Annotated in this window: 43 protein-coding genes, 3 tRNA genes and 1 rRNA gene (1 of these 47 running past the window's edge); 10 read left to right on the forward strand and 37 right to left on the reverse strand. The window is 66.2% G+C overall.

The genetic code is table 11. The features are described 5' to 3' along the window. From rpsN to ACXJKM_RS17015, 20 genes are all read right to left on the reverse strand, one after another. Positions 1-220, reverse strand: the 5' portion of a protein-coding gene (gene rpsN, locus ACXJKM_RS16920; RefSeq protein ID WP_056194224.1) for a 30S ribosomal protein S14. Its footprint begins 86 nt before the window's first position; the window shows 220 of its 306 coding nt (coding positions 1-220); its start codon is at positions 218-220; the stop codon falls past the left edge of the window. 8 nt (positions 221-228) lie between these two features. After that, positions 229-768, reverse strand: coding sequence for a 50S ribosomal protein L5 (gene rplE, locus ACXJKM_RS16925; RefSeq protein ID WP_056194227.1), 540 nt, complete (start codon positions 766-768; stop codon positions 229-231). A gap of 10 nt (positions 769-778) precedes the next feature. Then, positions 779-1093: a 50S ribosomal protein L24 gene (gene rplX, locus ACXJKM_RS16930; protein ID WP_056194230.1), complete on the reverse strand. Its 315-nt coding sequence runs from the start codon at positions 1091-1093 to the stop codon at positions 779-781. Positions 1094-1116: 23 nt separating this feature from the next. Continuing rightward, positions 1117-1485 (reverse strand): 50S ribosomal protein L14, encoded by a 369-nt coding sequence (gene rplN / locus ACXJKM_RS16935; protein WP_457353836.1) that lies wholly within the window; start codon positions 1483-1485, stop codon positions 1117-1119. 263 nt (positions 1486-1748) lie between these two features. Next, positions 1749-2258, reverse strand: a complete 510-nt coding sequence (locus tag ACXJKM_RS16940; RefSeq protein ID WP_056194236.1) for a peroxiredoxin — start codon at positions 2256-2258, stop codon at positions 1749-1751. A 93-nt stretch (positions 2259-2351) separates the two neighbouring features. Beyond that, positions 2352-2627 (reverse strand): 30S ribosomal protein S17, encoded by a 276-nt coding sequence (gene rpsQ / locus ACXJKM_RS16945; RefSeq protein ID WP_056194239.1) that lies wholly within the window; start codon positions 2625-2627, stop codon positions 2352-2354. Next, positions 2624-2824 carry a 50S ribosomal protein L29 gene (rpmC, locus tag ACXJKM_RS16950; RefSeq protein WP_056194241.1) on the reverse strand — a complete coding sequence of 67 codons (201 nt, stop codon included), beginning with the start codon at positions 2822-2824 and terminating at the stop codon, positions 2624-2626. The genes rpsQ and rpmC overlap by 4 nt, the downstream gene beginning before the upstream one ends. Before the next feature lie 10 nt (positions 2825-2834). Then, complete coding sequence (rplP, locus tag ACXJKM_RS16955) at positions 2835-3251, reverse strand: 50S ribosomal protein L16 (RefSeq protein ID WP_056194244.1); 417 nt, start codon at positions 3249-3251, stop codon at positions 2835-2837. Positions 3252-3253: 2 nt separating this feature from the next. Then, complete coding sequence (gene rpsC, locus ACXJKM_RS16960; protein WP_056194248.1) at positions 3254-4117, reverse strand: 30S ribosomal protein S3; 864 nt, start codon at positions 4115-4117, stop codon at positions 3254-3256. 14 nt (positions 4118-4131) lie between these two features. Next, positions 4132-4461: a 50S ribosomal protein L22 gene (gene rplV / locus ACXJKM_RS16965; RefSeq protein ID WP_056194291.1), complete on the reverse strand. Its 330-nt coding sequence runs from the start codon at positions 4459-4461 to the stop codon at positions 4132-4134. A gap of 11 nt (positions 4462-4472) precedes the next feature. Next, the gene (rpsS, locus tag ACXJKM_RS16970) at positions 4473-4751 is read right to left on the reverse strand and encodes a 30S ribosomal protein S19 (protein WP_056194250.1); all 279 of its coding nucleotides are present in this window, start codon (positions 4749-4751) and stop codon (positions 4473-4475) included. A gap of 10 nt (positions 4752-4761) precedes the next feature. Beyond that, entirely contained in the window at positions 4762-5586 is an 825-nt protein-coding gene (gene rplB, locus ACXJKM_RS16975; protein WP_056194253.1) for a 50S ribosomal protein L2, read from the reverse strand. Continuing rightward, positions 5587-5901 (reverse strand): 50S ribosomal protein L23, encoded by a 315-nt coding sequence (gene rplW, locus ACXJKM_RS16980; protein ID WP_056194256.1) that lies wholly within the window; start codon positions 5899-5901, stop codon positions 5587-5589. Beyond that, on the reverse strand, positions 5898-6518 hold the full coding sequence (rplD, locus tag ACXJKM_RS16985; protein ID WP_056194259.1) for a 50S ribosomal protein L4: 621 nt from the start codon (positions 6516-6518) through the stop codon (positions 5898-5900). The genes rplW and rplD overlap by 4 nt, the downstream gene beginning before the upstream one ends. Further along, positions 6518-7189, reverse strand: a complete 672-nt coding sequence (rplC, locus tag ACXJKM_RS16990) for a 50S ribosomal protein L3 (RefSeq protein WP_056194263.1) — start codon at positions 7187-7189, stop codon at positions 6518-6520. Before rplC ends, rplD begins: the two co-directional genes overlap by 1 nt. A gap of 263 nt (positions 7190-7452) precedes the next feature. Then, positions 7453-7764, reverse strand: a complete 312-nt coding sequence (gene rpsJ, locus ACXJKM_RS16995; protein ID WP_457353839.1) for a 30S ribosomal protein S10 — start codon at positions 7762-7764, stop codon at positions 7453-7455. A 66-nt stretch (positions 7765-7830) separates the two neighbouring features. Beyond that, positions 7831-9021 carry an elongation factor Tu gene (tuf, locus tag ACXJKM_RS17000; RefSeq protein ID WP_457353841.1) on the reverse strand — a complete coding sequence of 397 codons (1191 nt, stop codon included), beginning with the start codon at positions 9019-9021 and terminating at the stop codon, positions 7831-7833. Between the two features lie 52 nt (positions 9022-9073). After that, positions 9074-9148, reverse strand: a tRNA-Thr gene (locus tag ACXJKM_RS17005). Positions 9149-9222: 74 nt separating this feature from the next. Next, positions 9223-9296: transfer RNA gene (locus ACXJKM_RS17010), tRNA-Gly, on the reverse strand. 38 nt (positions 9297-9334) lie between these two features. Beyond that, positions 9335-9419, reverse strand: a tRNA-Tyr gene (locus ACXJKM_RS17015). A gap of 565 nt (positions 9420-9984) precedes the next feature. Between ACXJKM_RS17015 and ACXJKM_RS17020 the strand changes: the two genes are divergently transcribed. Both ACXJKM_RS17020 and ACXJKM_RS17025 read left to right on the forward strand, forming a co-directional pair. Next, entirely contained in the window at positions 9985-12780 is a 2796-nt protein-coding gene (locus tag ACXJKM_RS17020; protein WP_457353843.1) for a TonB-dependent receptor, read from the forward strand. A gap of 106 nt (positions 12781-12886) precedes the next feature. Continuing rightward, positions 12887-14497, forward strand: a complete 1611-nt coding sequence (locus ACXJKM_RS17025; RefSeq protein ID WP_457353845.1) for a tryptophan halogenase family protein — start codon at positions 12887-12889, stop codon at positions 14495-14497. A 148-nt stretch (positions 14498-14645) separates the two neighbouring features. On the opposite strand, the gene ACXJKM_RS17030 is transcribed toward ACXJKM_RS17025, so the two are convergent. After that, positions 14646-15662 (reverse strand): cupin-like domain-containing protein, encoded by a 1017-nt coding sequence (locus ACXJKM_RS17030; RefSeq protein WP_457353847.1) that lies wholly within the window; start codon positions 15660-15662, stop codon positions 14646-14648. A 20-nt stretch (positions 15663-15682) separates the two neighbouring features. Beyond that, entirely contained in the window at positions 15683-16633 is a 951-nt protein-coding gene (locus tag ACXJKM_RS17035) for a cupin-like domain-containing protein (protein WP_457353849.1), read from the reverse strand. A gap of 434 nt (positions 16634-17067) precedes the next feature. On the opposite strand from ACXJKM_RS17035, the gene ACXJKM_RS17040 reads away from it, so the two are divergent. Next, positions 17068-19716: a TonB-dependent receptor gene (locus ACXJKM_RS17040; protein WP_457353850.1), complete on the forward strand. Its 2649-nt coding sequence runs from the start codon at positions 17068-17070 to the stop codon at positions 19714-19716. Positions 19717-19788: 72 nt separating this feature from the next. Here ACXJKM_RS17040 and ACXJKM_RS17045 read toward each other — a convergent pair whose 3' ends face one another. Genes ACXJKM_RS17045 through ACXJKM_RS17090 form a run of 10 tightly spaced genes read right to left on the reverse strand, consistent with a single transcriptional unit; the run spans position 19789 to position 30068 of the window. Continuing rightward, a complete protein-coding gene (locus tag ACXJKM_RS17045; protein ID WP_457353852.1) occupies positions 19789-20496 on the reverse strand; it encodes a DUF6445 family protein in 708 nt (235 codons plus the stop codon). Positions 20497-20513: 17 nt separating this feature from the next. Further along, positions 20514-21581 carry an acyltransferase family protein gene (locus tag ACXJKM_RS17050; RefSeq protein ID WP_457353854.1) on the reverse strand — a complete coding sequence of 356 codons (1068 nt, stop codon included), beginning with the start codon at positions 21579-21581 and terminating at the stop codon, positions 20514-20516. A 5-nt stretch (positions 21582-21586) separates the two neighbouring features. Next, positions 21587-22708 carry a glycoside hydrolase family 18 protein gene (locus ACXJKM_RS17055; protein ID WP_457353855.1) on the reverse strand — a complete coding sequence of 374 codons (1122 nt, stop codon included), beginning with the start codon at positions 22706-22708 and terminating at the stop codon, positions 21587-21589. Then, the gene (locus ACXJKM_RS17060) at positions 22705-23595 is read right to left on the reverse strand and encodes a glycoside hydrolase family 16 protein (RefSeq protein ID WP_457353857.1); all 891 of its coding nucleotides are present in this window, start codon (positions 23593-23595) and stop codon (positions 22705-22707) included. The genes ACXJKM_RS17055 and ACXJKM_RS17060 overlap by 4 nt, the downstream gene beginning before the upstream one ends. Next, entirely contained in the window at positions 23544-24800 is a 1257-nt protein-coding gene (locus ACXJKM_RS17065; protein ID WP_457353859.1) for an MFS transporter, read from the reverse strand. Before ACXJKM_RS17065 ends, ACXJKM_RS17060 begins: the two co-directional genes overlap by 52 nt. Positions 24801-24820: 20 nt before the next feature. Beyond that, positions 24821-26293: a beta-N-acetylhexosaminidase gene (nagZ, locus tag ACXJKM_RS17070; protein WP_457353861.1), complete on the reverse strand. Its 1473-nt coding sequence runs from the start codon at positions 26291-26293 to the stop codon at positions 24821-24823. An 8-nt stretch (positions 26294-26301) separates the two neighbouring features. Then, positions 26302-27324 (reverse strand): SIS domain-containing protein, encoded by a 1023-nt coding sequence (locus ACXJKM_RS17075; protein WP_457353862.1) that lies wholly within the window; start codon positions 27322-27324, stop codon positions 26302-26304. Beyond that, positions 27305-28435 carry an N-acetylglucosamine-6-phosphate deacetylase gene (gene nagA, locus ACXJKM_RS17080; RefSeq protein ID WP_457353864.1) on the reverse strand — a complete coding sequence of 377 codons (1131 nt, stop codon included), beginning with the start codon at positions 28433-28435 and terminating at the stop codon, positions 27305-27307. Before nagA ends, ACXJKM_RS17075 begins: the two co-directional genes overlap by 20 nt. Continuing rightward, positions 28435-29163 carry a GntR family transcriptional regulator gene (locus tag ACXJKM_RS17085; RefSeq protein ID WP_056194626.1) on the reverse strand — a complete coding sequence of 243 codons (729 nt, stop codon included), beginning with the start codon at positions 29161-29163 and terminating at the stop codon, positions 28435-28437. Before ACXJKM_RS17085 ends, nagA begins: the two co-directional genes overlap by 1 nt. Beyond that, positions 29160-30068 (reverse strand): BadF/BadG/BcrA/BcrD ATPase family protein, encoded by a 909-nt coding sequence (locus ACXJKM_RS17090; protein WP_457353866.1) that lies wholly within the window; start codon positions 30066-30068, stop codon positions 29160-29162. The genes ACXJKM_RS17085 and ACXJKM_RS17090 overlap by 4 nt, the downstream gene beginning before the upstream one ends. A gap of 180 nt (positions 30069-30248) precedes the next feature. Here ACXJKM_RS17090 and ACXJKM_RS17095 point away from each other — a divergent pair, with 180 nt between their 5' ends. Further along, on the forward strand, positions 30249-31727 hold the full coding sequence (locus tag ACXJKM_RS17095; RefSeq protein WP_457353868.1) for a GAF domain-containing protein: 1479 nt from the start codon (positions 30249-30251) through the stop codon (positions 31725-31727). A gap of 106 nt (positions 31728-31833) precedes the next feature. After that, the gene (gene lplT / locus ACXJKM_RS17100; protein WP_457353870.1) at positions 31834-33105 is read left to right on the forward strand and encodes a lysophospholipid transporter LplT; all 1272 of its coding nucleotides are present in this window, start codon (positions 31834-31836) and stop codon (positions 33103-33105) included. 12 nt (positions 33106-33117) lie between these two features. Here lplT and ACXJKM_RS17105 read toward each other — a convergent pair whose 3' ends face one another. Then, entirely contained in the window at positions 33118-34359 is a 1242-nt protein-coding gene (locus ACXJKM_RS17105; protein ID WP_457353872.1) for a glycosyltransferase family 4 protein, read from the reverse strand. Between the two features lie 113 nt (positions 34360-34472). On the opposite strand from ACXJKM_RS17105, the gene ACXJKM_RS17110 reads away from it, so the two are divergent. Genes ACXJKM_RS17110 through asd form a run of 3 tightly spaced genes read left to right on the forward strand, consistent with a single transcriptional unit; the run spans position 34473 to position 37655 of the window. Next, the gene (locus ACXJKM_RS17110; RefSeq protein ID WP_457353874.1) at positions 34473-35087 is read left to right on the forward strand and encodes an Mpo1-like protein; all 615 of its coding nucleotides are present in this window, start codon (positions 34473-34475) and stop codon (positions 35085-35087) included. Between the two features lie 4 nt (positions 35088-35091). After that, the gene (locus ACXJKM_RS17115; RefSeq protein ID WP_457353876.1) at positions 35092-36738 is read left to right on the forward strand and encodes an aminotransferase class III-fold pyridoxal phosphate-dependent enzyme; all 1647 of its coding nucleotides are present in this window, start codon (positions 35092-35094) and stop codon (positions 36736-36738) included. Further along, positions 36738-37655: an archaetidylserine decarboxylase gene (gene asd, locus ACXJKM_RS17120; RefSeq protein WP_457353878.1), complete on the forward strand. Its 918-nt coding sequence runs from the start codon at positions 36738-36740 to the stop codon at positions 37653-37655. Before ACXJKM_RS17115 ends, asd begins: the two co-directional genes overlap by 1 nt. Here asd and ACXJKM_RS17125 read toward each other — a convergent pair. The 3 genes from ACXJKM_RS17125 to ACXJKM_RS17135 are packed head-to-tail and all read right to left on the reverse strand — an operon-like array spanning position 37642 to position 40283. After that, complete coding sequence (locus ACXJKM_RS17125) at positions 37642-38526, reverse strand: UDP-2,3-diacylglucosamine diphosphatase (protein WP_056194611.1); 885 nt, start codon at positions 38524-38526, stop codon at positions 37642-37644. The two genes, asd and ACXJKM_RS17125, sit on opposite strands and share 14 nt — an antisense overlap. A 35-nt stretch (positions 38527-38561) precedes the next feature. Next, positions 38562-39215, reverse strand: a complete 654-nt coding sequence (locus ACXJKM_RS17130; protein ID WP_457353880.1) for a DsbA family protein — start codon at positions 39213-39215, stop codon at positions 38562-38564. Between the two features lie 42 nt (positions 39216-39257). Beyond that, positions 39258-40283, reverse strand: a complete 1026-nt coding sequence (locus ACXJKM_RS17135) for an alpha/beta hydrolase family protein (RefSeq protein ID WP_457353882.1) — start codon at positions 40281-40283, stop codon at positions 39258-39260. Positions 40284-40383: 100 nt separating this feature from the next. Here ACXJKM_RS17135 and ACXJKM_RS17140 point away from each other — a divergent pair, with 100 nt between their 5' ends. Together ACXJKM_RS17140 and ACXJKM_RS17145 are read left to right on the forward strand one after the other, a co-directional pair. After that, entirely contained in the window at positions 40384-41391 is a 1008-nt protein-coding gene (locus tag ACXJKM_RS17140; RefSeq protein WP_457353884.1) for a LysR family transcriptional regulator, read from the forward strand. A 65-nt stretch (positions 41392-41456) separates the two neighbouring features. Continuing rightward, the gene (locus tag ACXJKM_RS17145; protein ID WP_457353886.1) at positions 41457-42014 is read left to right on the forward strand and encodes a 2'-5' RNA ligase family protein; all 558 of its coding nucleotides are present in this window, start codon (positions 41457-41459) and stop codon (positions 42012-42014) included. A gap of 199 nt (positions 42015-42213) precedes the next feature. On the opposite strand, the gene rrf is transcribed toward ACXJKM_RS17145, so the two are convergent. Further along, a 5S ribosomal RNA gene (gene rrf / locus ACXJKM_RS17150) occupies positions 42214-42326 on the reverse strand. Positions 42327-42421: the final 95 nt, after the last annotated feature.

A 42421-nucleotide genomic window follows, 5' to 3' on the forward strand; every position in this document is an offset into this window, starting at 1 on the left:
AGGTGCCACGCGGACGACCGGTCAGCTCGCAGCGGTTGCGCAGGCGAGTCGGGTAGGCGTTACGGGGCAGCTTCTGCAGCTCGAGGCGAGCGGCGTAGCGCTCTTCATCCGACTTCTTGCTGTCGTCGATGATGGCCTTCAGTTCTGCGTACTTCTTCGCGAACTTGGCGACGAGTGCTTCGCGCTTCAGTTCACGTTGCTTGATGGAAGTTTTAGCCACAGATCACCTCAGTTCTTGAACGGGAACTTGAACGCAGCCAGGAGAGCCTTGGCTTCGTCGTCCGTCTTGGCAGTCGTCGTGATGCTGATGTTCAGACCACGCAGAGCATCCACCTTGTCGTATTCGATTTCGGGGAAGATGATCTGTTCTTTGACGCCGATGTTGTAGTTGCCACGGCCATCGAACGAACGACCGGAGATACCCCGGAAGTCGCGAACGCGCGGCAGGGCGATCGTCACGAAGCGGTCCAGGAATTCATACATCTGGACGCCGCGCAGGGTGACCATTGCGCCGATGGGCACCGCGTCACGGATCTTGAAGCCGGCGATTGCCTTCTTCGACTTCGTGACGACGGGCTTCTGGCCGGCGATCTTGGTCAGGTCGCCCACGGCGTGGTCCATGACCTTCTTGTCGGCGACAGCCTCGCTCACGCCCATGTTGAGCGTGATCTTGGTGATGCGAGGCACCTCCATGACCGACTTGTAGCCGAACTTCTCGACCAGGCCGGGCACGATTTTTTCGCGGTAATGCGTTTGAAGACGAGCCATGAGGGACCTCTTAAGCCTTGATCTCTTCGCCGGTCGACTTGAACACGCGCACCCGCTTGCCGTCGACGAGCTTGACGCCCACCCGATCGGCCTTGCCGGAAGCGGCGTTGAAGATCGCCACGTTGGATTGATGGATAGGCATGGTCTTGTCGACGACGCCACCGGTGGTGCCCTTCATGGGGTTGGGCTTGACGTGCTTCTTGACGACATTGATGCCGTCAACGACCACATGGGCGTCGTCAGTGCGGGCGGACACAGTGCCGCGCTTACCCTTGTCGCGGCCGGTCAGCACAATGACCTGGTCGCCGGTACGAATCTTGTTCATGGCTTACCTCAGACAGTGGGGGCTCAAAGCACCTCGGGCGCCAGCGACACGATCTTCATGAAGCGCTCGGTACGCAGTTCACGCGTCACCGGGCCGAAGATGCGGGTGCCGATCGGCTCCAGCTTGGCATTGAGCAGCACGGCGGCATTGCCGTCGAACTTGACGAGCGAGCCGTCCTGGCGGCGCACGCCCTTGGCAGTACGAACCACCACGGCGCTGTAGACCTCGCCCTTCTTCACGCGACCACGCGGAGCAGCTTCTTTGATGCTGACCTTGATGAYGTCGCCAATSKGCGCATARCGGCGCTTSGAGCCGCCCAGCACCTTGATGCACTGAACGGACTTCGCACCAGTGTTGTCCGCGACATCAAGCCGCGATTGCATTTGGATCATGTCTGTCCCCAACTTGCCCCGAGTTGCAGCAGAGCTGCGCGTCGGTCAGTCTTGGGCCCGTAAGTCAGTCAGCTTGTAGCGTTGCGCCACTTGCTGCCCAACGGTTGAGGGCGGATCCGAAACCAGCATGGGCAGCTGCGTAGCAGGTGCACTGGTGTTCGGCGAAGCTGCGCATTATGCAGTGAGAACCCTTGGGGCGTCAATGCCTGTCGCAGAAGTTTTTGCAGGACCGGCTGCTGCCGGCCCGCGGAATGACCAATTGCTTAGGCGGCCTTGGCTTGCGCCAGCATCGTGCTGGCGTCGCTGACCTCGAACTTGCCGGGGCCTTCGACGTTCAGCGTCTTGACGACGCCATCCTTGACCAGCATCGAGTAGCGCTGCGAGCGCACGCCCATGCCCTTGGCGGTGAGGTCCAGCGTCAGGCCGGTGGCCTGGGCGAACTGGGCGCTACCGTCGGCCATCATGCGGACCTTGCCGGCGGTCTTCTGGTCACGACCCCACGCGCCCATGACAAAGGCGTCGTTGACGGACACGCACCAGATCTCGTCAACACCGGCAGCTTTCAACGCCTCGGTCGACTCGACGTAGCCCGGCACATGCTTGGCCGAGCAGGTCGGCGTGTAGGCGCCCGGCAGGGCAAAGATGGCGATGGTCTTGCCGGCCGTGGCCTTCTCGATATCGAAGCTGTTGGGGCCGAGCGAGCAGCCCTCGCCTTCCACTTCGATGAATTCCTGCAGGCTGCCTGCGGGCAGCTTGTCGCCAACCTTGATCATGGTGTCGCTCCTGAGAGAGTGTTCCGGAAATGAAAAACCGGCGCGCCAGTTGCCCAGCGTGCCGGTTGTGCAGCGGTCATGCGACCGGTGTCTTTAGACGATCTCGGCCTTCTCGACCAGGCGGGTCACGACCCAGCTCTTGGTCTTGGAGATCGGACGGCCTTCGCTGATCTCGACGACGTCACCCATCTTGTACTCGCCCTTTTCGTCATGGGCGTGGTACTTGCGGGAACGGGCCACGATCTTGCCGTAGAGCTCGTGCTTGGCGCGACGCTCGACCAGGACGGTGACCGTCTTGGCACGCTTGTCGCTGACCACGCGGCCGACCAGGGTGCGCGTGTTCTTGGCTTGGACTTGGGCCTCAGTCATTTCGTGGCCTCCTTCTTCTTTTGTGCCAGGACGGTCTTGGCACGCGCGATGTCGCGGCGGGTCTTGCCCAGTTGGCTGTGGTTGGTCAGCTGCTGGGTGGCCTTTTGCATGCGCAGGCCGAAGTGGGCCTTCAGCAAGTCGGTCACTTCCTTTTCGAGGGCAGCGACATCCTTGGTGCGGAGTTCAGTTGCTTTCATGGTGTCTTCCTCAGGTGCCGACCTGGCGGGCCACGAAGGTGCAACGCAGCGGCAGCTTGGCAGCAGCCAGCGTGAACGCCTCGCGAGCGAGTTGCTCGGGAACGCCGTTAACCTCGTAGATCACCTTGCCGGGCTGGATTTCAGCGACGTAGTACTCGGGGTTGCCCTTGCCGTTACCCATCCGAACTTCGGCAGGCTTTTGCGAGATGGGCTTGTCCGGGAACACGCGGATGAAGATTCGACCACCGCGCTTGATGTGGCGCGAGATCGCGCGGCGAGCCGCTTCGATCTGGCGGGCCGTCAGACGGCCGCGCTCGGTGGCCTTGAGGCCGAAATCACCGAAAGACACCGCAGCACCTCGGGTCGCAACACCCGTGTTGCGGCCCTTCTGCTCCTTGCGGTATTTACGACGAGCGGGTTGCAGCATGCTTATTCTCCTTTGGCCTCACCACCGGCTGCGGGGACCTTGCGGACCACGCGCTTGGCGGCGGGCTTGGCTGCGTCACCCGTGGGGGCGGCGGCAGCGGGCTGATCTGCTCCGTCACGCGGGCCACGGTCGCCACCCGGACGGCCACGGCCACCAGGAGCGCCCGGACGGGCGTTACGGCGCGGGCGACGATCGTCTTCGGCGCCTGCGGGGGTGTTGATGACTGGAGCCTCGCCATTGGCAAGACGGTCACCGCGGTAGACCCAGACCTTGACGCCGATGACGCCGTAGGTGGTCTTGGCTTCGGAGAAGCCGTAGTCGATGTCGGCCTTCAGGGTGTGCAGGGGCACACGACCTTCGCGATACCACTCGGTACGAGCGATTTCGATGCCGTTCAGACGACCAGCGCTCATGATCTTGATGCCCTGGGCACCCAGACGCATCGCGTTCTGCATCGCGCGCTTCATGGCGCGGCGGAACATGATGCGCTTCTCGAGCTGCTGGGTGATCGAGTCGGCGATCAGCTGAGCATCGACTTCGGGCTTGCGCACTTCTTCGATGTTGACGGCGACGGGCACGCCCAGACGCTTGGTCAGTTCAGCCTTCAGCGCTTCGATGTCCTCGCCCTTCTTGCCGATCACGACGCCCGGGCGAGCCGAGTAGATCGTGATGCGTGCGTTCTTGGCGGGGCGCTCGATCAGGATGCGCGAAACGGCAGCATTCTTGAGCTTGGCCTTCAGGTACTCGCGAACACGCAGATCTTCGGCCAGCATCGTGGCGAAGTTCTGATTGTTCGCATACCAGCGCGAAGCCCAGTTACGGGTGACAGGAAGGCGAAAGCCAACCGGATGGATTTTCTGTCCCATAGTCTTCTTGCGCCTTAGTTGCCGACAGCCACAAAGATGTGGCAGGTGGGCTTGCTGATGCGGTTGCCGCGACCCTTGGCGCGAGCCGAGAAGCGCTTCAGCGTGGCACCCTGCTCGACGTAGATCGAGGTGACCTTGAGTTCATCAATGTCAGCGCCGTCGTTGTGCTCGGCGTTGGCGATGGCGCTTTCCAGCGCCTTCTTGATGATGACGGCCGCCTTCTTCTGGGTGAATTCCAGGATGTTGAGGGCGTGGTCCACCTTCTTGCCGCGGATCAGGTCAGCCACGAGGCGACCCTTGTCACACGAGAGGCGAACGCCGCGAACGATTGCTTTGGTTTCCATCGTCGGCATCCTTACTTCTTCCCGGCCTTCTTGTCGGCCGGATGGCCTTTGAAGGTGCGGGTCAGTGCGAATTCACCCAGCTTGTGGCCGACCATCTGGTCAGACACATAAACCGGCACGTGCTGCTTGCCGTTGTGCACGGCGATCGTCAGACCGATGAACTCGGGCAGGATCGTCGAGCGGCGCGACCAAGTCTTGATGGGCTTCTTGTCTTTAATGGCAACAGCCTTGTCGACCTTGGCCATCAGATGGTGGTCAACGAAGGGGCCCTTCTTCAGCGAACGGGTCATGGCCTAGCCCTTACTTCTTGCGACGCGAGACGATGAACGTCTGCGTGCGCTTGTTGTTGCGAGTGCGGTAGCCCTTCGTCAGGGTGTTCCACGGCGACACAGGGACCTGGCCCTCGCCGGTGCGGCCTTCGCCACCACCGTGCGGGTGATCCACCGGGTTCATCGCCACACCGCGAACGGTCGGACGGATACCCTTCCAGCGGATCGCGCCGGCCTTGCCGTACTGGCGCAGGCTGTGCTCTTCGTTGCTCACTTCACCGATGGTGGCGCGGCAGTCGACGTGCACGCGGCGGACTTCGCCGGAGCGCAGACGGATCTGGGCGTAAACGCCTTCGCGAGCCATCAGGACCGCAGACGTGCCGGCCGAACGGATCATCTGGGCACCCTTGCCAGGCTGCAGCTCGATGCAGTGAATCGTCGAGCCCACCGGGATGTTGCGGATCGGCAGCGTGTTGCCAGCCTTGATCGGGGCTTCCGCGCCGCTCAGGATGGTCGAACCCACTTCCAGACCGCGCGGAGCGATCACGTAGCGGCGTTCGCCGTCGGCGTACACCACCAGCGCAATGTGGGCGGTGCGGTTCGGGTCGTACTCGATGGTCTCGACCTTGGCCGGAATGCCGTCCTTGTTGCGCTTGAAGTCGACCACGCGGTAGTGGTGCTTGTGACCACCGCCCTTGTGGCGAATCGTGATGTGACCGTTGTTGTTGCGGCCCGAATTCTGGATTTGCGGCTCAAGCAAAGCTGCATGGGGCGCGCCCTTGTGCAGGTGCTTGTGCACCACCTTGACGACGCCACGGCGACCGGGCGAGGTAGGTTTGACTTTGACGATGGCCATTTACGCGGCCTCCCCGGAGAAATTGAGCTCTTGACCGGCCTTGAGGGCCACATAGGCCTTCTTGACGTGGTCACGGCGGCCGGCACGGCCACCAAAGCGCTTCGTCTTGCCCTTGACCTGGACGACGTTGACCGACTCGACCTCGACCTTGAACATCAGTTCAACAGCGGCCTTGATTTCGGGCTTGGTGGCGTCGCGCAGGACCTTGAACAGGACCTGGTTGTGCTTCTCGGCAACTTGCGTGGCCTTTTCGGACACGATGGGCGCGAGCAGCACGGAGGCCAGACGGCCTTCGGAATACTTGGGGGCGCTCATGCCAGCATCTCCTTGAGTTGCTCGACCGCAGCCTTGGTCACCAGCACCTTCTTGTAGAAGACCAGCGACAGGGGGTCGGCGTAGCGCGGCTCGACGACCAGCACATTGGCCAGGTTGCGCGAAGCCAGCAGCAGGTTGTCATCCACGACATCGGAGATGACCAGCACCGAGTCCAGGCCCATGGCCTTGAACTTGGCGGCCAGCAGCTTGGTCTTGGGGGCTTCGATCGAGATCGAATCCACCACGGCCAGGCGGCCTTCGCGGGCCAGCTGCGACAGGATCGCAGCCATGCCGGCGCGGTACATCTTCTTGTTCAGCTTGTGCGAGAAGTTCTCGTCAGGCATGTTCGGGAAGATGCGACCGCCCCCGCGCCACAGCGGCGACGAGGTCATACCGGCGCGAGCGCGGCCGGTGCCCTTCTGGCGGAAAGGCTTCTTGGTCGAGTGATGAACCTGTTCACGGTCCTTCTGGGCACGAGTGCCTTGGCGGGCGTTGGCCTGGAAGGCCACGACCACCTGGTGCACCAGGGCTTCGTTGTAGTCGCGAGCGAAGATGGTGTCAGGCGCTTCCACCTTGGCGGTGGCCTGACCCTGCTCGTTCAGGAGCTCGAGCTGCATCAGTTGGCTCCCTTCTTGACTTTGACCTTGACGGCCGGGCGAACGACGATGTGGCCGTTCTTGGAACCCGGGACCGCGCCGCGGACCAGCAGCAGTTGACGGGCTTCGTCAACGCGCACGATGTCCAGGTTCTGCGTGGTGCAGGTTTCGTCGCCCATGTGGCCGGTCATCTTCTTGCCCGGGAACACACGGCCCGGGTCTTGCGCCATCGAGATCGAGCCCGGCACGTTGTGCGAACGGCTGTTACCGTGCGACGCGCGCTGCGAGCTGAAGTTGTGGCGCTTGATGGTGCCCGCAAAGCCCTTGCCGATGGACGTGCCCTGCACGTCGACCAGCTGGCCGGCGGCGAACAACGTCACCGGAACGGTCGCGCCAGCTTGGTACTGGGCTGCGACGTCGGCTTCGACGCGGAATTCCTTGAGGATTTCACCGGCTTCGACACCTGCCTTGGCAAGGTGGCCGGCTTCAGGCTTGGTGACGCGCGAAGCTTTGCGCGTACCGAACGCCACTTGAATGGCGCTGTAGCCGTCGGTCTCTTGGGTCTTGACCTGGGTCACGCGGTTGTTGGACACGTCCAGCACCGTCACAGGGATGGCATCGCCATCGTCCGTGAAGATGCGCATCATGCCCACCTTGCGGCCCAGCAAACCGAGACGGTTGCTCAGACTCATGTTTTTCTCCAGCCCCGTCGGCTCACGCCTCGGAAGCTATTGCGAACACCCGACATCGATTGGCCGGGCTGACTTGTGCAGGATCTCTTGCGAAACACCGCGCGAATATCCGAGCAGGCATAGGCCAACCCGGAAAAGCTGGTGAGTATAGCCTGCGGGGTTGCCCCGATGCAAGCGTTAGGCCCCGCCCAGCACAAAAGACAAGACCCCGGCCTGCCGAGGCAGGACCGGGGTCTTGGATTACCAAGCCCAAAGGCTCGGAATTACTGCAGCTTGATTTCGACGTCGACGCCGGCSGGCAGGTCGAGCTTCATCAGGGCTTCAACSGTCTTGTCGGTMGGGTCSACGATGTCCATCAGACGCTGGTGSGTGCGGATYTCSARCTGGTCGCGACTCGTCTTGTTGACGTGGGGCGAACGCAGGATGTCRAAACGYTYCATGCGCGTCGGCAGGGGCACGGGGCCCTTGACGATGGCGCCGGTGCGCTTGGCGGTCTCGACGATCTCGAGGGCCGACTGGTCGATCAGCTTGTAATCAAACGCCTTGAGGCGGATGCGGATCTTTTGCTTTTGCATGACGGTTCCTTAAAGAGCAGGTGGTGAGCACCGAGCGGATGCCGCCCGGCGCACGTCACGCATGAATTACGCGAGGATCGTGGCGACGACGCCSGMGCCGACGGTGCGRCCACCYTCACGGATGGCGAAGCGCAGGCCKGYTTCCATCGCGATCGGSGCGATCAGCTTSACGGTGATGCYGACGTTGTCGCCGGGCATGACCATTTCCTTGTCCTTGGGCAGCTCCACCGCACCGGTCACGTCCGTGGTACGGAAGTAGAACTGGGGACGGTAGTTGTTGAAGAACGGCGTGTGGCGGCCGCCCTCTTCCTTGGACAAGACGTAGATCTCGGCCGTGAAGTGGGTGTGCGGCTTGATCGAGCCGGGCTTGGCCAGCACTTGGCCGCGCTCGACGTCTTCACGCTTGGTGCCGCGCAGCAGGATGCCGACGTTGTCGCCTGCTTGACCTTGGTCCAGCAGCTTGCGGAACATTTCGACGCCGGTGACGGTGGTCTTCTGCACGTCGCGGATGCCGACGATTTCGATTTCTTCGCCGACCTTGATGATGCCGCGCTCGACGCGRCCGGTCACGACGGTGCCGCGGCCGGAGATCGAGAAGACGTCTTCAACCGGCAGCAGGAAGGCGCCGTCGATGGCACGGTCCGGCTGGGGGATGTAGTTGTCCAGGGCGTCGGCCAGACGCATGATGGCTTGCTCGCCCAGGTCGCCCGTGTCGCCTTCCAGCGCCAGCTTGGCCGAACCCTTGATGATGGGGGTGTCGTCGCCGGGGAAGTCGTACTTGGACAGGAGCTCGCGCACTTCCATTTCGACCAGCTCGAGCAGCTCGGCGTCGTCGACCATGTCGCACTTGTTCAGGAAGACGATGATGAACTTCACGCCGACCTGRCGAGCCAGCAGGATGTGCTCGCGGGTCTGGGGCATCGGGCCGTCAGCGGCCGAGCACACCAGGATGGCGCCGTCCATCTGGGCGGCACCGGTGATCATGTTCTTGACGTAGTCGGCGTGGCCGGGGCAGTCAACGTGCGCGTAGTGGCGGTTGGCCGTCTCGTACTCGACGTGGGCGGTGTTGATCGTGATGCCGCGGGCCTTTTCTTCAGGCGCTGCGTCGATCTGGTCGTAGGCCTTGGCCTCGCCGCCGAACTTCTTGGACAGCACGGTCGCGATTGCCGCGGTCAGCGTGGTCTTGCCGTGGTCAACGTGACCAATCGTGCCCACGTTCACGTGCGGCTTGGTCCGTTCAAACTTGCCTTTTGCCATCTTGCGCTCCTGAGGCGAACCCGTTGAAACGAGTAGAAAAAGAGAAAATCTGTGGTGCCCTTGACGCGGATCGAACGCGTGACCTCTCCCTTACCAAGGGAGTGCTCTACCACTGAGCCACAAGGGCATCGGCACGGGTTTGACGCCAGATGAACTGGCCGGCAAACCGGTGTCGACGCTGACCAACCAAACCGCCCGGATTGGAGCGGGAAACGGGAATCGAACCCGTGTCATTAGCTTGGAAGGCTAAGGTTCTACCATTGAACTACTCCCGCTCTGGGAGCCCTGCCGCAACCGCCAGCAACGGCAGTTTTGGTGGAGGRGGCTGGATTCGAACCAGCGTACKCWATGMGGGCAGATTTACAGTCTGCTGCCWTTAACCACTCGGCCACCCCTCCTGAGGCAAGCCCGCAACTATAGCACAGGGCAAATGGGGCGCAACAGCCGCCTCACGAAGAAGCCAGAGACAAAGAGCGCGAAAACGTGGCCCGGGACGATTCCCCTGGCGCCCCGCTCATCTCGCCTTCCCTGGCGACGCCCAGCCTCGCCACGGCACCCAGGCGTCGCCTCGCCTCGGACCAATACAAAACCAGATCAAGGCCACCCAGCTACCAGCTGGCGAGCACTGCCGGGCGCCTTCTTACGACTTGCACAAGGGTCGCGTCGCCCAAGCGCAACAGTTTTATACGCGCAAAGATACCAATTAAGCACCAATTTGATCCGCTAGATTGGTCGCCCCAGAGAGGGCGCCACCCAATGAGCAGACACTTTGCCGCCACCACTCGGGAAACCCCCCAGTAAAAATTGGTAGCAAAGTGGCGTTATCAATCGTTACAGTGGCATGGCACTGGTTGGATGCGCTTTTGAGGGCAAACAAGGCATCAACCGGACCGAAGGTGGTATGCAACGCACCCGAAGCAGTCACCGCCGCCCCAATTCATTGGCCACAACGAGGAACAGCATATGAAGGTCAAGCAGACTCCCATCTCGCAGGCGGTACTCATCGCTTTGCTTGGCGCCAGCGGCGCCGCCATGGCGCAGCAAGCCCCGGCTCCCCAGCAACTGGACACGGTCACCATCACCGGTATCCGTGCGTCGCAGGAAAAGTCGCTGAGCGTCAAACGCAATGCCGACGCCCACATCGACGTCATCTCGGCCGAAGACATCGGCAAGATGCCGGACAAGAACGTTGCCGACTCGCTGGCCCGCGTGCCTGGGGTCACCATCCTGAACAGCCCGGCCGGCGGCTCCGGCGGCTTCGACGAACGTGACCGCGTCGGCCTGCGCGGCACCAACCCCAGCCTGACGCAGACCCTGCTGGACGGCCACGGCATCGCCAACGGTGACTGGTTCGTGCTGGACCAGACCGGCGCCGGCGTCGGCCGCAGCGTGAGCTACTCGCTGCTGCCTTCCGAACTCGTGAGCCGTGTCGAAGTGCGCAAGAGCGCCGAAGCCTCGCTGGTGGAAGGCGGCACGGCCGGTTCGGTGAACATCATCACCCGCAAGCCGTTGGAGTTCTCCAAAGCGCTGACCTTTGAAGCGGGCCTGGGTGCGGTTTACGCCAGCCTGCCCAAGAAGACGGACCCGCAGCTCAGCGTGCTGGCCAACTTCAAGAACGAGTCCAAGACCTTCGGCGTCCTGGTGCAAGCCTTCTCGGAAAAGCGCAGCCTGCGTCGCGATGGCGTGGAGACGCTGGGCTTCATCAACAAGCTGGACAGCACCAATGCGCCCGCCCTCGTCGCCGCGCACCCTGAGCTGAACGGCGTCTACACCCCCGACCTGATCGGCGCCGCCTACTTCACGCAGGAGCGCGAGCGCAAGGGCGGCCTGATCCGCGCCGAATTCAAGCCCACGCAGGACGTGGACCTGACGCTGACGGGCTTCTCGTCCAAGATGGACGCGGACAACTACAACCGCAATTACCTGATCGCGCCGCGCGCCGGCCTGATCAACAGCGCCACGATCTCGAACTACAAGATCGCGACCGACAGCAAGGGCGTGAAGACGCTGACGCAGGCCACCTTCGACTGGGCCAGTTCGTCGACCGCCGGCTACTACGACATGATCTCGCGCAAGGCTTCTGCCGAGAGCAACTTCCTGAGCCTGGATGGCAGCTTCAAAGTCAACAGCGCACTGACGCTGACCGCCAATGCCGGCACGTCCAAGGGCAAGGGCCAGACCGTCAGCCAAGATGTGGTCGAGCCGCACATCGCCGCCACGCGGGCCAGCTATGCCTTGCAAGGCAACGACACCGCGCCCGCCTTCAGCTTCACCAACCCCACGGTGGGCTTTGACTGGATCTTCGGCGCCGAACACGTCATCGTTCACGACAAGGAAAGCTGGGCCCAGGTCGACGGCGAGTACTCGCTCGACTCCGGCGTGCTGAAGAGCCTGAAGTTCGGCGTGCGCAGTGCCCAGCACAAGCGCCACACCGATGCGACGCTGAACCAGGGCCCGGGCTGTGCTACCGGCACGCCGTACCGCGTCGGCCCTTGGGACTGGAGCAAGCCCAGCGCCTGCGCCGATGCAAGCGGCAACGATGCGCCCCAGCTCTCGCCCTACACCCTGCCGGCCTTCAGCCAGTCCTTCCCGGGCAACTACGGCAGCGGCTTGGGCAGCGGCTTCCCGACCAACCTGACCTATATCTCGGCCGCGGCCCTGGCTGAGTACAACAGCCGCGTCACCAACCGCGATCCCATCGCGCGCCGCTCGCCCATGGACGGCGGCGAATACAGCGTGAAGGAAACCACCACCGCCGCCTACCTGCAGGGCAACCTGGAAGGCGACGGCTGGAGCGGCAACGTCGGTCTGCGCGCCGTTCGTACCAAGCAGTCCTCGGGTTCGTTCCGCCCCAGCTTCCCGGGCGAGAAGGCTGATGTGTCGTCGGCATTCGGTGACTTCACGGCCACCTCCGCAGACCGCAGCTACACCGACCTGCTGCCCAGCGCCAGCGTGCGTGTGGACATCCGCCGCGACGTCGTAGGCCGCCTGGCCGTGAGCCGCACGGTGACCCGCGCCGACTACACGGCGTTGTCCGCCTTCACGTCGCTGAGCACGACGGGCATGTTCCTGGACAACAACGCCATCGGTGGCGGCACGGCCGGCAACCCCGACCTGAAGCCGATCCGCTCCACCAACTTCGATGCCAACATCGAGTGGTACTTCGCGCCGCGCGCCTTCGTGTCGATGGGTGCCTTCCACATGCAGATGGGCAGCTACATCACGAACGGCACGTTCACCAGCACCTACCCGGTGCTGCTGGGCAACACCAACCAGCAGGGTGGCGTGCAGCAACTGGTGAACCGTCAGTTCGTCATCACCGGCCTGACCAACAAGAAGGCTTCCGTCACCGGTCTGGAGTTCGCGTTCGAGACGCCCATCGCCAACAACTTCGGCGTGACGGCGAACTACACCTTCGCGGACGGTCACGACCAGGACGGCCATGTGCTGCGCGGCGATGTGAAGAACTCGTTCACCCTGGGCGGCTTCTTCGAGAACGACCACTTCTCGGCTCGCGTGAACTACAGCTACACCGATGACATCTTCATCGGCACCGACCGTGGCACGGACTACTTCCAGAAGGGCAACGGCGTGCTGTCGGCGTCTCTGGGCTACAAGATCAACGACAACTTCGCCGTCAGCCTGGATGCGCAGAACCTGAACGACCCGAAGCTGAAGTACTACGCCTCGGAAGTGCAGCCGCGCGCCATCTACAAGAACGGCCGCCAGTTCTACTTGACCGCCCGAATCAAGTTCTGATGTCGAACGGCACTGCTGGAACCCTCGGGGTCCGGCAGGCGCCGCAGGTGAACACAATCAAAGGGGAGCGTGCCACACACGCTCCCCTTTTTCGATGCGAACTCCCATGAGTGACACCGCCACCCTCATCGACCAGTACATCGCCGCCCGCCCGCTGGGCGGCAGCACCGATGCGCCGCCGCCGGTCAAGCACATCTGCATCGTCGGCGGCGGCTCGGCGGGCTGGATGACGGCGCTGATGCTGGCCACCACGGCCTATGGCCCGCGGCTGAAGATCACCGTGCTGGAGAGCCCCCAGGTCGGCATCATCGGCGTGGGCGAGGGCTCGACGCCCTGGCTGCGCCGGTTCTTCGAGATCCTGGGCATCGAGGAGTCGGAGTGGATGCCGGCCTGCAACGCCACCTACAAGAGCGGCATCACCTTCGATGGCTGGTCGACCAAGCCCGGCTTCGAGCGCTACTTCCATCCCTTCGTGTCGATGCTGGACAACATGACCATGCATCCCTTCGTCGACAACGTGCACGCGCGGCTCGATGGCGCTGATGTGTACGCCCACCCGGACCGCTTCTTCGCGTCCGCGGCGCTGGCGCGCCAGGCCCGCGGCCCGCGCGCGCTGCCCAATTTCCCCTTCGACGTCTGGTACGGCTATCACTTCGACGCCACGCTGCTCGGTCAATTCCTCGGCCTCAAGGCGGCGGAGCGCGGTGTGACGCACCTACGGCGCCACGTCACTCAGGTGCTGCTCAACGAGCGCGGTGACATCGACCGGCTGCAGCTCGATGACGGCGAGACGCTGGCCGCCGACTTCTTCGTGGACTGCAGCGGCTTTGCATCGCTGATGATTGGCAAGGCCCTGCAGACACCCTTCATCGGCTTCGGGGAGAACCTCTTCAACGACGCGGCCGTGGCGATGCCGACGCCGCTTGAAGGCCCCATCGAGTCGCAGACCGTATCCACGGCGCTGCGCCACGGCTGGGCGTGGAAGATCCCGCTCACTCAGCGCCAGGGCAATGGCTATGTCTACAGCAGCGCCCACTGCTCGGCAGACGAAGCCGAGACCGAGCTGCGCCAGCACCTGGGCCTGTTGGATGCCGACATCCCCGCCCGCCACCTCAAGATGCGCGTGGGCCGCATGTCCAAGGTCTGGAATCGCAACTGCGTGGCCATCGGCCTGTCGCAGGGCTTCATCGAGCCGCTGGAAGCCACGGCCCTGCTGTTCGTGCAGGTCACGGCGTCCATGCTGGTGGAAGTGCTGGAGAAGGGCGACCTCGGCGCCGCCTCGCAGGACGCGTTCAACGCCGCCATGCACAAGCGCTTCGAGAACACGCGCGACTACATCGTCGCGCACTACAAGACCAACTCGCGCACCGACACCGACTACTGGCGCGAGAACGCCGAGAACATGCACCTGTCGGACTCGCTGCAAGGCGTGCTGATGACGTGGATGTCGCGCAAGCCCCTGGTCGCCGCCCTCAAGACGGGCCGCTTCGGCGGCGGCTACCCGGCCGTGTCCTGGTACGCGCTGCTGGCCGGCATGGGCATCTTTCCGGATGTGCAGGACCTGCAGCCGCCGACAGAGCACCAGGCGCGCCACCGGCTGGAGGCGGTGGACGACTTCATCCAGCGCAGCGCGACGAACTTTCCTGACCACCGCGAGCTGCTGGCCAACATCCCGCCGGGTGTCGGCGACAAGGCCCTGCAGATCTACACCTGGTAGCAAGGGAGGCGCTGAACAGCCCCTCGCGCACGGCGCATCCCTGCTTTGGGCGGCCTGCGGCGTTGCAAATGCTCGCCATAGTCAAGCTATGGCTGCGCTTTGCGCCTTGCAGCCCATCCCAAACCAGGGCGCGCCGCATCGCGGAGGCCTATTCAGCGCCTCCCCGCAACCGGTCGAGGATGTCCTTGCGCACGACGGCATCGGCCGCCGCGTCGATGTCGCCGAACAGATGGCGCTGGCCTGCGGGGATATGCGCCAGCCCCTCGCCCCGCGCGCCGAACACATAGTGCGCGAACAAGGCGCGCCAGCCTTCACGTTCACCGTCGGGCAGATGCCGCAGCGCCAGCATGGCCAGCCGCATAGCCGCCAGGTGCAGGTCATCCGGGCGCTGCGGCGCGGCCAGCGGCCGCCACCAATAGTTCATCAGGATGTTCAGGTGCGGCGCCAGCGACTCGACCTGATGGAACCACAGCGGCGGCATATAGATCGCGTCACCTGGCTCCAACTCGGCCACCACGGCGCTCTCCAGCGCCTCGGCCAGCAGAGGGAACTGCGTCGGATCGGCGCGGTGCAGATCAGGCACGACTGACATCGGCGCCGGCGTGGGCGCGTAGTCCGGCGGGCCCAGGTAGAGCAGCGGTGCGCATTGCGGCGGCAGCAGCGTGAAACGGCGGCGGCCGGCAGCCACGCAGGCAATGTTGTGGGAATCGTCAAAGTGGGCCGGCACCGTCGCACGGTTGCCGATCCAGATGCGCGGTGGCACGGCGGCGTCCAGCAGCGGCAAAACATTGGCCAACTCCAGGCCCGGCAAGGCCTCCGACACCAATGCGCTTTGCGCCGCCAGGCTCGGCGGGTCGGGGAAGTGGCTGTAGCGCCAGAGCTGCTCGAACAAGGCGGCATAGGGCCGCTTGTCGCGCATGAAGTTGAAGCCGTCCAGGTCGGGCTTGTAGCTGAAGGCCCGCGTGGGTTCGGGCTTGGCCAGCACGGCGTCCACGGGCTTGCCGCCGTCGAAGCTCATCAGGTATTGCAGGCAGGGCTCCAGGCCTGCACGCCCTTGCGCCACCAACGGCCAGTGCCGCACCGCGCCGCGCATCACCACCGGCTCGTAGGCGGGCAGCACGTCGCGCTCGAAGCGCTCCCGCGTGATGTCGTCAACTTCCTTCATGGGCCGCATGGAATCCGTCCTCAGCGTCGCCGCGCCAGCACGCCATGCCAGGCCTCGGGGATGTGTCCCGCCGGCTCCTGCTCGCGCTGCACTACATAGTGCTCGAACATGGCCGCCCAGGCGTCGCGCTGCGTTGCGGGCAGCGCGTTCAGCACCTGGATGGCCTGCAGCAGCGCGTGCGCTGGCGCAGGCAAGTCCTTGGCACCGGCCACGGGCCACCAGTAGTTGATCAACAGGTTGACCTTCTCCAACGCCTCGACCTGGTGATACCAGAGCGGCGGGATGTAGAGCGCATCGCCCGGCTCCAGCTCGGCAACCTGTGCAGACGCCAGCGCCTTGCGATAGCGCGGGTAGCGCTCGAAATCCGGCGACTTTGGATGCACGACCGAGATGGGCGCCCCCGACGGCGTGTGCTCGAGCGGCCCGATATAGAGATTGCCCACCTGCTGCGGCGCGAACAGCGTGAAGCGCCGGCGCCCGGCCACCACGCAGGCGAGGTTGTAGGGGTGGTCGTGATGCACCGGCACCGTCAGCGCATTGCCCAGCCAGAAGTTGGGGATCACGCCGGGCAAGGCGCGCAGCAGGTTCTCATCCAGGAAGCCCGGGATGACGTCGCTGACCTTGGCGCACTGCGCGGCAATGGACGGCGCGCCGTCTACGGCCAAGTAGGCCTGCAGGGCCGCCATGAACTCGGGCAGCGTCATGCGCGCCTTGACGAAGGCGAAGTCGGTCAGGCCGTCGTTGTAGCCCATGACGCCACGCGCCGCGGCGCGCGTCTTGGTGGCCATGACCTCGACGCCCCGGTCAAAGCGGCGCAGGTAGTCGCAGATGCTCAAAGCCGTCTCGCGCCCGGCCTGCACGGCGGGCCAGCCTGCCAGCAGGCCCTTCAGCAGCACGGGTTCAGCCCGCTGCTCCAGGCGCTCCTTGAGCTGCGGCTCGTCGGCCGCCGACCAACTTTCAACCGGGTTCATGTCTGCCACATCGGGTCTTGGAGCAACAGCTCCTGGGCCGCCATTGTCCCGGCTTGCCGCACGCGGGGCGCCTCCGGCAAACCCTGTACCAGATCAAGGCCACTTGCCATGAAACCGCCTAGCTGCCAGCGCGTCGTCGCCACCGCACAACAGGATCCTCGGCCGAGTTCCGGCACCAGTCAGATACCAATTGACCATGCGAGGTGAGCCTCCTACAGGGCAATCTGCCCCTGCTTCATAGGCACGACCAAGCCATCCGGGAAACTACCCAGACTCGATTGGTAGCAAAGTGGCGTTATCAAAATCTATAGTGGCATTGCACTGGTTGTACGCAAATCAGAACCAGACAAGGGCGGCAACCGGACTCAAGGTGGTACGCATAGGCCAACGGCGGCCACCCCACCCGAATCATTGGCCACAACAAGGATTAGTTCATGAAGGTCAAACCGACCCCCATCGCGGCCGCTGCGGCCTTGACATTGCTGAGCATGGCTGCCCAGGCACAAGAGGCGGTGGCGCCCGCACCGGCGAACACGCCGGCCCAGCTCGAGCAGGTGGTCGTTACAGGCATCCGGGCCTCGCTGCAATCCGCCGCCACGATCAAGAAGAACGCCAGCGCCGTCGTCGATGCCGTCTCCGCCGAGGACGTGGGCAAGCTGCCCGACTCCGACGTCGGCCAGGCCCTGGGCCGCATCCCCGGCGTGTCCGTGGGCCGTGCCTTCGGCCAGGGTGCCACGGTGTCCATCCGCGGCTCCGACCCGCAGATGACCTACACGACGCTGAACGGCCAGACCGTCGCGTCCACGGGCTGGTATGACCAGCTCGACATCGACCGCTCCTTCAACTACTCCCTGCTGCCCTCTGAATTGATCGGCGGCATGGAGGTCTACAAGTCCTCGCAGGCCGACCTGACCGAAGGCGGCATCGGCGGCACGGTCATCGTCAAGACCCGCAAGCCGCTGGACATGGCCGCCAACAGCGGCTTCGTCAGCGTCAAGTACGGCAAGGGCACCATCAGCGACGCCGAGAAGGAAGTCTCGGGCCTATACAGCTGGAAGAACGAGGCCAAGACCTTTGGCGTGCTGGCAGCCGCGGCCCATGCCGACGGCTCCTATATCCGCCGTGGCGTGGAGGCCGACAACCGCTGGTCGGGCGACGTGGCGCCCACCGCCTTCATCCAGGACCGCAAGCGCGACGCCATCAACCTGACGCTGCAAGCCCGCCCAGCGCAAGGCCTGGACCTCGGCTTGAACCTGCTCAAGCTCAAGCTCGTGGGCGACAGCTCCAACAGCAGCGACTACATCTTCCAGGACCCGAACTGCGACAAGCGCAACACGGACGTGAAGTCGGCCTGGAACCCCACCGGCATGTGCGTGCATAGCACGACCACCGCCGCCAAACCGCTGCCCGACCAGTTCTTCCAGGTCTGGGCGCGCGCCGCCCAGATGACGTCCGACAGCATCACCTTCGACGGCCACTACAAGCTCGACGGCGCCAAGTTCGACCTCGTCGCCGGCACGACCAAGGCCAAGGGCGGCACGTCGCTGACGGCCAACTTCCAGGCCGGCAACTGGGATGCGGGCTTCGCGCGCCCGAACTGGCAAGGCACCATCGACGCGACCGGCCACCAGATCGTCATCAGCCCGACGTCCAGCCAGTCCTTCACCGCGGCTCAGCTGCCCTCGCAGCTGGGCCCGCAGACCTGGGCCACGTCGCAGGGACCGAACAAGGACCAGGAGAAGTACGCCCAGTTCGACGCCACCTTCGACCTGAACTGGGGCGCCATCAACACCCTCAAGACCGGCGTGCGCTTTGCTGACCACACCTTCGAGAAGCGCGCCTACCGCCCGGTCTGGGCCGCCACCATCGCCACCAGCCCCACGGCGAGCCTGTTCGACGGCACGGTCGACGTGGCCAGCTGGAGCATCCCGCGCCCCAACATCGGCGCCATGGTGGCCGGCACGTTGAAGAACATCAACGGCTGGAACGAAGACCGCTCCGCCTACAGCGAGCTCAACGAGAAGAACCAGGCCCTGTACGGCATGTTCGACTTCGAGGCCGGCAACCTGCGCGGCAACTTCGGCCTGCGCTACATCTCGACCGACGTGAAGAGCACGGGCTACAAGTTCGACGGCACGCCGCTGGCCGCGGGCGACTACGAGGGCAACGAGAACTGGGGCCGCGGCTTCGACGTCAAGAAGTCCAAGTACAACGACGTGCTGCCCAGCGTCAACCTCGCCTTTGACCTGCGCAAGGACCTGGTACTGCGCGCCGCAGCGTCGCAGGCCATCACGCGGCCGAACTTCGCCAACATGTTCGGCATCCAGGTGTCCGGCTACAACGACGACCGCGTCGGCAACGAGACTTGGACGGTCGGCAGCGTCGAGCTCAAGCCCATGAAGTCCAGCCAGATCGACCTGAGCCTGGAGTACTACTACGGCACGGGCAATGTGCTGTCGGCGACCTTCTTCAACAAGGACATCTCGAACTTCATCACGGCCAATGTGCTGCTGAACCAGAAGATCGGCTTGGTCGACCCGTTCAGCAAGGTCGACAACTGGACGGTGCAGAACTTCGTCAACGCCGGCGGCGGCCGCCTGCGCGGCATCGAGCTGCAGGTCAACCATGCCTTCGAGAACGGCTTCGGCATCGTGTCGAACTACACCTTCACCGAAGGCACGGCGCCCAAGGAGAGCTTCGCCGACCAGCTCGGCCTGTTCACCCAGTCGTCCAAGCACAACGTGAACCTGGTGGGCTACTACGAGACGCCCGACTACTTCGGCCGCCTGGCCTACAACTGGCGCTCCAAGTACATCATTCGCGAGAACGCCTACTGGTACGGCAACCGCATGCACGCCAACTTCGGCACGCTGGATGCGAGCTTCGGCTGGAACATCAACAAGTGGCTGAAGCTGAGCTTCGACGCGGTGAACCTGACCAAGCAGGACGACGTCCAGTACGGCGCCATGTCCACCAGCCTGCCGGCCGACGGCCTGCACAAGGACCCGCTGAAGGCCGGCTACCCAGCCTGGTCCTTCAAGGGCGAGACGACCTACAAGATCGGCCTGACGGCGAAGTTCTGATCGACGCCCCCGGCCATGCAAAAGCCCGGCGAATGCCGGGCTTTCCTTGTTGCGTGAAGCGCAGACCGCAGCCTAGAAGTCGTAGAAGGAATTCGCCGTCAGCCGCCCCGTGCGCGGATCGCTGCTCAGGCTGAGCTGCGGGTTCACGACGGCCGAGTGAAGCAGGCTGCCGCGGTAGATGACGAGGCGGTTGAAGCGGGCAGGCATCATGCCCAGGAACTCGAAGTGCTCGTCGGAGTCGTCGAAGTAGCGGCGCGCGGGCGGGCGGGCGTTGAGCTCGGCGTAGTAGGTGTCGAGGAAGGCCTCGCAGTTGTCCGCCGTGACCTGCTGCAGGCCGGTGGCCTTGTGGCAGTAGAAGGCGGTGCCGCCGTGCGCGCCGTCGCAGAGGTAGAGCAGCACGGCCATATGGTGGGGCGTGCTGGCGTCGAAGTGGGGTGTGCGCTGCAGCGGGCCGAGTTCGTCGGGCCGCATCGTCGTCAGCGAGAAGGCGCATTCGCTCTTGCGCAGCTCAAGCGCCTCGGGCACGCCAAAGTTGAGGCGGATCAGCGGCTCCATCAGCACGGTCAGGTGGGCCGAATAGTCGGCTGGCACCGGTGCGCGAATGCCCGGGTAGCCCTTGCGATCGGTCACGTCCGGGTATGGCGCGAAGTTGGCCTGGCTGGCCGCCTCGACCATCGCCAGTGGGTTCTCAAGGAAGTTGTCGATGAAGACGACTTGATGCTCGCCGAGCTGCGCGGACTGGATGTCCGGCGGCATGCGGATGGCGAAGGCGTCGCTCATGCTCGCATGTCCGGTTCTCAAACCTTCCAGTACCAGCCGCGCTTGTCCAGGGCCCACACGATCACGGCCCAAACCGCGACGAAGGCGAGCGCAAACGACAGCGACTGGCCATAAGGCCCGATCAGCGGATTCAACGGCCCGAACACGGTGCGGTACAGCGGCTCCATCCAGCCGGTGGCCGCCAACAACACGGTGCACATCCAGGCTCCGGCATAGGCGCCGATAGCGTTCAGCCCAAAGGCGCGACCCAAGGGGCGATGGCCGAGACGATCGATCCACTGATGCGCCGCGGCCAGCGCCACAGCCGCCAGGCCGCCAGTCCACAGCACGAAGGACGGCGTCCACAGCTGCTTGTTCCAGGGCAGCCAGCCCGACCACCACCAACCCACGAGCGCCGCCGCAACACCCGTCAACAGCAGGCCTCGTGTCTGATCGCGGCGCAGCAGGCCGCCGCAAAGCAGGCCGAAGATCGTCGTCGCCAGCGCGCCCAGCGTGGACAGCAAGCCCTCGGGGTCGAAGGCGATGCCGGTTGCCGCATCCCACTCGTAAGCCCACCGGCCCAGCACCAAGGTGTCGATCCGCTGGTTCAGGCTGCCGAGCTTGTCCAGCGTCGGGCTGCCGAACAGCAGCAGCGCGCCGTAGCCGATCAGCAAGGCCAGCAGCAAGCTCCACTGCCCGCGTGCACGCAGGTGGAGGGCCGCCACGCCCGCGAATGCAAAGCAAAGGCCTATCCGCTGCAGCACACCCAGCACACGGAACTCGGGCTTGTGCATCAACCACCAGGCCAGCAGATGCAACACCAGGCCCAGGCCGACGATGCGCAGGCCGCGCTGGATGACGGCGGCTCGCAGTGGCCCCGGCGCGGCGCCGGCATCCACGCGCGGCCCGAGAGCAAGCGCGGCGGACACGCCGACGATGAAGAGGAAGAACGGGAAGATCAGATCGGTGGGCGTGCAGCCATGCCAGGCCGCATGCTCCAGCGGCCAGTAGACCGCGCCCCAGTCGCCCGGGTTGTTGACCAGCAGCATGGCCGCCACGGCCAGGCCGCGCAGCGCGTCCACCGACGCGATGCGTCGTGAGGACATCGCACTCACGGCTGCATGGCGCTCAGGATTTCGCCGTTGTCCTGGCTCAGTTCCCAGGCGAACACGCCAGCCAGGCCCTGCTTCTTCGCGAACGCGACCTTGGCGCGCACGGCGCGCGGGTCGTCATAACCCACGAAGCGACCACCGCCGACCATGGCCCAGGACTGGGTGCGCTTGTCGAAGTGGGCCTTCATGCCCGTCAACGAATCGATGTCCTTGAAAGGCACCGAGCCGTCCTCGTTGGGCCAGGGCTTGGCATAGCGGCCGTCGGCCTTCACGCCGTCGAAGCCGCGGCCATACATGGCGACGCCGGCGACGAGCTTGGCAGCCGGCACGCCCTCGCGCTTCAGGTTGGCGACCGACGCCTCCAGGCTGGTGTCGTCGCTGGGCTTGGCGCTGCGCAGCGCGGTGTGGTTGACGGCCTTCTTGGTCCAGGGACCGGCGAAGTCGTAGGTCATCATGAAGACCAGGTCCAACGACAGCGCCGCGCGGCCCATGGCCATGCGAGCCAACTGCTCCTTGGTCGTGGCAATCGCGGTGGTCAGCGCGTAGCGCTTGCCGACATCGCGACCCAGGGCATCCAGCCCCACGCGCAAATCCTGCATCAGCAGCACGTAGTTCTCGGCATCGGCCGGGCTGCCCAGTGGCACGCCGTTGACCGAGCCGTTGGAACCGGGATGCTCCCAGTCGATGTCCAGGCCGTCGAAGCCCGGGTGGGCACGCAGCCAGTCCACCGAGGACTTGACGAAAGCCGCGCGGCCCTGGGCTGTCGCGGCCAGGTGGAAGAAGGGATCGGAGCCGCCCCAGCCTCCCACCGATGCCAGCACCTGCACCTTGGGGTCGCGGACCTTCAGGCGCTGGAAGGCGGCGGAGAAGATGTCCTGGTCGGCATGCGGTGCGATGCTGAAGTTGGGCTTGCCGGCACAGGCTGTGGCCTCCTTGGCGCGCTCGCCTTCACCGCAGATCAGTAAAAAGGCATAGAGCAGGTGTGTGACACGGCCGGGCTGCAGTTGCTCGACGACGTCGACGCCGCGTTCGGCCAGGATGTAGGTGCCGACGACGGGCTTCGTTTGCGCCTGCGCAAGGGAGGCAGCCAGCGCCAGGGCGGCGATCAGGGTCTTCTTCATAGATTGCATTCGCTCGTCAGGCCGGCATCCGGCACGGTATCGCGGCGGGTCACGCCCTCTTTGCGCAATTGCGCGGCACGGGCCTGCATCGCGGTGGAGCTCAGCGTCTTGCCGGCCTCGTGCAGCACCCAGTCGACCTCAAATTCGTAGTCGCGCGGCGCACCCGCCGTCGCACCGTCGGAAATCCAATGGTTGAAGCTGATCGCCATCGGCTTGCTCGGCACATTGCGGCCGGTGTGCTCGCCCATCAGCTTGCCGTTGACGTAATGGCGGGTGCGCGTGGCTTCGACCTGCACGGTCAGCAGCTGCCAGCCGTCGAAGGAGCCTTGCACGATGGAGGCCTGGTTGAAGGACTCCCAGGGGTCGATGCGCACCGTGTGCCAGCTGACGCCGTAGAGCCGCGTCTCCGGCTCGCCCCAGCCGCCATGCGGCAGGTATTCGAAGTCGACCTCGCTGAAGTCGGGGTCGTAGTCGTGCTTGAGCGGCCCGGCCAGGAAGAAGCTCTGGACGATGGGGTCGCGTGAGCCCGCCGTGTCGCGAAAGCGCACACGCGCCGTCGTCGTGCCAACCAGGAACTTGCGAGCCGCGCAGAGCTGGGCCAGCGAGGTGTTGGCCGGCGTGCCGTCCGTTGACATCTTCAGCTTGAGCAGTCCGCCGTCCAGCGAGAGCTGGGTGGTGGCGAAGCGTGCACCCGGCAGGCCCGGGTGGCCGGTGCCCTCGCGCAGCACCCAGCCGCTCTGGCGGAGCGCGTCCAGGCTGGTCTGCGAGAAGTCGTCGAAGAACTCGCCAGCGGCGAATGCAGGAGCCGCGGCAACCAGCAACAGCGCCGCGGCCTTCATGCCGGCACGGCCTCGGCCGGCGCGGCCTTGCGCGGCATCGGCACCCACAGCAGCAGCAGCAATGCCGGCAGGCCACAGCCAATCGTCCAGGCGAAGAACTGCTGGTAGCCCATCGCGATCTGGATGTCGCCGCTGATGGACTTGGCGAAGATGAAGCCCAGCTGCATGACGCCCGAACCGAGCGCATAGTGGGCCGTCTGGAAGCGGCCCGGGGCCACGGCCTGCATGATGTACAGGATCATGCCGACGAAGCCGAAGCCATAGCCGAACATCTCCACGCCCACGGCGGCGGCGATGTGCGGCATATCGGCCGGCAGCTGGCTGGCGAGGTAATAGAAGGTGATGTTGGGCACACTCATGGCCACCAGCAGCAGCGGCATCGCGCGCTGCAGGCTGAGCTTGCTGGTGACCCAGCCACCCAGCACGGACCCGACGAGGAACGCACCCGTGCCCACCCAGCCGTAGACGTCGGCCACCTGGCCGGTCGTCAGGCCGAGTCCCCCCTTGTCGCGCGCTTCCAGCAGGAAGAGCGGGCCAATGGTCTGCACCTGGCCTTCGGCGAAGCGGAACATGACGATGAAGAGCACGGCGCGCCAGATGCCCGGCTTCTGGAAGAAGTCGACGACAACCTCCTTCAGCATGGCGGCGACGCCCGAGGCCGTCAGCTCGCTGTGCTCTGTGGAGAGCGTGCCGGGCAGGAAGCGGGCGTTGTAGGTGGCCAGCACGGCCACCAGGCCGGCGAGCGCCAGGAAGACGGTGGACCAGGCGTTGACCGCGCCCATCGTGCCTTCCAGGTGGCCTGCCAGCTTCAGGATGACGCCGGTGATGAAGAAGCGCGCGCCGTTGAAGAAGGCGCCCTGCCAGCCGGCATAGGCGGCCTGGCGCTTCTCGTCGAGCGAGGCCATGTAGAGGCCGTCGCATGCGATGTCATGCGTGGCCGACGCATAGGCGATCAGGAAAAGCACGACGATGGCCGCGCCGAACCAGTGCGGCAGGTGCAGCGCCAGCGCCATCAGCCCCAGGCCGACAGCACCCACATACTGCGCCACGACGACGATCAGCTTCTTGCTGCGCGCGAGTTCAAGGAAGGGGCTCCACAGCGGCTTGATGGCCCACGCCAGGCCGAGCACGGCCGTCCAGCGGGCGATCTGGTCGTTCTCGACACCCAGGTTCTTGAACATCAGGCCCGCGATGAGCATGACGACGAAGAACTGCATGCCCTGCACGAAGTACAGGGTGGGCACCCACCTCATTGGAGTCCGAGCCTGTTCCATCACTGCAGTCCCTGCGGCGCGCGGCCGGTGGCTTGGGCTCGGCCTTCCAGCCAGGCCTTGAGGCCGGCCAGCGCACCGGGCGCAAAGCCCCAGCTCAGCACGGTCGGGCCGGCGACGTCCAGGCTCTGGTAGGGGTTCCACAGCGACAGGTGCAGGTCCGGCCGCCACTCGCTCGCGGCCAAGCCGTAGCGGGCGCGGCGCGTAGAGACCAGCACATTGACACGCCCGTCCTTGGGCACGGTGCGCCAGTCGAGCTGGGCGATGTCGTCGACCATCTGGACCTGGGCGTCGCTGAAGGACTCGAACAGGGCCACGGCTTGTCGGCCAGTGGGGCCGGCCTCGGAGACCATGTCGGTCGGCACATCGCCCTGCACGATGACGCGGATGGGTGCATCCAAAGCCGGCGGCCTGGCACCGCGCAGTGCGGTCAGGCCCGCGGCCCAGGCTTCGGCCATCAACGCATGGTCGGCCGCCCGGGCAGCGCTGTCGTCCACGGCGCGGGCCGGGTAGGCGGCGGCGAGGCGGTCCAGGCGGCGATTGGCCGTCTCGCCCTGCTCGGGCGTCAATCGGCCGCTGTTGAAGGCATCGCGTAGCGCGTGGATCGCCACGAGCTGCTCGGCCGGCGAGCCCTGGGCCAGCACCATGTCGGCGCCGGCCTCGATGGCCATGACGGCGGACCTGGCGTAGCCGAAGCGCTCGGCCACGGCCTTCATCATCAGCGCATCGGTGATGACGACGCCGTCATAGCCCCAGTCCTGGCGCAGGATGCCGCCGATCAGTTGCGGCGACAGCGTGGCCGGGCGGTCAGGGTCGATCTGCGGGTAGACGATGTGGGCCGTCATCATGGCCGGCGCCTGCGAGGCCAGTGCCTTGAAGGGCGCCAGCTCCAGTGCGTTCAGCTCGGCACGCGTCTTGTCGACGGTGGGCAGGGCGTGGTGCGAGTCCACATGCGTGTCGCCATGGCCGGGGAAGTGCTTCACGCAGCAGGCCACGCCTTCGCGCAGCGAGCCACGCATCCACGCAGCCGCGAGACGGCTGACCTCGACCGGGTCGTTGGAAAAGCTGCGCTCGCCGATGACCGGGTTGGCCGGGTTGTTGTTGACGTCGAGCACCGGCGCGAAATTCCAGTTGATGCCCAGCGACTTCAGCCCGCGCGCCACCGCGGCGCCCACGGCCTCGGCACGGTCGGCGTCGCCACTCGCGCCCAAGGCCATCGCCGACGGCGGCTGCGGCAGGAAGGTCACGCGAACCACGGCGCCGCCCTCCTGGTCGATGCCGATCAGCGCCTCAGGGCCGAGCACTTCGATGAGGTCGCTCATCAGCGCGCGCACCTCGCTCTCGCTGCCGATGTTCTTGCGGAACAGGCAGACCGAGCGGATCTTCTGCTGGCGCAGAAAGGCCGCAGTCTCAGCGTCAAGAGACTGGCCGGGGATATCGACCATCACGAGACGGCCGGGGTCGAAGGTGCTCATGGCTGTTCTCAGTGGGTCTTGGTGACCTTGGCCAGGTTGGGCGGCACATCGGGGTTGAAGCCCCGTGCGCGCGCCAGCGCCTCGACCATGGGATAGAAGCTCTGCACGAGGGCGATGGGATCGAGGTCCTCGTTGCCCGTCGTGACCAGCGGCAGCTCGGCGCCGGGCGTACCGATGGGGGCGGCCAGCAGCACGCGGCCACCACGGCTGCGCATTTCCTCGGCGATGGCCAGCAGGCCGGCCTGGGCCGGGCCGCGCGGCGCGAAGATCAGCAGTGGATAGCCGTCGCGCACCAGGGCCATGGGGCCGTGCTTGACCTCGGCGCCCGAGAAAGCCTCGGCCTGGATACCGCAGGTTTCCTTGAGCTTGAGCGCCGCTTCCATCGCGACGGCCAGGCCCGTGCCACGGCCGAGCACAAAGAGGCGGTCCTCGTTCTGCAGCACCGGCAGCGCGGCGCTCCAATCCAGCTTGGCGGCCTGCTCCAACGCGATGGGCAGCACGTTCAGCGCGGCGCGCAGGGCGTCGTCCTGCTGCCAGGCAGCGACGACGCGGGCGCCGGCCACCAGCTGGGCGATATAGCTCTTCGTAGCGGCCACGCTCTTCTCAGGGCCGGCGTGCAGCTCGAACACGTGTTCCGCCGCGGCCGCGAGCGGCGAGCCGCTGGCGTTGACGAAGGCCACCGTGCGCGCACCGCCTTCGCGGAAGAACTTCGTCGGCGCGATCAGGTCGGGGCTCTGGCCGGACTGCGAGAAGGCCATCGACAGCAGGCCCTGGCAGTGGATGCGGCTCTGGTAGAGCGTGATCAGCGACATCGGCAGCGAGGTGACCAGCCGGCCCAGGCGCGCCATGACGAGGTAGGCCAGGTAGTGAGCCGCATGGTCGGAGCTGCCGCGCGCAATCGTCAGCACGCTGCTGGGCGGCTGCTCCTGCAGCGCCTGGCCCAGGCGGGTATAGCTCAGCGGGTCCGCTGCCAGTTGGCGGGCCACCACGTCCGGCGCGCTCAGCGCCTCTTCAAGCATCAACGACGACATCGATCTCTTCACCTTCTACAAACACGCGCCGCAGATTCAGTGCGGCATCCATCACGACCACATCGGCCCAGGCGCCAGCCTCAAGGCGCCCGCGGTCTGTCAGGCCCAGGTATTCGGCGGCCGCGGTCGACACACGCCGCGACGCTTCGGGCAAGGTCAGGCCCACGGTCTGCACGAGGTTGCGCAGCGCCTGGTCCATCGTCAGGGCGCTGCCGGCCAGCGTGCCGTCGGCCAGGCGCACACCGCCCAGGCATTTCTGCACCGTGTATTCGCCGAGGCGGTATTCGCCGTCGGGCATGCCGGCTGCGGCGGTCGAGTCGGTCACGCAGAACAGGCCGGGGATGCAGCGCAGCGCGACGCGGATGGCGCCGGGGTGCACATGCATGAGGTCGGGGATGAGCTCGGCGTGTTCGCCGTGGGCGAGCGCCGCGCCGACCATGCCGGGCTCGCGGTGGTGCAGGCCGGTCATCGCGTTGAAGAGGTGGGTGAAGCCCGCGGCGCCGGCCTGGAGGGCCGCCACGCCGTCGTCATAGTCGCCATTGCTGTGGCCGATCTGCACACGGATGCCGGCGTCGCGCAGCGGGCCGATCAGCGCGAGGTGGCCGACCATCTCGGGCGCGATGGTCAGCACCTTGATGGGCGCGAATTCGTTGAGCCGCTGCACCTCTTCCAGCGTCGCGGGGATGGCATGCGCAGGCTGGGCACCGAGTCGATCAGGGCTGATGTACGGGCCTTCGAGATGCACGCCGAGCACGCGGGCCGACTGGCGGCCGCGCTGGCGGCAGACCGGGCCCAGCGCCTTCAGCGCGGCCTCGATCTCGCCGACCGGCGCCGTCATCGTCGTGGCCAGCAGCGCCGTCGTGCCGTGGCGGGCGTGGCGGCGCGCAATCGTCGCGATGGCGTCGCCGCCCTCCATCGTGTCGCGGCCACCGCCGCCATGCACATGGGTGTCGATGAAGCCGGGCAACAGGATGGACCGGCCGCCCTCGCCGGCGCGCAAGACATCGATGGGCGTGCCGCTGACGGCCGCGATGCGGCCGTGGGCGATGTCCAGGTGGCCGGTGATCACGCCCTGGGGCGTGACGATGTCGCCTTCGAGTCGAAGTTTCATCAGTCCCTGCGCATCTCGGCCACGAAGTCGTAGTAGTCGCTTCGGCAATAGGAATGCGTCAGCTCGACGGCCTGGCCCGAGGACAGATAGCCGACCCGCGTGATGAAGAGGACGGCCGCACCTAACGGCACCTCCAGCAGACCGGCGAGCTTGGCGTCGGCATTCAGCGCGCGGATGTGCTGCAGCGCGCGCACCGGCGCGCGGTCGCCAAGATGGGTGTAGAGCGACGCCTCGACCTTCTGCGGGTCGGGCAGCACGGTCTGCGGCAGCACCGAGACTTCGTAGGCCATGACGACCGAGTCGGCCAGGCGCAAGCGCTCCAGGCGGGCGACGCGCTCACCGCTCTTCAGCTCCAGCGACAGCTGCTCGTCGGGTGCCGCCGGCGTGAAGCCGCGCAGCAGCCAGCGCGAGCTGGGCACGAAGCCTCGCTGGTGCAGTTCTTCCGAGAAGCTGGTCAGGCGCGTCAGCGGCTGCTCCAGCTTGGGCGCGATGTAGTTGCCCGAGCCGCGCTTGCGGATGATCAGCCCCTGCTCGACGAGACGGTCGATGGCCTTGCGCGCGGTGACACGCGACAGCTCGAGCTGCTCGGCCAGCACGCGCTCGCTGGGCAGGGCCTCGTCGGCGTGGAAGACCCCCTCGCGGATGGCCGTCGCCAGGCTCTGCGCGAGCTGCATGTAGAGCGGCGACGCCGCATTGGGATCAGGCTTGAAATTGAAGACGGCGCTCATGCGTGGTTCATTTCTTGTTGTTGAATCAACCAGAGCGCGCCGATGACCGGCTCGCCCTGAGGTTCGACACGGCGAGACTGCAAGGCCGGGCTGAGGCGCGCGCCCAAGCGCAGCGCGATGCTGCCGGCCAGGGCCAGCGGCAGGGTGGGATGGAGGGCGGCAGCGAGGGCGTCGAGCGCACCCGCCGCCTGCGCCAGCAGCACGCTGGCGGCAGGGTCGTTTTCTTCGTGCTCGAAGACCAGGGGCGCCAAGCTGGCATAGCCCCTCTGCCCGGCTTGGGCACAGAAGCCCAGCATTTCTTCGCGCGTCGCGCCGGTCTGGCGCCAGACGGCCTGCACCAGCGGACCGGCCGGGACGCGGCTGTCGTAGGCGGCTTGAGCAAGCTTCATGGCCTGTTGGCCGAGCCACGCGCCACTGCCCTCATCGCCGATTTGCCAGCCCCAGCCGCCCACCATGCGGCGGCTGCCGTCGGGCAGCAGGGCCTCGGCAACCGAGCCAGTGCCTGAAATCAACAGTGCACCGGGCTGGCCATCATGGGCGCCCAGCAGGGCGACGAGGCCGTCGGTGACCAAACTGAAGCGAGCCACGCCGGGGTCGGCCGCGACAAAGGCGCGCAATTGCGCCGGCACGCCGGTGCCCGACAGGCCCAGGCCGATAGCGCAATCCCGCAGCGTCAAACCAGGCACGCCGGCGTGGTCGATGGCCTCGGCGATATGCCGCCAGGCCTGCTCGGCGCCCTGGCCGAGGGCCGAAGCGCCTGCCTCACCGCGGCCGAGAATGTGCCCATGCGCATCGGCCACGACGGCCCGCGTGCTGGTGCCGCCCCCGTCGATGCCGACCCACCAGCGCGCAGGCCGGCCGGAGTCGTGGGAAGTCAGCAGGGAGGGATCGAGAACAGGCGGCATGGTCGACGGGATTCTGTCGATACCACTCTAATACCAACGACCATGCACGTCAATTGGTTTTAAACTGGTCTACGGCCACTCGATTGGGCTAAGGATCAGCCCGAGTCGGAGTGCGGCTTGCTCTCGGAATCGACAAGAATACCAGTGAGAAACCAACCCGATCCATCCGGATCCGCCGCCGTGTTCACCCTCCACCCTGCCGCCAGCGAAGCCCTGGCCGACCTGCTGGGCCGTATCGCCCGCGTCGCCCATCGCCACCCTGCCGCGGCCGACCGGCTGCTGGATGCGCTCAGCGTAAACGCTTTCACGGCGGGCGACACCGCTGTCGGTGTCGACGCCCTGTATGCGCGCTTTGGCCTGCTGGAGCCACGCGGTCGCGCGCTCGAACTGTTGCCGGCGCTTGAGCAGGCCGGCGCCCTGGCCGCAGCCGGTCATTTCCCGGTGCAGGCCGCGCGAGTCTGCGAGGCTCTGGGCCGCATCGCCTATCAGCAAGGCGAGTACCAGCTCGCCAGCGAGCAGTGGTCGCGCGCATTGGACCTGTCGGAAGTCAGCGGCCACCTGCAGACCGGCGTGGCTGCGCGCATCGGCCTGGGCCAGATCCACTACGCCCAAAGCGGCTGGGCCCGCGGCTTGCGCCAGATGCGTGATGCCGGCGAGCAGATGGCGTTGCTGAGCAAAGGCGGCGACGACAGCTACCTGGCCGCCAAGCTGGCGCTGAACATCGGCGTCGGCAGTTTTGAGACTGGCGACCTGCCCGCCGCCGAGCGCCATTTCAGCCATGGCCTGGCCGCGGCGCGGCGCGGCGGCCACCGCGTCTTCGAGGCCGAGGCGCATTGGCATCTTGCCCGCGCAGCGCTGGCCCGTCAGCGCATGGACTGGGCCGTGGCCGACTGCCGTCTGGCGCTCGACATTGCTGCTCGCCACGGCTACCCCTGGCTGGAGGCGGCCGCCAGCCGCACCTGGACCGAGATCGCCCTGGCCCGCGGCGACAACGCCGCCGCCGTGCGCTCGACCCGCCACGGCCTGGCCCTGGCCCAGCGCATCCAGGCTCGTGCGCAGGCACGCCAGGCCCACCTGCAACTGGCCGAGCTGCTGCAGGCGGAGGGCGATGCCCCCGGCGCACTGGACCACCTCTGGCAACACCTGGCCCTGCAGTCCGAGATCGAGCGCCTCAGCCTGCCCGCTCGCACGACGTTGGCCGCGCCGCCGGCCGAGGAGGCCGGCACGCCGGTCACGCCGGAGGAATTGCTGCTGCATCTGTGCGGCCAGCGCCAGCGCCTGTCCACGGCAACGCCGCCCGAGGCATTGGCTGAGCTGAAGGCGGCGAGCATCCGCATCCTCGGGCTGGCCAGCGTGATCCGTTGGCCGCTCGGCCAAGGCGGACTGAGCAACGCTGAGCAGCCGCGCTACGTCGACCTGCTGACCCGCCATGGCGCGCCGCTCGCGCTGCCGGATGCGGCCCTGCATCCCTGCCATGCCGAGCTGTCCGGCCTGCAAGGCGCCGCCGAGGCGCGTATCGAGGTGCCCCTGTATGACGGTGCGCAGCTGGCCGGCGCCCTGTGGCTGGTCGATGCCCGCACGACGCGGGCCTGGACGCGCCAGGAGCTGCTGATCGCCAGCCAACTGGCACTGCTGTTCGAGGTGGTGATCAGAGGCTGAGGCGCGTGGGGCGAGCGCGGCTGTTGAAGAGCAGCCCCACCTTTCGCTGCCCGGAATCCGGCCGCGTCATCGCCTTTTCACGCCGCACTGTCACAGTGCGGCACTCGTGCACGCCACCTCCTCCGACACCCACTCACTCTGCGCCGCACGCCCCGCCCTGCCGCGCGGCTTCGGCCTCGTCATCGGCGCGCAGTTCGCCTCGGCGCTGGCCGACAACGCCCTGCTCATCGTCGCCATCGCGCTGCTCGCGCAGCAGGGCTTCCCGCTGTGGTGGGCGCCACTGCTGAAGGTGGGCTTCATGGCCGCCTATGTGCTGCTCGCGCCCTGGGTCGGGCCACTGGCCGACGCCTTCGCCAAGGGCCGCGTGATGGCGGCGATGAATGTCGTCAAGATGGTGGGCCTCGCGCTGCTGGCCTTCGGCCTGCACCCGGTCGCCGCGCTGGCGGTCGTCGGCCTCGGCGCCGCGGCCTATGCGCCGGCCAAGTACGGCCTCATCACCGAGATGGCGGCGCCCGAGGCGCTCGTGAAGGCCAATGGCTGGATCGAGATCAGCGTCGTCTCCGCGGCACTGCTGGGCGCGGTGCTGGGCGGCGCGCTGGTCAGCCCCCTTTGGTTGGCCTCGGGCATGGCCGACTTCTGCGATGGCCTGAACCTGCCGGCCGACAAGCTGACGGGCTCGCTCGCGGCCCTGCTCGTCATCTATGCGGTATCCAGCCTGCTGAACGCCGGCATCGCGGACAGCGGGCGGCGCCAGCGCAGCGTCGCGCACGATCCAGCGACGCTGCTGCGCGAATTCCGCGCTGCCAACCGCACACTCTGGCGCGACCGCGAGGGTGGCTTGTCGCTGGCGGCAACGACGCTGTTCTGGGGCGTCGGGGCGACGCTGCAGTTCGCGGTGTTGAGATGGGCTGGCGAGGCACTCGCGCTGCCCTTGAGCCAGGCAGCCTATCTGCAGGCGGCGGTGGCGGTGGGCGTCATCGGCGGCGCGGCGGCGGCAGGGCGCTGGCTGGCGTTGCACCAGGCGCGGCATGGGCTTTGGGCCGGCATCGCACTGGGCCTGCTGATGCCAGTGGTGGCCGAGGTCAGCGAGGTGGCAACGGCCGCGGTCGTGCTCGCTCTGGTCGGCGCCGTGGGTGGCGCGATGGTCGTGCCCCTGAACGCGCTGCTGCAGCACCGCGGCGCGACGCTGCTGAGCGCGGGGCGGTCCATCGCCGTGCAGGGGTTCAATGAAAACCTGAGCGTGCTGGCGATGCTGGCGACCTATGCCGGCTGCGAAGCCGCGGGTGTGCCGATCGCGGTGACGCTCAGCGGGCTGGGCGTGCTGGTTGCGGGCGCGATTGCAGCGCTGATCTGGGTGGACACCCGCAGCCGCGCCTAGAGGCTCCTCGCGTCAGGCCGCGGCCTGCAAACCCGTCAGTCGGAACACCGGCTCGCCGCGCGCGATGGCGCCTTCCAGCACCGATTCGAAACGCGCCGTGATATCGGCCCAATCCAATCGCCTTGCCGTGGCTCGCGCCGCCTCGGCCACCACCCGGCGGGCGTTGGCGTCCATGGCGGCAACGCCCGCCGCCGCGACAAAGGCGTCTTCCTTGCCCGGCCCGGCCAGCCAGCCGTTCACGCCGCTACGGATCAACTCGCCCGCAGCCGCACTCTCGAAGGCGATGACGGCGCAGCCGCTGGCCATGGCCTCGGTCGTCACATTGCCGAAGGTCTCGGTCAGGCTTGCAAACAGGAAAAGGTCCAGCCCTGCGTAATGCGCCGCCAGATCGTCGCCACCGCGCTGTCCTGCAAACACGGCGTCGGGAACACGCGCCGCCAGCTCGGCACGCATCGGCCCGTCGCCGACGAAGACGAGGCGGGCACGCGGTTGCAGCCGCTTCACAGCTTCAAAAGCGGCCAGCACGACGCCAAGGTTCTTCTCGGGGGCCAGGCGGCCGACGTAACCCATGACCAGGTCGTCAGACGCGGCGCCCCAGCTTGCGCGCATCGCAGCGTTGCGTCGCGCCGGATCGAAGCGCTGCGTATCGACACCACGGCCCACCACCGACAGCCGCTCGAAACCGCGTTCGGCCAGCAGCACGCGCATGGCCTCGGTGGGCACCATGGTTGCGTCGCAGCGGTTATGGAATTTGCGCAGATAGCCCATGATGGGCTTGGACAGCAGGCCCAGGCGGTAGTGCTTGCCGTAGGCATGGAAGTTGGTGCGGTAGTCGGACGTGACGGGCAGCGACAGGTGCTGGGCCGCCTGGAGTGCCGACCAACCCAGTGGCCCTTCGGTCGCGATGTGAACGACGTCGGGACGGCGCAGCGACCACAGCTTCACGAGGCTGCGCTTGCTGGGCACACCCATGCGCAGGTTGGGATACAGCGGCACGGGCAGGCCCTTGGTCAGGACTTCGTCGATCTCGGGCTTGCCGGTGGGCTGCATGCCCATCCGGGCTGGCTGGCGGGGGCGGATGAGCTGCACGTCGTGGTTGCGGCGGTTCAGACCGTCCACGACGCGAGCCATCGACATGGCGACGCCGTTGACTTCGGGCGGATAGGTCTCCGTCACCACCGCGAGCCGACGCGAATGGCGCGGCGCGGGCAAGTCGTCAACCAGGATGTCGTCGGCGTCGGGTGGGGTGTTCATGCGCGCATGGTCAGCAGTTCATGCAACAGCACGATGACAACCGGACCGTCACGCCGATTTCACGCAAGCAGCCCACCATCGCGCCGCTAGCCACCCAAACACGAGGACGGGACGTGAACGAATTCTTTCAAACCCTGAAGACCCAGCGCTGGGACGACCACCGCTACTACCACCACAGCCGCATCAACCAAAGCCTGCACCTGATCAGCGCGCTGAGCTTCCTGGTGTCGTATGCGCTGTTGTTCGTGAATCCCGCGTGGTCGGCACTGCTGGCTTGGTGCGTATCGATGACGACGCGCCAGGCGGGCCACTTCTTCTTCGAGCCGCGTGGCTATGACGAGGTGAACCAGGCCACCGACGAGTACAAGGAAGAGATCAAGATTGGCTACAACATCCGCCGCAAGATCGTGCTCATGGCGGTGTGGGTGGCGCTGCCGGCGGTGCTGTGGTTGGCGCCGTCGCTGGGCGGCCTGATCCAGCCCGCCGTGGGCCTGCAGGGCTATGTCGAGGACGTGGGCATGGCCTGGTTCTGCCTGGGCGTGACGGGCCTGGTCTTCCGCGTCGTGCAGCTGTGGGTGACGCAGAACCTGATGCAGGGTCTGGCCTGGGGCTTCAAGATCATCACCGACCCCTTCCACGACGTGATGCTGTACTGGAAGGCGCCGCTGTACCTGCTGCGCGGTCAGCTCATTGACCCGATGGACCACGTCGGCCAGCAGGCGCATTGAGCTGATGGACGAAACCCTCACCTTCTCGGCACTGGCGCTCGGCTTGCTGGCGCTGCTGCCGGCCGCCAAGCGGCGCATCGAGCTGTCGCGGGCCAAGCACCGGTCGCTGGCCGGGCATTCGCGCATGGCCAAGCGGCTAGCGCGCTGGGTGCCGGGCTATGCCTACGACGAGGCGCAGTTCTTCGCGGCCGACGGCGCGCCGGCCGATGTGGCCGCGCAGCGCAAGGCGGCGCTGCAGCGACTGGGCGCCGAGTTCAACACGCGCTTTGCGAAGACGCTCGCGGCCACCGAGCAGGCGCGCGACACCATCTCCGACCTGCGTTTCACCGGCCGCTACCGCGTGCCCTTCCAGTTCAGCCCCGTGCTGCGCGAGCATCTGAAGGTGGGCGCCTTCCTGAAGCACAGCGAGGGCGTGCAGGTGGAGGACCTGGACGGCAACCGGCTCTACGACCTGACCGGCTCCTACGGCGTCAATGTGTTGGGCTATGACGCCTACAAGGAATGCATCGACGAGGCGGTCATAACGGCGCGCAACCTCGGCCCCGTGCTCGGCGCCTACCACCCCTGCGTGCTGGATGTGCTGTCGCGGCTGAAGGCCATCTCCGGTCAGGACGAGGTGAGCTTCCACATGTCCGGCACCGAGGCCGTCATGCAGGCCGTGCGGCTGGCGCGTTATCACACCAAGAGGAAGCGCCTGGTGCGCTTTGCCGGTGCGTACCACGGCTGGTGGGAGGACGTGCAGCCCGGCCCGGGCAACCCGCTGCCGCCGCGCGAGACTTTCACGCTGCAGGACATGGCCGAGCGTTCGCTCAAGGTGCTGGCGACGCGCCGCGACATCGCCTGCGTGCTGGTCAATCCGCTGCAGGCACTTCATCCCAACGCGAGTGCGCCGGGTGACTCCGCGCTGATCGACGGCAGCCGCCGCGCGAGCTACGACCGCGAGGCCTACACGGCCTGGCTCAAGAAGCTGCGCGAGGTGTGCACGGCACGCGGCATCGTGCTGATCTTCGACGAGGTGTTCGTGGGTTTTCGCCTGGCACCGGGCGGCGCTCAAGCGTACTTCGGCGTGAAGGCCGACCTCGTCACCTACGGCAAGACGCTTGGCGGCGGGTTGCCGGTGGGTGTGGTGTGCGGCAGCCGCGCACTGATGCAGCGTTACCGCGAGGACCGGCCGGCGGACATCTGCTTTGCACGCGGCACCTTCAATGCGCACCCCTACGTGGTGGCCGCAATGGCGGCGTTCCTGAAGCGGATCGAGCGCCCCGAGACGAAAGCGCTGTACGACGGCCTCGACGCACGCTGGAACGCGCGCTGCGCGCAGTTCAACGCCCGCCTGCAGGCGGCCGGCGCGCCTGTGCGCATGGCCAATCTGTCGACGATCTGGACCGTGATGTACGACCAGCCCGGCCGCTACCACTGGATGCTGCAGTTCTATCTGCGCAAGCATGGCCTGGCGCTGAGCTGGGTGGGCACGGGCCGGCTGATCTTCAGCCTGAACTACAGCGACGCCGAGTTCGCCGAGGTTATGAACCGCTTCATCGCCGCGTGCGACGAGATGCGTGCTGACGGCTGGTGGTGGACCGCGCCCGAGCTGACCGCCAAGGCCATCCGCCGCGGCGTTTTTCGCGAGATGCTGGAGCAGAAGTTCTGATGAAAGACCGCGAAGCATCGCCCGCGCTGAGCGTCGGGATGAATGACCACGCGCGGCCCCGCCGGGGATGGTTCAAACGCCTCGTGGCGCAGGAAGACTTGAACTTCCTGCTGACCAACCGCGTGCCGCGGATCGCGCTCACGCAGATGATGGGTCGCTTCTCACGCATCGAGAGCCCGTGGCTGACGCGGCTGACCATTGCCGTCTGGCGGATGTTCACGCCGCTGGACCTGAGCGAGGCCAAGCACCAGAGCTTCCGTTCGCTGAAGGATTGCTTCACCCGCGAGCTGAGACCCGGCTCACGCGTGTTCGACGCGCGGCCTGAAATCTTTGCAAGCCCCAGCGACGCCATCGTCGGCGCGACCGGCGTCGTCGAACGCGGGCAGGTCTACCAGGCCAAGGGGTTTCCATATTCGACCGAGGAGCTGTTCGGGCCGACCCAGGACGCCTGCGCCTTCGAGGGCGGCCGCTTCGTCACGCTGCGGCTGACGTCGGCGATGTACCACCGCTTCCACGCGCCGGCGGACGGCACGGTGGAGCATGTGACCTATCTGAGCGGAGACACGTGGAACGTGAATCCGGTGGCACTGAAGCGTGTGGAACGGCTGTTCTGTCGCAACGAGCGCGCCGTGGTGCGCATGACGCTCTCAAGCGGTCATCCGATCGCGCTGGTGCCTGTCGCGGCCATCCTGGTGGCCAGCATCCGCCTGCACTTCCTCGACGTGCTGCTGCATCTCGGCCGCAAGGGTGCGAACGAGATGCCTTGCTCGGCGCCGCACGTGAAAGGCCAGGAGATGGGCTGGTTCGAGCACGGTTCGACCATCATCGTCTTCGTGCCCAAGGGCTTTGACCTGGCCGAGGGCATTGCCCCGGACGTGCAGATCCGCGCCGGCCAGGCATTGCTCAGGCTGAGCTGACCGTATCCGGTGCCGCGGCCTTCGCGGCTGCCGGCATCGGCAGCGCCACAGGCACGGTCTTCGGCGCAGGCAGCATGCCGGGCAATGCCGCTTCGTCGCCTCGGTCGATGATCTCCAGCCGGCCGTCGAAGTGCTCGACGAGGGCTGTGAGGCTCTCCACCCAATCGCCGTCATTGCAGTAAAGGATGCCGTCGATCTCGCGGATCTCCGCATGATGAATGTGGCCGCAGACAACGCCGTGCGCACCGCGCTTCCTGGCCTCACGGGCAACGGCGTTTTCGAACTCGTTGATATAGCTGACCGCGCGCTTGACCTTGTGTTTCAGATAGCGCGACAGGCTCCAGTACGGCAGGCCGCATTTGGCGCGGATGCGGTTGAACCAACGGTTGACCTTGAGCGTGAACTCATAGGCCAGATCGCCCGCGATGGCCAGCCAGCGCGCGCACTGGATGACGCCGTCGTACAGGTCACCATGCGTGACCCACAGCCGTTTGCCGTCGGCCGTCACATGCATGGCCTCTTCCATCACATCGACGCCGCCGAAGTTGTGCGCGAGGTATTTGCGCGCGAATTCGTCATGGTTGCCGGGGATGAAGATGACCCGCGTGCCCTTGCGCGCCTTGCGCAGCAGTTTCTGCACGACGTCGTTATGCGCCTGCGGCCAGTACCAGGAGCGGCGCAGCTGCCAGCCGTCGATGATGTCGCCGACGAGGTAGAGCGTCTCGCACTCGACGTCGCGCAGGAAGTCGAGCAGGGCCTTGGCCTGGCAACCGGGGGTGCCCAGATGCAGGTCAGAGATCCAGACAGTTCGCACCGACAGCGTGGGCGTGTCGGCGGCAGCGGAGTCTTGCGTCGTCGGCATGGCGGGCATGCTGCCCGTATGTCATGACGCGAGCGTGAACATCCTCAGGCCAGTCCCTTGAACGGGCCGCTGCCCAGCCAACGCTCGATCTGGGCCTGGCGGTCGTTGCCCCAGAAGGGTTCCCCGTCGACGATGAAATGAGGCGCGCCAAACACGCCAGCGGCAATGGCAGCGTCGTTCTCGGCTTTGAGGCGGTTCTTCCAGACCGGGTCGCTCCAGGCGGCCTCGGCCGCGTCGGCATCAATGCCGGAATCGGCCAACAGCCCCTTCAGTGCCTCAACATCACCGAGCAAGATACCGCGCGTGAAATAGGCGCGCAGCCCGGCGTGCGCCCAAGCGACGGCGCGGGCCGGGTCCTGATCACTCAGCCACCAGAACACGCGCGCCGCGTTCTGCGTCGCGATCGGAAAGGCATCGGGCTGACGGTAGGGCAGTCCGGCGAAATGGGCCGAGCGCTCGAAGTCGCGCAGCGTGTAGTCGCGCTTGATCGGGTGAGCCACGGGCGATCTCAGCTCTGCAGCCTGGAAGGTCACGCCGAGCAGGATGGCATGCCATTGCACGCGCCGGCCATGCCGGGCGGCGACGGCCTCGACCCACTCCGAGGCGATGTAGGAATAGGGCGAGGAGAAGTCGAAATAGAACCGCACCGGCGCGCGCAGCACGGCGGTGTTGTCGGCAAGAAAGCGGTCGTCAATCATGACGCGACCTTAGCCGCGCCCAAGCGTGCACCGCAGCGGTGCTTACGCCGAGTGCAAGCGTGCTGCAAGCCGAGGTGTCGCGGCTTCGATGGGCTCGAGCAGGCGCGGCCAAAGCTTGGCACCCAGGTCACGTCGGAAGGGGCCGAAATGCTCGATTTTGCTGACGCCCAGATCGGCCGGAGCGACGGCATGGCGCTGCACGCGCGCGGCGCTGAAATGGCCGGCCAGCGCGTCGACGGCGGCGGCAGGACCGAAGAGATGGTCGTCTGTGACGCTCCACAGATGCGCCGGGCCGGTAAACCGGTGGTAGCTCCGCTCGCGCGCCAGGCTTTCGTCGCCGAACAGGAAGCCGGGCTTTCGCCCCCACGCGGCCCATTCCAGCGCCGCGGCAGCAGGCAGGTTCTCGGCGCGCGGGCCGAGCATGCGGCCGGGCGCATGGCCGAACAGCCTCACTGCGACCGGCAGCATCAGATGGAAGAACAGCCAAGCCTGCAGGCGCGCGAAGCCCGACCAATGCCCCAGGTAGGCCACCTGGGCCGCAACGCCAAGCAGCGCATCCACCTTGTCCTCGAAGCCGGGCACGAGGCCGACCGAGTTGCCGCCCAGCGAATGCCCGACCCACAGCAGGCCGAGTTCGCGGCGCTGGGCCGCAGCCTCCTCGCGCCGACGCTTGTCTGCCGCGTGCAAGGCTGCGCCCATGTCCACCCGAGCCCAATCCCGCAGGCGCACGTCCTCGCCGGGCTGCAAAGCCTCGCGCGAGGCAGCGATGCCTCGATAGTCGAAGCTCAACACGGCATAGCCGCGCCTGGCCAGCCACTCCGCGAAGTGGCGGTAATAGCTGGCCGGCACCGCCGTTGCGGCCCCTATCACGGCCACCGCGCGCACGCCGACGGCATGCGGGGGCTCAAACCACTGCGCCGCAAGCAGGCGGCCATCGCTGCAACGCAGCGGCGTCGGACAGACACGCACCTGCAGGTCGCGGGCGTGGGTGTCGTCCAGGTCCAGTGCACTTGTCGCCGGAATGGGCAGCGGCAGCGCATCGGCAGGGGTCAAGGGAAGGCTGTTCATCGGAACCTCGGGTCAGCGCGCTTGTGGCGGCGGTGGAGGCAGTCTAGATTGGCAACTTTTCAAGCAGTAGATCGTCTACAAGCCCCAGATCGTCAACAAAATGTCGACAAAGAACCCCGTCCCGCCTGGCGTCGGCCGACGCCGCCAGACCGCTGCCGAAGAGGCTTTGGACGCGAATGCGCTGGAGCTTTTCGCACGCATTGCCCAGGCCGGCAGCTTTGCCCAGGCGGCGCGGGACCTCGGGCTGACACGCGCGGCGATCAGCCGCCGCATTGCGGCTATCGAGAACGCAGTCGGCCTGGCGCTGTTCGCTCGCAGCACGCGCAGCCTGGGCCTGACGGAGGCCGGCCGGCGCCTCCACGCCCGTGCCCGCGCCGTTCGTGATGCGGCAGAGAGCGCCCGCCTGGCCCTGCGGCACGCGCGTGACCAGCTTGACGGCACGATCCGCATCAGCACCACCGCCGGTTTTGGCCGGCATGTGCTCGCGCCTTTGCTCGCGCGCTTCCAACTGTTGCACCCGGCCGTGCGCTACGAACTCTTCTTCACGGATCGCCGCGTGGACTTGATGCGCGAAGGGCTGGACATCGCGTTCCGCGTCACCAGCAAGCCACCCGAGCAATGGGTCGCCCAGCCGGTGCTGCCGTTTGTGGTCCGCGTCTACGGTCGCGGCCGACACACATCTGCGCAAGAGCCCCAGGATCTCGCCAACGCACCCCTGCTGCTGCTGGGCCAGGGAGAGGAGCCCGTCGTCACCGAGTGGCAGCACGACGATGGACGACGGCAGAGCGTGTCGCTGCAGGCGGTGGCCTGGGGCAGCGACCTGGACGGGCTTGTTGCTCTGGCGCGCCACGGCGCCGGATTGGTCATCGCACCGGATTTCTGCGTGGAGCCGCTGCGGGCGCTGCGGGATGAGGACGACGCTGCGGCCGGGACGCCGAGCTTGGGCTCGTTGACGGCAGCTGCGCTGGTCGACGTGCTGCCCGGATGGCGCATGCTGGCCGGTATTGACACTGTGCAAGCGTTGACCCTGCCGCTGCCTAGCGGCTCGGAAACCGCACGTGCGTTGGTTCGCTTCGTGCGGCAGTCGCTGGGCGGCGGTCGCGCGTGAGGGACTAAGGTGACTGAGCGGACGCCACCGATTACAAATCGTCTTGATGAGAGGCGGGGGACCCGATGAGCCGGCCGCGCTACCTGTTCATGGCCTGCCCATCGGCTGACGCAGGAGACTGCATCGAAACGGCAATTCAGGGACTCCATTTGGACCAGCGGTTGCGCACCTTGCTGGTTGCGCGCGCCAACTGGCATCAGTCACTGTCGGGTCGCTATTGGCCGGACGAGATGCCGGAGGTGGAACAACTCCTGCTGCGGGCGGGTGGCTTGATCGCGGCGCACGCTGTCACCATGACGCTCAGCTGGATTGTCAGCAACGAAGGCTATTCCGCATTGAAGCCGAGAGGGATGCCGGCCGGATTCGTCGATCTGCTACGTGCCATCAACGCCGCGCTCGCAAAGCAAGGGCTCAGCGCGTCGGCGCAGAACGTGCCGCACATCACCCTCAGCTATCTCGCCGCAATCGCCGATGCGCCCATCGCGATAGAACCCATCGACTGGACCATCGATCGCGTGCTGCTTGTCCGCAGCGAGGGTGACGGGGCGGGCTACCGCTACAGCGAAGTCGCGAGTTGGGAACTGCCTGCGGCGCCCCTGGCTCCGCAAATTGATTTGTTTTGAGTGGGCCTGAATTGGCGCCACCAATTCAATACGGCAACAGCACCCAACGGGCATCCGAAATCCGCCCATGTCGGCAGGCGGCATTGTTCATCACCGCCCGATTCGTTTGCCGCGCACTCTTGAATCCGGCTGAATATTCAGATCACCCAAAAACAAAACCCCTCACAGCCTGAGCTGGAGGGGTTTTGAGGGGTAAATAGCCTGACGATGACCTACTTTCACACGGGAATCCGCACTATCATCGGCGCTGGCTCGKTTCACTGTCCTGTTCGGGATGGGAAGGAGTGGGACCAAGTCGCTATGGTCGTCAGGCTTGACTGGTTGGTTCATTGACATGGTCAATAAACCCAATTCGTAGAGTCAGCAGAACTTGGTTTTATCCAATCTGCACGCTGCAAGTTTTATCG

It is taken from the genome of Roseateles sp. P5_D6 (genome assembly GCF_054049415.1).

Coding starts and splice junctions, on each gene's coding strand:
- ACXJKM_RS17065 (WP_457353859.1), bottom strand. CDS start 24,800: ATGAGGTGGGTGCCCACCCTGTACTTCGTGCAGGGCATGCAGTTCTTC.
- ACXJKM_RS17030 (WP_457353847.1), bottom strand. CDS start 15,662: ATGAAGGAAGTTGACGACATCACGCGGGAGCGCTTCGAGCGCGACGTG.
- ACXJKM_RS17055 (WP_457353855.1), bottom strand. CDS start 22,708: ATGAAGAAGACCCTGATCGCCGCCCTGGCGCTGGCTGCCTCCCTTGCG.
- rplW (WP_056194256.1), bottom strand. CDS start 5,901: ATGAGCGCCCCCAAGTATTCCGAAGGCCGTCTGGCCTCCGTGCTGCTC.
- rpsQ (WP_056194239.1), bottom strand. CDS start 2,627: ATGACTGAGGCCCAAGTCCAAGCCAAGAACACGCGCACCCTGGTCGGC.
- rplV (WP_056194291.1), bottom strand. CDS start 4,461: ATGGAAACCAAAGCAATCGTTCGCGGCGTTCGCCTCTCGTGTGACAAG.
- ACXJKM_RS17085 (WP_056194626.1), bottom strand. CDS start 29,163: ATGAGCGCCGTCTTCAATTTCAAGCCTGATCCCAATGCGGCGTCGCCG.
- ACXJKM_RS17140 (WP_457353884.1), top strand. CDS start 40,384: ATGTCGACAAAGAACCCCGTCCCGCCTGGCGTCGGCCGACGCCGCCAG.
- ACXJKM_RS17125 (WP_056194611.1), bottom strand. CDS start 38,526: ATGCCCGCCATGCCGACGACGCAAGACTCCGCTGCCGCCGACACGCCC.
- rplX (WP_056194230.1), bottom strand. CDS start 1,093: ATGAACAAGATTCGTACCGGCGACCAGGTCATTGTGCTGACCGGCCGC.
- ACXJKM_RS17130 (WP_457353880.1), bottom strand. CDS start 39,215: ATGATTGACGACCGCTTTCTTGCCGACAACACCGCCGTGCTGCGCGCG.
- ACXJKM_RS17020 (WP_457353843.1), top strand. CDS start 9,985: ATGAAGGTCAAGCAGACTCCCATCTCGCAGGCGGTACTCATCGCTTTG.
- ACXJKM_RS17045 (WP_457353852.1), bottom strand. CDS start 20,496: ATGAGCGACGCCTTCGCCATCCGCATGCCGCCGGACATCCAGTCCGCG.
- rpsC (WP_056194248.1), bottom strand. CDS start 4,117: ATGGGACAGAAAATCCATCCGGTTGGCTTTCGCCTTCCTGTCACCCGT.
- ACXJKM_RS17035 (WP_457353849.1), bottom strand. CDS start 16,633: ATGAACCCGGTTGAAAGTTGGTCGGCGGCCGACGAGCCGCAGCTCAAG.
- rplE (WP_056194227.1), bottom strand. CDS start 768: ATGGCTCGTCTTCAAACGCATTACCGCGAAAAAATCGTGCCCGGCCTG.
- ACXJKM_RS17050 (WP_457353854.1), bottom strand. CDS start 21,581: ATGTCCTCACGACGCATCGCGTCGGTGGACGCGCTGCGCGGCCTGGCC.
- rplB (WP_056194253.1), bottom strand. CDS start 5,586: ATGGCCATCGTCAAAGTCAAACCTACCTCGCCCGGTCGCCGTGGCGTC.
- ACXJKM_RS17040 (WP_457353850.1), top strand. CDS start 17,068: ATGAAGGTCAAACCGACCCCCATCGCGGCCGCTGCGGCCTTGACATTG.
- rpsS (WP_056194250.1), bottom strand. CDS start 4,751: ATGACCCGTTCGCTGAAGAAGGGCCCCTTCGTTGACCACCATCTGATG.
- rplP (WP_056194244.1), bottom strand. CDS start 3,251: ATGCTGCAACCCGCTCGTCGTAAATACCGCAAGGAGCAGAAGGGCCGC.
- ACXJKM_RS16940 (WP_056194236.1), bottom strand. CDS start 2,258: ATGATCAAGGTTGGCGACAAGCTGCCCGCAGGCAGCCTGCAGGAATTC.
- ACXJKM_RS17115 (WP_457353876.1), top strand. CDS start 35,092: ATGGACGAAACCCTCACCTTCTCGGCACTGGCGCTCGGCTTGCTGGCG.
- nagZ (WP_457353861.1), bottom strand. CDS start 26,293: ATGAGCACCTTCGACCCCGGCCGTCTCGTGATGGTCGATATCCCCGGC.
- rplC (WP_056194263.1), bottom strand. CDS start 7,189: ATGAGTCTGAGCAACCGTCTCGGTTTGCTGGGCCGCAAGGTGGGCATG.
- ACXJKM_RS17075 (WP_457353862.1), bottom strand. CDS start 27,324: ATGTCGTCGTTGATGCTTGAAGAGGCGCTGAGCGCGCCGGACGTGGTG.
- ACXJKM_RS17105 (WP_457353872.1), bottom strand. CDS start 34,359: ATGAACACCCCACCCGACGCCGACGACATCCTGGTTGACGACTTGCCC.
- nagA (WP_457353864.1), bottom strand. CDS start 28,435: ATGAAACTTCGACTCGAAGGCGACATCGTCACGCCCCAGGGCGTGATC.
- rpmC (WP_056194241.1), bottom strand. CDS start 2,824: ATGAAAGCAACTGAACTCCGCACCAAGGATGTCGCTGCCCTCGAAAAG.
- ACXJKM_RS17090 (WP_457353866.1), bottom strand. CDS start 30,068: ATGCCGCCTGTTCTCGATCCCTCCCTGCTGACTTCCCACGACTCCGGC.
- asd (WP_457353878.1), top strand. CDS start 36,738: ATGAAAGACCGCGAAGCATCGCCCGCGCTGAGCGTCGGGATGAATGAC.
- ACXJKM_RS17025 (WP_457353845.1), top strand. CDS start 12,887: ATGAGTGACACCGCCACCCTCATCGACCAGTACATCGCCGCCCGCCCG.
- ACXJKM_RS17135 (WP_457353882.1), bottom strand. CDS start 40,283: ATGAACAGCCTTCCCTTGACCCCTGCCGATGCGCTGCCGCTGCCCATT.
- rplD (WP_056194259.1), bottom strand. CDS start 6,518: ATGCAGCTCGAGCTCCTGAACGAGCAGGGTCAGGCCACCGCCAAGGTG.
- ACXJKM_RS17145 (WP_457353886.1), top strand. CDS start 41,457: ATGAGCCGGCCGCGCTACCTGTTCATGGCCTGCCCATCGGCTGACGCA.